General features: G+C 34.9%; 53 protein-coding genes (2 of these 53 running past the window's edge). 43 read left to right on the forward strand and 10 right to left on the reverse strand.

The features are described 5' to 3' along the window. The 9 genes from OL233_RS01680 to OL233_RS01720 form a co-directional block, all read left to right on the forward strand. A protein-coding gene (locus OL233_RS01680; protein WP_275470630.1) for a GH36-type glycosyl hydrolase domain-containing protein crosses the window boundary here: on the forward strand, positions 1-364 show its final stretch. 2,912 nt of this gene lie to the left of the window's left edge; only the last 364 of its 3,276 coding nucleotides appear in the window; its start codon lies off the left edge, out of view; it ends in the stop codon at positions 362-364. Positions 365-378: 14 nt separating this feature from the next. Beyond that, positions 379-1,353: a LacI family DNA-binding transcriptional regulator gene (locus OL233_RS01685; protein ID WP_275470631.1), complete on the forward strand. Its 975-nt coding sequence runs from the start codon at positions 379-381 to the stop codon at positions 1,351-1,353. Positions 1,354-1,605: 252 nt separating this feature from the next. Then, positions 1,606-2,280 (forward strand): type 1 glutamine amidotransferase domain-containing protein, encoded by a 675-nt coding sequence (locus tag OL233_RS01690; protein WP_275470632.1) that lies wholly within the window; start codon positions 1,606-1,608, stop codon positions 2,278-2,280. Between the two features lie 146 nt (positions 2,281-2,426). Beyond that, on the forward strand, positions 2,427-2,747 hold the full coding sequence (locus OL233_RS01695; protein WP_275470633.1) for a DMT family transporter: 321 nt from the start codon (positions 2,427-2,429) through the stop codon (positions 2,745-2,747). Between the two features lie 293 nt (positions 2,748-3,040). Next, positions 3,041-4,693: a peptide ABC transporter substrate-binding protein gene (locus OL233_RS01700; RefSeq protein ID WP_275470831.1), complete on the forward strand. Its 1,653-nt coding sequence runs from the start codon at positions 3,041-3,043 to the stop codon at positions 4,691-4,693. An 86-nt stretch (positions 4,694-4,779) separates the two neighbouring features. Next, positions 4,780-5,721: an oligopeptide ABC transporter permease gene (gene opp3b / locus OL233_RS01705; RefSeq protein WP_275470634.1), complete on the forward strand. Its 942-nt coding sequence runs from the start codon at positions 4,780-4,782 to the stop codon at positions 5,719-5,721. Beyond that, a complete protein-coding gene (locus tag OL233_RS01710; protein WP_367618484.1) occupies positions 5,721-6,749 on the forward strand; it encodes an ABC transporter permease in 1,029 nt (342 codons plus the stop codon). Before opp3b ends, OL233_RS01710 begins: the two co-directional genes overlap by 1 nt. An 11-nt stretch (positions 6,750-6,760) precedes the next feature. Further along, positions 6,761-7,804 carry an ABC transporter ATP-binding protein gene (locus OL233_RS01715; protein ID WP_275470635.1) on the forward strand — a complete coding sequence of 348 codons (1,044 nt, stop codon included), beginning with the start codon at positions 6,761-6,763 and terminating at the stop codon, positions 7,802-7,804. Positions 7,805-7,806: 2 nt separating this feature from the next. Then, on the forward strand, positions 7,807-8,745 hold the full coding sequence (locus OL233_RS01720) for an ABC transporter ATP-binding protein (protein WP_302470508.1): 939 nt from the start codon (positions 7,807-7,809) through the stop codon (positions 8,743-8,745). Between the two features lie 41 nt (positions 8,746-8,786). Here the strand turns inward: OL233_RS01720 and OL233_RS01725 are convergent, their stop codons facing one another. Then, entirely contained in the window at positions 8,787-9,110 is a 324-nt protein-coding gene (locus OL233_RS01725) for a hypothetical protein (RefSeq protein WP_275470636.1), read from the reverse strand. A 194-nt stretch (positions 9,111-9,304) separates the two neighbouring features. On the opposite strand from OL233_RS01725, the gene OL233_RS01730 reads away from it, so the two are divergent. The 3 genes from OL233_RS01730 (at position 9,305) to OL233_RS01740 (ending at position 12,311) form a co-directional block, all read left to right on the forward strand. Then, positions 9,305-10,105, forward strand: coding sequence for a zinc ribbon domain-containing protein (locus tag OL233_RS01730; protein WP_275470637.1), 801 nt, complete (start codon positions 9,305-9,307; stop codon positions 10,103-10,105). A gap of 98 nt (positions 10,106-10,203) precedes the next feature. Then, a complete protein-coding gene (locus OL233_RS01735; RefSeq protein WP_275470638.1) occupies positions 10,204-11,601 on the forward strand; it encodes a SulP family inorganic anion transporter in 1,398 nt (465 codons plus the stop codon). 89 nt (positions 11,602-11,690) lie between these two features. Beyond that, a complete protein-coding gene (locus tag OL233_RS01740; RefSeq protein ID WP_275470639.1) occupies positions 11,691-12,311 on the forward strand; it encodes a YfbR-like 5'-deoxynucleotidase in 621 nt (206 codons plus the stop codon). A 41-nt stretch (positions 12,312-12,352) separates the two neighbouring features. On the opposite strand, the gene OL233_RS01745 is transcribed toward OL233_RS01740, so the two are convergent. Genes OL233_RS01745 through OL233_RS01760 form a run of 4 tightly spaced genes read right to left on the reverse strand, consistent with a single transcriptional unit; the run spans position 12,353 to position 15,720 of the window. After that, on the reverse strand, positions 12,353-12,958 hold the full coding sequence (locus OL233_RS01745) for a response regulator transcription factor (RefSeq protein ID WP_275470640.1): 606 nt from the start codon (positions 12,956-12,958) through the stop codon (positions 12,353-12,355). After that, positions 12,958-14,070: a sensor histidine kinase gene (locus OL233_RS01750; protein ID WP_275470641.1), complete on the reverse strand. Its 1,113-nt coding sequence runs from the start codon at positions 14,068-14,070 to the stop codon at positions 12,958-12,960. Before OL233_RS01750 ends, OL233_RS01745 begins: the two co-directional genes overlap by 1 nt. Then, complete coding sequence (locus OL233_RS01755; protein ID WP_275470642.1) at positions 14,067-14,831, reverse strand: ABC transporter permease; 765 nt, start codon at positions 14,829-14,831, stop codon at positions 14,067-14,069. The genes OL233_RS01750 and OL233_RS01755 overlap by 4 nt, the downstream gene beginning before the upstream one ends. Before the next feature lies 1 nt (position 14,832). Continuing rightward, positions 14,833-15,720 (reverse strand): ABC transporter ATP-binding protein, encoded by an 888-nt coding sequence (locus OL233_RS01760; protein WP_275470643.1) that lies wholly within the window; start codon positions 15,718-15,720, stop codon positions 14,833-14,835. A gap of 167 nt (positions 15,721-15,887) precedes the next feature. Here OL233_RS01760 and OL233_RS01765 point away from each other — a divergent pair, with 167 nt between their 5' ends. After that, entirely contained in the window at positions 15,888-16,838 is a 951-nt protein-coding gene (locus tag OL233_RS01765) for a D-2-hydroxyacid dehydrogenase (RefSeq protein WP_275470644.1), read from the forward strand. A gap of 28 nt (positions 16,839-16,866) precedes the next feature. Here the strand turns inward: OL233_RS01765 and OL233_RS01770 are convergent, their stop codons facing one another. Then, positions 16,867-17,346 (reverse strand): DUF2798 domain-containing protein, encoded by a 480-nt coding sequence (locus tag OL233_RS01770; RefSeq protein WP_275470645.1) that lies wholly within the window; start codon positions 17,344-17,346, stop codon positions 16,867-16,869. Between the two features lie 232 nt (positions 17,347-17,578). Here OL233_RS01770 and OL233_RS01775 point away from each other — a divergent pair, with 232 nt between their 5' ends. Continuing rightward, complete coding sequence (locus OL233_RS01775; RefSeq protein ID WP_275470646.1) at positions 17,579-17,929, forward strand: hypothetical protein; 351 nt, start codon at positions 17,579-17,581, stop codon at positions 17,927-17,929. Positions 17,930-17,962: 33 nt separating this feature from the next. Here the strand turns inward: OL233_RS01775 and OL233_RS01780 are convergent, their stop codons facing one another. After that, the gene (locus OL233_RS01780) at positions 17,963-19,123 is read right to left on the reverse strand and encodes an iron-containing alcohol dehydrogenase (protein WP_275470647.1); all 1,161 of its coding nucleotides are present in this window, start codon (positions 19,121-19,123) and stop codon (positions 17,963-17,965) included. Between the two features lie 388 nt (positions 19,124-19,511). Here OL233_RS01780 and OL233_RS01785 point away from each other — a divergent pair, with 388 nt between their 5' ends. The 17 genes from OL233_RS01785 (at position 19,512) to OL233_RS01865 (ending at position 42,395) form a co-directional block, all read left to right on the forward strand. Continuing rightward, positions 19,512-20,504 carry a mannose/fructose/sorbose PTS transporter subunit IIB gene (locus tag OL233_RS01785; protein WP_275470648.1) on the forward strand — a complete coding sequence of 331 codons (993 nt, stop codon included), beginning with the start codon at positions 19,512-19,514 and terminating at the stop codon, positions 20,502-20,504. A gap of 26 nt (positions 20,505-20,530) precedes the next feature. Continuing rightward, entirely contained in the window at positions 20,531-21,334 is an 804-nt protein-coding gene (locus tag OL233_RS01790) for a PTS mannose/fructose/sorbose transporter subunit IIC (protein WP_275470649.1), read from the forward strand. 22 nt (positions 21,335-21,356) lie between these two features. After that, the gene (locus OL233_RS01795; protein ID WP_126830687.1) at positions 21,357-22,268 is read left to right on the forward strand and encodes a PTS system mannose/fructose/sorbose family transporter subunit IID; all 912 of its coding nucleotides are present in this window, start codon (positions 21,357-21,359) and stop codon (positions 22,266-22,268) included. Positions 22,269-22,371: 103 nt separating this feature from the next. Beyond that, the gene (locus tag OL233_RS01800) at positions 22,372-22,749 is read left to right on the forward strand and encodes a DUF956 family protein (RefSeq protein ID WP_275470650.1); all 378 of its coding nucleotides are present in this window, start codon (positions 22,372-22,374) and stop codon (positions 22,747-22,749) included. Positions 22,750-23,096: 347 nt separating this feature from the next. Further along, complete coding sequence (locus tag OL233_RS01805) at positions 23,097-24,404, forward strand: helix-turn-helix domain-containing protein (protein ID WP_275470651.1); 1,308 nt, start codon at positions 23,097-23,099, stop codon at positions 24,402-24,404. 448 nt (positions 24,405-24,852) lie between these two features. Then, positions 24,853-26,232: a hypothetical protein gene (locus OL233_RS01810; RefSeq protein ID WP_275470652.1), complete on the forward strand. Its 1,380-nt coding sequence runs from the start codon at positions 24,853-24,855 to the stop codon at positions 26,230-26,232. Positions 26,233-26,519: 287 nt separating this feature from the next. Continuing rightward, positions 26,520-30,218 (forward strand): hypothetical protein, encoded by a 3,699-nt coding sequence (locus OL233_RS01815; protein WP_275470653.1) that lies wholly within the window; start codon positions 26,520-26,522, stop codon positions 30,216-30,218. Position 30,219: 1 nt separating this feature from the next. After that, positions 30,220-30,639 (forward strand): hypothetical protein, encoded by a 420-nt coding sequence (locus OL233_RS01820; RefSeq protein WP_275470654.1) that lies wholly within the window; start codon positions 30,220-30,222, stop codon positions 30,637-30,639. Positions 30,640-30,641: 2 nt separating this feature from the next. Next, positions 30,642-31,406 (forward strand): WxL domain-containing protein, encoded by a 765-nt coding sequence (locus OL233_RS01825; protein ID WP_275470655.1) that lies wholly within the window; start codon positions 30,642-30,644, stop codon positions 31,404-31,406. Positions 31,407-31,436: 30 nt separating this feature from the next. Continuing rightward, complete coding sequence (locus OL233_RS01830; protein ID WP_275470656.1) at positions 31,437-32,249, forward strand: WxL domain-containing protein; 813 nt, start codon at positions 31,437-31,439, stop codon at positions 32,247-32,249. Between the two features lie 31 nt (positions 32,250-32,280). Then, positions 32,281-33,090, forward strand: a complete 810-nt coding sequence (locus OL233_RS01835) for a WxL domain-containing protein (protein WP_275470657.1) — start codon at positions 32,281-32,283, stop codon at positions 33,088-33,090. Positions 33,091-33,121: 31 nt separating this feature from the next. Further along, positions 33,122-33,928: a WxL domain-containing protein gene (locus OL233_RS01840; RefSeq protein ID WP_275470658.1), complete on the forward strand. Its 807-nt coding sequence runs from the start codon at positions 33,122-33,124 to the stop codon at positions 33,926-33,928. A gap of 60 nt (positions 33,929-33,988) precedes the next feature. Continuing rightward, positions 33,989-34,765 carry a WxL domain-containing protein gene (locus OL233_RS01845; protein ID WP_275470659.1) on the forward strand — a complete coding sequence of 259 codons (777 nt, stop codon included), beginning with the start codon at positions 33,989-33,991 and terminating at the stop codon, positions 34,763-34,765. A gap of 106 nt (positions 34,766-34,871) precedes the next feature. Next, positions 34,872-35,963: a WxLIP family cell surface protein gene (locus tag OL233_RS01850; RefSeq protein ID WP_275470660.1), complete on the forward strand. Its 1,092-nt coding sequence runs from the start codon at positions 34,872-34,874 to the stop codon at positions 35,961-35,963. Positions 35,964-36,037: 74 nt separating this feature from the next. Beyond that, positions 36,038-36,790: a class A sortase gene (locus OL233_RS01855; RefSeq protein WP_275470661.1), complete on the forward strand. Its 753-nt coding sequence runs from the start codon at positions 36,038-36,040 to the stop codon at positions 36,788-36,790. Positions 36,791-37,004: 214 nt separating this feature from the next. Further along, positions 37,005-38,300 carry a DUF5068 domain-containing protein gene (locus OL233_RS01860; RefSeq protein WP_275470662.1) on the forward strand — a complete coding sequence of 432 codons (1,296 nt, stop codon included), beginning with the start codon at positions 37,005-37,007 and terminating at the stop codon, positions 38,298-38,300. 564 nt (positions 38,301-38,864) lie between these two features. Beyond that, positions 38,865-42,395 carry a SpaA isopeptide-forming pilin-related protein gene (locus OL233_RS01865; protein WP_275470663.1) on the forward strand — a complete coding sequence of 1,177 codons (3,531 nt, stop codon included), beginning with the start codon at positions 38,865-38,867 and terminating at the stop codon, positions 42,393-42,395. Between the two features lie 21 nt (positions 42,396-42,416). Here the strand turns inward: OL233_RS01865 and OL233_RS01870 are convergent, their stop codons facing one another. Then, positions 42,417-43,913, reverse strand: a complete 1,497-nt coding sequence (locus tag OL233_RS01870; RefSeq protein WP_275470664.1) for a helix-turn-helix domain-containing protein — start codon at positions 43,911-43,913, stop codon at positions 42,417-42,419. A 412-nt stretch (positions 43,914-44,325) separates the two neighbouring features. Here OL233_RS01870 and OL233_RS01875 point away from each other — a divergent pair, with 412 nt between their 5' ends. From OL233_RS01875 to OL233_RS01895, 5 genes are all read left to right on the forward strand, one after another. Continuing rightward, positions 44,326-44,802, forward strand: coding sequence for an RNA polymerase sigma factor (locus tag OL233_RS01875; protein WP_275470665.1), 477 nt, complete (start codon positions 44,326-44,328; stop codon positions 44,800-44,802). After that, on the forward strand, positions 44,803-45,483 hold the full coding sequence (locus OL233_RS01880) for a YgaN family protein (protein ID WP_275470666.1): 681 nt from the start codon (positions 44,803-44,805) through the stop codon (positions 45,481-45,483). Between the two features lie 392 nt (positions 45,484-45,875). Further along, positions 45,876-47,540, forward strand: a complete 1,665-nt coding sequence (locus tag OL233_RS01885) for a DUF2075 domain-containing protein (RefSeq protein WP_275470667.1) — start codon at positions 45,876-45,878, stop codon at positions 47,538-47,540. Between the two features lie 603 nt (positions 47,541-48,143). Further along, on the forward strand, positions 48,144-49,346 hold the full coding sequence (locus OL233_RS01890) for an MFS transporter (RefSeq protein WP_275470668.1): 1,203 nt from the start codon (positions 48,144-48,146) through the stop codon (positions 49,344-49,346). An 11-nt stretch (positions 49,347-49,357) separates the two neighbouring features. Further along, positions 49,358-50,539, forward strand: coding sequence for a MalY/PatB family protein (locus tag OL233_RS01895; protein ID WP_275470669.1), 1,182 nt, complete (start codon positions 49,358-49,360; stop codon positions 50,537-50,539). 164 nt (positions 50,540-50,703) lie between these two features. On the opposite strand, the gene OL233_RS01900 is transcribed toward OL233_RS01895, so the two are convergent. Beyond that, positions 50,704-51,210 carry a hypothetical protein gene (locus tag OL233_RS01900; protein WP_275470670.1) on the reverse strand — a complete coding sequence of 169 codons (507 nt, stop codon included), beginning with the start codon at positions 51,208-51,210 and terminating at the stop codon, positions 50,704-50,706. Between the two features lie 158 nt (positions 51,211-51,368). On the opposite strand from OL233_RS01900, the gene OL233_RS01905 reads away from it, so the two are divergent. From OL233_RS01905 to OL233_RS01930, 6 genes are all read left to right on the forward strand, one after another. Continuing rightward, positions 51,369-51,782 carry a hypothetical protein gene (locus OL233_RS01905; RefSeq protein WP_275470671.1) on the forward strand — a complete coding sequence of 138 codons (414 nt, stop codon included), beginning with the start codon at positions 51,369-51,371 and terminating at the stop codon, positions 51,780-51,782. 104 nt (positions 51,783-51,886) lie between these two features. Next, a complete protein-coding gene (locus tag OL233_RS01910) occupies positions 51,887-52,939 on the forward strand; it encodes a linear amide C-N hydrolase (RefSeq protein ID WP_275470672.1) in 1,053 nt (350 codons plus the stop codon). Positions 52,940-53,036: 97 nt separating this feature from the next. Further along, positions 53,037-53,474 carry an OsmC family protein gene (locus OL233_RS01915; protein WP_275470673.1) on the forward strand — a complete coding sequence of 146 codons (438 nt, stop codon included), beginning with the start codon at positions 53,037-53,039 and terminating at the stop codon, positions 53,472-53,474. Positions 53,475-53,531: 57 nt separating this feature from the next. Beyond that, on the forward strand, positions 53,532-54,005 hold the full coding sequence (locus tag OL233_RS01920; RefSeq protein ID WP_275470674.1) for a hypothetical protein: 474 nt from the start codon (positions 53,532-53,534) through the stop codon (positions 54,003-54,005). A 16-nt stretch (positions 54,006-54,021) separates the two neighbouring features. Then, a complete protein-coding gene (locus OL233_RS01925) occupies positions 54,022-54,360 on the forward strand; it encodes a hypothetical protein (RefSeq protein WP_275470675.1) in 339 nt (112 codons plus the stop codon). A 317-nt stretch (positions 54,361-54,677) separates the two neighbouring features. Then, positions 54,678-56,609 carry a MucBP domain-containing protein gene (locus OL233_RS01930; protein ID WP_275470676.1) on the forward strand — a complete coding sequence of 644 codons (1,932 nt, stop codon included), beginning with the start codon at positions 54,678-54,680 and terminating at the stop codon, positions 56,607-56,609. Between the two features lie 33 nt (positions 56,610-56,642). On the opposite strand, the gene OL233_RS01935 is transcribed toward OL233_RS01930, so the two are convergent. Continuing rightward, positions 56,643-57,098 carry a hypothetical protein gene (locus OL233_RS01935; protein WP_275470677.1) on the reverse strand — a complete coding sequence of 152 codons (456 nt, stop codon included), beginning with the start codon at positions 57,096-57,098 and terminating at the stop codon, positions 56,643-56,645. Positions 57,099-57,284: 186 nt separating this feature from the next. Between OL233_RS01935 and OL233_RS01940 the strand changes: the two genes are divergently transcribed. After that, positions 57,285-57,671: the 5' portion of a response regulator transcription factor gene (locus OL233_RS01940; RefSeq protein ID WP_275470678.1), read on the forward strand. The gene runs 321 nt beyond the window's last position; 387 of the gene's 708 nt are visible here — the first part of the coding sequence; it begins with the start codon at positions 57,285-57,287; its stop codon lies off the right edge, out of view.

Genomic DNA, 57,671 nt, shown 5'->3' on the forward strand with positions numbered 1-57,671 from the left:
TGGTAAACTTAAAGACGGAAGCGTTGGAGTTAAGGGTGGCTGGCGAATTTATTCAAGTGGCCCTGGTATTTACTTAAATCAATTAATTACATCAGTTTTAGGGATTAGACAAAAAGCAGATTCAGTGGTATTTGATCCTATTTTACCTGAAAAATTTAAAGACCTATCATTGTCTTATCAATTGTTTGATAAGACGGTACAGTGTAAATTCTATCCAAACGAAAAATCTAAAATTTTAGTAGACGGCAAAGAAGTTTCATTTAATTTTGAAGATAATCCTTATAGAGAAGGTGGTATGGAAGTTAGAAAAGAAGACTTAATGCCACTATTAAATGACACGACGACGATTGAAATATTTCATTAGAAAGGGGCCCGACCATGGTAGGAATTAAAGATATTGCTAAAAGAGCAGGTGTGTCTATTTCAACTGTTTCTTACGCACTCAACGGCAGTCCGAAGGTAACAGAAGATACGCGTAAAAGAATCCAAGAAATTGCTGATGAGCTGAACTATGTTCCTAACATGGCAGCTCGTACGTTAAAGAGACGTCAAACGAATATCATAGGAGTTTATCTAGCTGATTATGGTGGAAGTTTCTATGGTGAATTGTTAGAAGGAATAAAAAAAGGATTATCGTTATTTGATTATGAAATGATTGTGTGTAGTGGAAAAAAATCACATCTTTTTATTCCAGAAAAGATGGTTGATGGTGCGATAATTTTAGATTGGACATTTAAAACTGAAGAACTTCAAAAGTTTGCTGAGCGAGGTCACTCGATAGTCGTACTTGACCGAATAACAGAGCATGAAAATATTAGGCAAGTGCTTCTTGATAATCGTGGAGGTGCGACACAAGCGATTGAACAATTTGTGAATGCAAATTCACAAAAGGTCATACTGTTATCAGGACCGGAAAAAGGATATGATAGTCAAGAAAGACTTGAGGTGAGTACCAAAGAATTGAGCCGTTTTGGTACCCCTTATGAAATAATTCAAGGTGATTTCACTGAGTACTCTGGTTATGAAGTTGCTAAAAAAATACTTAGTCAACCACAAAGTTTTCCAATTGATATTTTTGCTTTCAATGATGAAATGGCGATAGGTGTTTATAAGTATGTTTCTGAAACAAATTATCAAATAGGCCAAGATATTAGAATAATTGGTTTTGATAATTCTGAATTAGGAGCCCTTATAACGCCAAGACTAGCAACTATTGGTTATTCTAAACATCGTTGGGGAATGGTTGCTGCAGAAAAAATTATTCATTTAATGCGTGGAGAAGAGGCGAAAAGTGAGCATATCTACACAAGTTTTATCGAAGGTGGTTCATTTTCAATACTAAGAGATGAATAATCTTAAATCAGAGCGATTATTGAGCGATTAGGCTTAATAATCGCTTTTTTTATAGTGTGTCTGATCGTCGTCTATTCAGTTATAAATTATAGTGGTAAAAAGAAGTATAGTTTAAATTTTTTTCATAGTATAATAAATTGTCTACAAAATAGTCGAAATAGTTGACACTGTACCAATATTAATGGTTTGATTAATAAGAAGAGTCATGTGTTTAAAGTCTATGATATTTCAAGCAAAAAGGATGATGGCTAAATGAAAAGAATACTTGTAGTCTTAACCAATCAAGCAACATATGGTCATAAAAATGAAGCAACAGGTTTATGGTTAGGTGAAGCCACGGAATTTGTAGAAGAAGTGACAAAAAAAGGCTATAAAGTAGATTATGTGAGCCCTAGGGGCGGTTATGTGCCGCTTGATCCAAGGAGTATGAGCTATGCTAAAGATGGGGACTTTATCATCTATCAAAAAGAAGAGTTTCAAGAAAGAGCGCTAAGTCGTTCGTTAAAGCCAAGTCAAGTGAATGCTAAAGATTATTGTGCGATTTACTACACAGGTGGACACGGGGTGATGTGGGACTTTCCTCATAATGAAGCGTTGCAACTGCTAACTCGTGATATCTATGAACAAGGTGGCTATGTGACGTCAGTTTGTCATGGCATCGCAGGACTTCTTCATGTTAAAACGAGTGAAAGAAAGTACCTCATTGAAGGTAAAAGAATAACAGGTTTTACAACAACTGAAGAACTATTAAGTGGCAAGAAATCAGTAGTTCCTTTTTCAAATCATAAAGTAGCCAAGCAACACCACGCTGTATTTGTGAAAAAACGTTTCTTCAAAAGCCATGTTGTAAAAGATGATCGTTTAATAACAGGTCAAAACCCTCAATCAGCGAGAGCTGTTGCGTTAAAACTAGTTAAAAGTTTGTAGTGTCATAATAGTTGACTCTATGAGTAGAGGTTGTATAATAAAAGTAATTAAATAACTAAATTGCTACCGAGCAAGAGAGTACCGAATTTCCTTAGGTCTAAGTGGAAATTTGGTGCTCTCTTTTTTAGTTGAAAGGAGGGAAGAAAATGGCATGGTTACACCTCGTAATAGCCGGTGTTCTAGAAGTTCTTTGGGCAACGACGATGAAAATGAGTGAGGGATTTAGTAAGTTTAACTACTCGTTAGTGACAATAGCTGGTATGATTGCGAGCTTTTATTTTTTGTCAAAAGCAATTAAAGTTCTACCAATGAGTTTAGCTTATCCGGTCTGGACAGGCATCGGAGCCTTTGGTTCTATTTTGGTAGGTGTGTTAATATTCAGAGACACGTTATCTATCAAAACAATGTTCTTCGTTGCATTATTATTAATTGGTATTATTGGAATAAAGGTGACAAGTCAAAATTAATGACAGGAAAAGTCTCTATTAAGTTAGAGGCTTTTTTGTTTTTTTAAAATGAGATTAAAATGAGAGTTCGTTTGTTTATATTAATTATTAAGAAACGTTTTCTAATAAAGTAGGTTTATTAATAAAAATTAATATCTGAAAAGCTTATATATAGGGCTTTTTATGTTGGTTTTCGGCAAAATTAAAAAACAATTAGAAAATTATATTGATTTCTCATTTGTTTAACTGTATCATACTCGTTAACGGAACTTGAAAAAAAGGTTGTCGGGTTTAAAGGAGGAAATACTATGAAAATGAAAAAGTTAATATCTATTGGTTTAGTCTCAGTATCAGTGTTGGCGTTAGCCGCATGTGGTAAGGGAGAAGAGTCTTCAAAAGGGAAAGAAAAAGGTAAAGGGAAGACCGAACAAGTATTGAATTTATCGAGTTTAACGGAGATTCCATCTGCAGATATCTCATTAAATACCGATGCTGAAGGAAGTAAAATGATAAATTCGATTTATGAAGGAATCTATCGTGTAGATGGTGAAGGTGTACCACAACCTGCAGGTGCGAAAGAATTAGCAAAAGTAAGTGATGATGGTAAAATCTATACGATTAAATTACGTGAAGATGCCAAATGGTCAGATGGTGAGCCAGTGAAAGCCGCCGATTATGTCTACTCATGGCAACGAACAGTCGATCCTAAGACAGCCTCACAATATGCCTATATGTTTGAAGGAATTACTAATGCCAAAGAAATCAGCAAAGGAGAAAAACCAGTCGCTGAGTTAGGGATTAAAGCTAAGGGAGATTATGAATTAGAAATCACGTTAGAGCAACCGATTGCCTATTTTGATCGTTTACTTGCCTTCCCTAATTTCTTCCCACAACGTCAAGATATTGTTGAAAAATATGGAAAAGACTATGCAACAGCAAGTGAAAAATCAGTTTACAATGGACCATTTGTTTCAGTTGAATTTGATGGACCAGGTTCAGATACTGAATGGGCCTTTGAAAAAAATCCTGAATACTGGGACAAAGAGGCTGTTAAATTAAACCGTATCAACGTAACTGTTATTAAAGAAGCGAGTACAGCGGTTGGGTTATATAAAAATGGTCAGTTAGACCAAGTTACATTATCGAGTGAATTAGCACAACAATTAGGAAATGATCCTGATTACCAAATTGATGCTTATGCGAACACGTCTTACATCGAAATGAATCAAGCCAAAGAAGGTTCACCATTTAAAAATGAGAATTTCAGAAAAGCTTTATATTATGGCATTGACCGTCAGTCTTATGTAGATAATTTATTAGCAAAAGGAAACATCGTTTCAAGTGGAATTGTCCCTCAAGGAATGGTGAAAAATCCAAAAACAGGAAAAGATTTCACAGAAGATGCGGATACTATGATTAAATTTGATAAAGAAAAAGCACAAGAATATTTAGCAAAAGCTAAAAAAGAATTAGGTAAAGAGGAAATCAGTTTTGACTTATTAGCCGGAGACAGTGATGGTGCTAAGAAAAATTCTGAATTTATTCAATCTCAAATTCAAACGAACTTACCTGGTGTGAAAGTAACAGTTAGTCCAGTTACATTTGCCGTTCGACTAGAACGTACAAACAAAGGTGATTTTGATGCTGTTATGGGAGGTTGGGCAGCCGATTATGCGGATGCAAGTAACTTCTTAGAATTATTCAAGTCAGACAATGCTTATAACCGTGGGAAATATAACAATCCTAAATATGATAAAGCCATAGAAGAAGCAGTTAAGAATGGAACTGATCCAGAGAAACGTTGGGAAAATCAATTGGAAGCAGAGCGTATTCTAATGTCTGATTTAGGTGTCTTGCCACTTAACCAAACAGTAACATCAGTATTAAGAAGTCCTAAAATCAAAAACTTAGTCACTAATAGTGCAGGAGCTAAGATTGATTACAAATGGATTTCAATGGAAGACTAACAAACAGGAAACAAAAACCAAGTTCCTAAGTTAACTTGGTTTTTTGTTTCTCTTAGTTTTAAACAAAGAAAGGCGTGGGGTAGAGAGTGACTAATTTTATGAAGTATTTAGCCAAGCGCGTAGGCTTGATGATTGTGACATTGTGGTTAATTATAACAGCAACGTTCTTTTTAATGAATTTCTTACCAGGTTCGCCATATGCCAACCAAGAGAAATTAAGCCCCGAACAAATTGAATTATTAGATAAGCAGTCGGGATTAGATAAGCCTTTAGCAGAGCGTTATGTGATTTATCTAAAAAATGTGAGTAAAGGGGACTTTGGAGTCTCGTTCCAATTTCAAAACCAACCTGTGTCAAAATTAATCGGTAAGCGAATTGGACCATCTGTTCAATTAGGCGTACAAGCTATTATTGTTGGAACGGTACTAGGTATTGGACTAGGTGTGCTATCCGCCATGAAACAAAATACGTGGATAGATTCAGTCTCAACGGTAATCGCAATTCTGGGACGGTCGATTCCTAACTTTGTTTTTGCTGTTATTTTACAATATATTTTTGCGTTAAAATTAAATTGGTTTCCTATCGCAAAATGGGATCAAGGAATGTGGTCAACGGTCTTACCAACATTGGCCTTAGCCATGTCGCCATTAGCTGATTCAGCCAGATTTATACGAACAGAAATGGTTGAGGTATTAAGTAGTGATTACATTGAATTAGCTGAAGCCAAAGGGTTAAGTCGAGTGAAGGTCTCTTTCAAGCATGGGTTAAGAAACAGTTTGATTCCATTAGTAACGTTATTAGGCCCTATGACTGTAGGTTTATTGACGGGTTCGCTTGTTATTGAAAATATTTTTGCAGTGCCAGGTATTGGGGAGCAATTTGTAAAATCAATCATGATGAAAGATTTCCCAACGATTATGGCCATTACGATTATGTATTCAACGTTGTTAGTCGTTGTGATGTTAATTGTAGATATACTATACGGTTTAATTGATCCAAGAATTAGAGTGTCAGGAGGTAAAAAATAATGACTGTAAAAGTTGAGAATGAGTTAACTAACATCAAACCAGAATTTTTACCTTTAAACCGTGAAGGAATTATTTCTGATGAAATAGAAGAGAAACCGTCCCTTAGTTTTATGCAAGATTCTTGGAGACGACTGAAGAAAAATAAAGGAGCGGTTGTGTCACTGGTTATTTTGATTTTAATTTCCTTAGTATCAGTAGGCTCTATTTGGTTATCTCCTCATGATCCAGCAGAACAACATGTTGAATATATGAACTTACCACCGCGTATACCTGGTATACCACTAAATGGGTTAAACGGTAAAGTAGAAGAACACGGAACAGTTATTGATAAATATGCGGCTGTACCAGAAGGTGTTAATTATATACTGGGGACTGATGGTTTAGGACGTGATGTATTATCTCGTTTACTAATGGGAACGCGTATGTCATTATTAATTGCCTTAGTTGCAGCGTTATTAGATATTACGATAGGTGTGATATATGGACTTGTTTCAGGAATGAAAGGTGGTCGAGTGGATACCTTTATGCAACGTTTTATTGAGGTATTAGCAGGTATACCAAACTTGGTAGTGATGATTCTGATGCTAACCATTTTTGAGCCAGGCATGATGTCGATTATCCTTGCAATGGTTATTACAGGATGGATTACGATGGCTCGTATTGTTAGAGGCCAAACGTTAAAAGTTAAAAATGAAGAATATATCCTAGCTGCTAAAACATTGGGAGAACGCCCGCTGAAGATTGCGACTAGACATATCTTACCTAATATCAGTAGTGTTATTATTATCCAATTAATGTTTAGTATCCCATCAGCCATCTTTTTCGAAGCCTTTCTTGGTTTCTTAGGTATAGGCTTACGCCCACCTGTTGCGTCGCTTGGGACATTATTAAATGAAGGGTACAAGACCTTCCAATACGTGCCACACTTACTTTGGATACCAGCTGTGACGTTATCGGTCATTATGATTAGCTTTAATTTATTAGCAGATGGGTTAAGAGATGCGTTTGACCCTAAAATGAAAGATTAGTGGGTGATGAGATGGAAAATTTATTAGAAGTGACTGATTTAAATATAGAATTTGCAACATATGCAGGAGATGTCCACGCCATTCGAGGTGTTGATTTCGTTTTGAAAAAAGGTGAGACCCTTGCCATAGTGGGAGAATCAGGTTCTGGAAAATCAGTGACCTCTCGCAGTATTATGGGGTTACTTGCTAACAATGCGACCATCACATCAGGCGATATTGTATTTAAAGGTGAAAGTTTAGTGACAAAGAGTAAGAAAGAGATGCAAAAAATACGTGGCAAGGAGATTGGCATGATATTCCAAGATCCTATGACGTCTCTAAATCCAACTATGACGATAGGCAAACAAGTAGCAGAACCTTTACGTATTCATTATGGTGCGTCGAAAAAAGAAGCTATGGAACGCGCATTACAATTGTTAGAACTAGTAGGTATTCCAAATGCAAAAGAACGTCTGTCAAATTACCCTCACCAATTTTCAGGAGGTCAAAGACAACGGATCGTTATTGCGATTGCTTTAATTTGTAATCCATCTATCTTAATTGCAGATGAACCTACAACCGCACTTGATGTGACTGTTCAAGCTCAAATTATCGAGTTAATGAAAGAAATTCAAATGAAGATTGAGACATCGATTATCTTTATCACACATGATTTAGGTGTAGTAGCGAATGTGGCAGATCGTGTCGCGGTGATGTATGCGGGACGAATCGTGGAGACAGGGTTGGTATCAGAAGTTTTTTACAATCCGCAGCATCCTTATACGTGGGGATTGTTAAGCTCTATGCCAAGTCTTGAACAAAAAGAAACAGCCTTATATGCCATACCAGGCACACCGCCTGATTTACTACACCCACCAACTGGCGATGCTTTCTATCCTAGAAATGACTATGCATTGGAGATAGATCGTCAAAAAGTGCCACCAATGTTTGAAGTATCCCCAACTCATTTTGCAGCAACATGGTTACTGTCACCAGACGCACCTAAAGTTGAGCCCCCTCAACAAATTAGAGAGCGTTGGGATTATTACCGTAAAAATTATCAGAGGAGCGAATAAGTATGACAAAAAAAGCATTATTAGAAGTGAAGAATTTAAAACAATATTTTAATGTCGGCTCTGAAGATGAGGTGAGAGCGGTTGATGATATTTCTATTGAGATTATGGAAGGCGAAACATTTGGTTTAGTGGGTGAGTCAGGTTGTGGTAAATCGACGACAGGTCGGACTATCATAAGACTCTACGAACCAACGGCAGGTGACATTATTTTTGATGGACAAGACGTGAGTCGAATCAAAAAACAAAAGGACCTTCAAAAATTTAGACAAGAGATGCAAATGATTTTTCAAGATCCTTATGCGTCATTAAACCCTAGGATGAAAGTGAACGATATCATAGGACAAGGGATAGATATTCATAACTTAGCTAAGGACGATGAAGATAGAACCAATCAAATTAACCAATTACTTGAGACAGTAGGCTTAAATGCTAGTCATGGGTCACGCTATCCTCATGAATTTTCAGGTGGACAACGTCAACGGATTGGGATTGCTAGAGCGTTAGCAGTTCAACCCAAATTCATTATCTGTGATGAACCGATTTCCGCTCTTGATGTGTCTATTCAGGCTCAGGTTGTGAACCTATTAAAGGAATTGCAAATCAAGAAAAAATTAACGTACTTGTTTATCGCCCATGATTTATCAATGGTTAAATACATCAGCGACCGAATTGGCGTGATGCATTATGGTAAGTTAGTTGAAGTAGGATCTAGTGATGATGTGTATCAGTACGGGTTACATCCTTATACAGAAAGCTTATTATCAGCGATACCTCAACCAGACCCAGACTTTGAAAAGTCGAGACAACGCGTCCCTTATAAAGGTCAAGATGACCAAGTTCGTGAGCTAAGGGAAATCGCCCCGGGACATCTGGTAAGATGTACAGAAGAAGAAGTGGGAATGTATCGAGAGAAGTTGGAGAGTAAGAAACAAGCGAATTAAAAAAGAGTCTATTCTGTTAAGAATAGACTCTTTTTATTGTGTTAATAACTCCTATGTGGCACGCCTATATTCTTCCAAAAAGGACGTGGATGTGTTGCCTCTTTAATAGCTTGAAGGGCATCTTTTTCTCTCGGAAAAAGTGAAATTGAATCGACAAAAATATAAGAGAGGAGTGACTTGTGAAGGCTAAGTAGTTCATCTTCAGGTGTCACTTTTCCTTTATCCAGGTTATCATAACTAGTTTTTAAGTGGGTTAAAAGATACTGGCAAGAGGAGCCTGCATCAGGGCGTTTAATCAGCTCATTATAGAGGTTGCGAATGAGAATTTGAGCGTGTTTATTTTGTTCTTTTTTATCTGCTTTCATAAGTCAAGACTCCTTTGATAGAGGGATTTATAGCTTTGATTATATACCTATAAATCGTGGAAGATAAGGGGGTAACTAACTTTTTGTAAAAGGCTTATTTCTTAATGAAATAAAATAAACTGAGCAACTCTTGATAACGCTCATGAGCTAACCTATAATTGAAAAATAGGATATATTTTGGAGGAGGTCAAAAGATGGAGTATTGTTCAAATTGTGGTGAGAAACTAGCCTCAGAAGCAAAATTTTGTGGAAGTTGTGTCACAAAAGTAATGAAAGATGAAAAAAAAGTTGAGACAAAAGAAGAGGTTAATAAAGAAAAGACAATTGAAACGACAACTCAACAGCCAAAAGGGTCGAAAAAGAAAATTGGTATGATTGTTGGAGCTGTTTTAGTACTAGCGCTTATTGGGTTCGGTTTAAAAGCTAGCGGGATGTTTACACCGAAAATGGAGAAGTACGCAGGTGTCTACATGAAAAAACGTAGTGGCAGTATGCCTGGTGATCATACGGAGTCTTACAATGAAGTGCCTTTAGATTCAGTTGAGGATGAGAGTTATATTGAGTTGACTGAAGACGGTGTTTATAAAAAAGGGTTTATCCAACGTTTTAATGATACGCGTGAGTTATATGCGAAGCGTTTAGGTGTGACAGATTATGCGATTGATGGTAATGAAATTAAGCGTAATCGTAGTCTTAATCCAGATGAAATCAAAGAATATGTTCGTTTGTATTTAGATTCAGATGGGAAACGTATAGCTAATAAAAGTCGTTATGAAAAATATATGAACGCAGGTTCAGAGTATGTGGAAGAGAAAAATGACAATTATGGTCGTTACGAATTGTACGATATTACGAATTGGTATATTAAGGAGAATGAAAATGACCTTGCTGATCATATGGAATACGACTTCATTAATGAAGATGGTGAGTTAGTTTCAATTAATTATTATAGCGATGAAGACAAAACATCTATCTCGATTTATAATAAAGAATAACAGCAAAGCTTCGGTCTATTAGAGACCGAAGCTTTTTATGTCTCGTGTTATTTGGTATGATAGAAAAGTTGGATAAAAGAGAATGAGGAGTACGATGTATGTTATTGAGTATAAAAAAAGAAGAATGGTTAGGACAGGTGAAGAATGATTTCTTTGCAGGATTAGTTTCATCGATTGCGATTTTACCAGAAGTTATCGGTTTCGCGATTATTGCAGGTGTAAACCCTTTAACTGCTCTTTTTGGTTCGAGTATCATGATGTTAGTCATTAGTTTTATGGGTGGACGACCAGCAATGGTAACGGCAGCAGCTGGGTCGATGGCCATGGTGATGGTTGGTTTAATAAAAGCGCATGGAATTGAGTACATGCTTGCGGCTACGGTGTTAACTGGTATTTTTCAGTTGTTACTAGGTTATGCAGGGATTCATAAATTGATGCGTTATATTTCTAAAACTGTGATGTATGGGTTTGTTAATGCTTTAGCGATTATGATTTTTATGGCACAGGTTCAACAATTACCAGGACAGTCAGTTCTGACATTTGTGATGGTAGGCATTACAATCTTACTGATGTATGTTTTACCAAAAGTAACCACACTTGTGCCACCAGCATTGATTGCGATTGTCATGATGGGGATTGTTTCTTATGTGATGCCTGGACAATTTCAAGTGATCGGTGATTTAGGTGATTTAAGTCAGACAAGCTTTAGTTTAGCTTTACCAAATGTACCATTTACCCTAGAGACTTTAAGCATTATTATCGGTCCCGCTATAGCTTTGACAATGGTTGGTTTAATTGAAACACTACTAACCTTACCTATTGTCGATGAGATGACTGAAACAACAGGGGATTCTAAGCGAGAAGTAAAAGCGCAAGGTCTTGCAAATTTAGTGACGGCTTTCTTCGGTGGTCCTGCTGGATGTGCTATGATCGGACAAGCTGTCATCAATGTGAAGTCCGGTGGTCGAACACGATTGTCAACGTTAGTAGGTGGTTTATCACTATTGATTTTAATTTTAGTAGGAAAAGATGTGATGTTACAAATCCCGACAGCAGTTTTAATTGGGATTATGATAACAGTAGCTATCGCAACGTTTAATTGGGAAAGTTTGAGTTTAATCCGTACTTTTCAAGTGACCGAAAGTTTTATTATGATTATGACCGTAGCGGTCGTAGTGTATACGCATAATTTGGCGATCGGGATTGCTCTAGGTGTTTTGTTAAGTGCTCTCGTATTTATGGCGAAGTTATCGAGTATTAAAATAACAGAAAATGAGGAGACTATTAGTGTTTCAGGACCCTTATATTTTGCGTCGGTCCAATCATTTAATCGTTATTTTTCTGAAAAAGAGTCAACGTTAAAAGGAAAGCAAATTGATTTTTCTCATATGACAGTTTTAGATCATTCGGCAGAAGAAGCTTTAGTGGAGTGGTTGAGAGACTATCATACGCCAGATAATCAGCTACAGCTTATCGGTCTTCCGCAAGCAAAGTAAAAGTCGGCTCTATGAGTCGGCTTTTTGCATATTCTTTGACTCGATTACTCGATTTCGGTATGATAGTAAAAATACCTAGGAGGGATAGTATGGGATTAAATGAATTTATATTAGGATTAAACAGTTTGGAGACCATTACACGTGCACCAGGATTTTTCAAATTTACCGAGCATACGGTGGCGGCCCATTCTTACCGAGTGGCGTCTATCGCACAAGTCTTAGGGGATATTGAAGAAGTAAATGGTGTGACGATTGATTGGAAATCATTGTATGAAAAGGCGTTAAATCATGATTATACAGAGCGCTTTATTGGAGATATTAAGACCCCGGTCAAATATGCGAGCAAAGAACTTAGAGGGATGTTACAGACCGTAGAAGAGAAAATGACTGATCAATTTATTGAAGAAGAAATTCCAAGTGAGTTTCAAGCTATCTATAGAAGACGATTATTTGAAGGGAAAGATGAAACAGTAGAAGGTGAAATATTAGCGATTGCTGATAAAGTCGATTTGTTGTATGAGTCGTTTGAAGAGATTGTTAAAAACAACCCAGAACCGGTGTATAAAGAGATGTTTATCGAGTCAGTGGAAACAATTAAGAAATTTGAACACCGACCATCTGTCGGCTACTTCTTTAAGGAAATATTCCCAGAGTTATTGTTACCTGATTTTTATGGAAAAGAAGCCTTTATGGCAAAAATTAGTGAATGAATTTGAGTAAAAAAGCAATCAGAAAAAATCTGATTGCTTTTTTATATCCAATGGTGCTGACTAGCTACATTTATAGCTTCAATTCTAGAGCGAGAACCTGTTTTACTTAAGATAGCAGAGATGTAATTACGAATGGTTCCTTCTGACAAAAAAAGTGTTTTTGAAATGACTTGTGTAGAAAGCCCTTGCTGGATGAGAGTTAAAATCTCCATTTCACGATGACTAAGAGGATTTTTTTCAGCGCGTAGAACTGTCTTAACTAATTCTGGAGAATAAATAGTAGCTCCCTTTAAAACGGAATGGATAGTTTGTATTAAAAAGTCACTAGGACTATCTTTTAATAAATAAGCGCTGACTTCAGTTGCGACCGCATCTTGAAAGTAATGCTCTAACGCAAAGGTTGTTAAAATAATACATTTAGTTGTTGGGATTATTTTTTTTAGTTGTGCTGCGATTTCGAGTCCTGTAAGGCCAGGCATCTCGATATCTAGAATTGCGATATCTGGTTTTAGTTGTTTGATCTCAGCTAATGAAATCAATCCGTCGGTACTCGAACCTATTACGGAGAACTCATTTTCTAAATTTAAAATAGTGACAAGCGCAGTTTTAAGCATTTCTTGATCCTCAGCTATATAAAGTGTAGTCATTATAATTCCCCCTTTGGTAATGTAAAGGTAAGTATAGTTCCATTTGTGGAAGTTATGGTTAGGTTTCCACCTACTTCAGTCATTCGTCTCTCCATACTAGTTAAACCAAAAGCACCTGAACGAATAGTTTGAATACCAATCCCATTATCTTTTATGCTTAAAGAATAGTGAGTAGATGATTCAGAGAAAGTAAAACTAGCAACTTGAGCTTTGCTGTGTCTAATCATATTTGTTACAGCTTCTGTTATAACAGAGGAGAAGAGATGTTGAACATCTGGTGGCCAAGTATTCGAAAGAGTTTCGTTTATACTTTGAATGGAAATATTTGCCAATTTTAAGTTGTTTTCTTCCTCAATCATAGTTTCTGCGATATTTTTTTCATGCAGGTTATTAACAATTGACCGAACAGAATTTAAGCTAGCACGTGATAGTTGAGCGATTTCAGAAAGTTCTTTTTCAGCAAGTGACGCATCTTTTTGGATTAATTTTTGAGCAAGTTCCGTTTTTAAAGTGATAATTGAAAATGTTTGACCGACGGTATCATGTAAATCGCGGGCAATACGATCTCGTTCATTTTGCTTAACAATAGCTTCTAAGCGTTGATTATTACGGCTAAGCTGAGCACTTCTACGATAGGAATCTCCCATTGAACGAGCTGCGAGAGGTGAAACAACGGCGAATCCTAAAGGAATCATAAGCGTGCTCCATTCTGAAAAAGAATAAGGAGGATGTGGAATAGTACTACCTATAAAACTAACCAAACAAGCACTATAATAACCAATAAGATAATGTTTAAAAGTAGTTTTGGCTAAAGGGATTGATCCAATCTCCCAAGCGGTGAAGATGAATAGGTAGCCATTTTGTTCTGTTATACCAAAAAATATAGCAATGAGTAATTGAGTCAAGATATTCAAGGGCAGTAGTGTTGTAATGGTATAAGCATCGCGATAAGCTTTTATAAAGATAAGTAGAAGTATTATCAAGAAATAACGATAAGTCGTATTGATTGGAAATAAAGAAAAAATTGTAGGGATTAGAAATAGTAACCAAAAATAGGGAGTGAACCCAAATTTTTCAGGAAATAAAATATGACGTTTAAAAAATTGTTTCATAAGCGGTGTAGCTCCTTTTTATTCTGAAAGGTATTAATTATCCAAGTTAGTATTCCTAGTAAACTTGTCCAAAGTATTATATATAGTACATTCATTTTGTTTAGTGTCAGAGAATTGTGGCAAATGTTCTTGCTGAGTTCAGCTAAGTGATAAGGTAATAAGTAACTGCCAATTTTTTGAATCCATTTTGGTAAGATTTCTAACGGAAACCAAAGTCCACTAAAAATTGCCATAGGAAAGACGATGAGATTACTCAATAAGTTTATCACATTACTTGAGTCACTAAAAGAAATCATGATACCTATCAACATCAGAGGTGATGCGATGATGGGCAAAAGAATGATTAGGAATAACCAGGCAGAAGAAGAAAAGTTTATCTGATTAATAATAATCCCAGAGATACTTAGTCCTAATGTTGATAAGCTAGACATAGTAATGAAAACAAGAAGTGTAGAGACGTAATAACGAATTTTTGACACAGGACTAAGTTCAACAAAAAGTGTAAAATGTTGTTTATTATCATCGTGGAAGGTATTAGAGACACTAATCACTGCGCTCAATAGCATACTATAAATAATCATACTGATAAGATAATCTTCTTTCCAAACTATAAGAGCTTCTTTAGGCATTTCAACAGTCATTACCTTTGTAAATAAAAGATAAAAAGCTAAAGGAAGAAGTAAGTTAAAAAAGAAGAATTTTAAGTTACGCCAAACTAATCGTTTAAAATTAAGGTGCACTTGATAAATAAAAGAGTTCATATTAGTTTTCTCCTTTGCTTAACTGGTTAAAAAGGGTTTCAAGAGAGTGAGGTTTAATGGATAAGTTTTCTAAATCATTTAGATAAGGTATGAGTTCGTTAATAAAGGTATTTATATCATTTGTAAGAAACGTATGACGTGTACCTAGGTTAGAATGACTATGAACGGCGGTGAAGTCATTAAAGAGTGAGGCCTCAATCGAACTCGTAAAGTTAATCTCTGTTTGTCCAGTTTTCTCTCTTAGTTGTTCTATGGTTCCGTTAAAAGTGAGGGAATTATTTTTTAAAATTAAAAAGCGAGTAGCAATCATCTCTAGTTCATCTAAATAATGACTGGTTATAAAAAATGTTTTTCCTTTTTTTTGATAGTGTGAGACGGTTTGCCAAAATTGATACCTTGCATGACTGTCCATACCAGCAGTTGGTTCGTCTAAGAAAATCAATTCAGAATCTCCGGCCAGTGCAATCGAAAAAGATAACCTACGCTGTTGACCACCAGATAATTTTGTGAGGAAAGTATCTTCCTTTTCCTTTAAGCCAGCTAGGGATAATAATTCAGTATAGGGAAGGGGATTAGAATAGTAGCTCCTTGCTAACATAATGCTCTCTTTAACGGTAACTTTTGATAATGAAAATGAATGTTGTAGCATAACGCCAATAGTCTCACGGTCATTCTTTCTGAATTTTTGTTTTCCAAATAGTAGGACATGACCGCTATCTTGAGGTATTAAATGTGTAATAATTGAGATTAAGGTAGATTTACCAGCACCATTTTCACCTAAGAGTGCAACTATTTCACCTTTATATAGTTCAAATGAAATATCGTTTAAAATCACCTTGTTCTTATACGATTTGCTAATGGTTTTAACGTTTAAAATAGGTTGTATCATTAGTAATGCCTCCTTTTCTACTACTATAAAGAAAAGAACGTAGGTACATAAGTAGCGAGTGTCATGACATGATGTGACAGATGTCATATAAAAACAAAATACTAACGAAACATCAATGCAAGTGATATACTAGAGTGGAATGAAAACGTTTAAAGGAGAGCTGGGACATGACAGAAAAACTATTAGTTTTAAATGATTTATCAGCAGAAAAGAAAACTGAGTTAATTGACCGTTTTAAGACCGTTGAGTTTAGTTTTACCAATCCTAAAGATGTGACAGATGAAGAGTTAGCACGTGCAACAATTATTTGGGGGAATTTACATCCTAAACGATTACATAATCAACTTGATAAATTAAAGTGGATACAGTTGTGTAGTGCAGGGTACGATGCATACAGTAAACCTGATTTATTACCAGAACAAACAACATTAACAAATGCCAAAGGGGCATATGGCTTGACTGTGGCAGAGCATACACTTGCTACGACAATGATGGCGATGCGAAAGCTCCACTTATACCATAAAAATCAACTGACTCATAATTGGAAAAATGAAGGGAAAATTAAATCAATTTATGGCTCAAAAGTCGGCATCATTGGACTGGGTGATATTGGCCGTAACATTGCAGAAAAATTTTCAGGGCTAGGTAGTGAGATTGTCGGTTTTTATAAATCAGATAAAGTAAGTTTTCCATTCGTAAAAGAAGTGAGAACCGTCGATAATATCGCTGATAAAGTGAGTGACTTAGACGTCCTAATATTATGTGTTCCTGCAATGGCGAGCAATTATCATTTAGTAGATAGTAAGCTACTTGCCAATATGAAATCAGATGCAATCTTGGTGAATGTAGGTCGTGGTAGCCTTGTTGATTTAGAAGCATTATGTACTCATATGAAGCATGAAGATGAGTTTGCAGCAGTATTAGACGTAACTGAACCAGAACCGTTGCCAGAAAATCATGAAGCGTGGGATTTGAAAAATATAATTATTACGCCACATGTTGCTGGTGGTTTTGATTTAGATGAAACCTTTAATAAATACATGGAAATAGCGGAGAATAATCTTGAGAAGTTCTTGAAAGAGGACCCGTTATCTAATGTTGTGATAAAAGGATTTTAACAAAAAGAGAGCCATTTGGCTCTCTTTTTTAGTGGAGATGTAACCAACGCATCATATGACGTGCAGTAGGTTGTGCGATTAAAAGTTCGATAAACAATACAATCGTAAAGTTGCGCGGCCAAGCTATAACGAAACGGTTTAAAAGCCCAGTTTCAATGACAAATCCGTGACCAACGACATCACCAATTATCGTCATAATTACGGACATACCGATAACGGTAAAAAAGACATTAAACAAGACTTGGGCATTAAAACTGTCATTGGTATGGCTAAATTTAGTTAGAAGAGGCATGACTGCTTTTCTGACGACAAAATTTTCAAGCACCATCGCAATAACAAAAAATAGAGGAAAGGCCTTTACTACTGTTGTGAGGTAGTGGCTATCTACTGCTCTGAATTCCAAGTAAATATTAAAGCTAGACATCAAAAAGGCGGTTATACCGCAAATAATACTGCCATAAAGAAGACCTTCCTTTGGATTGTGGGGTAAACGTAAATCATGTGACATAAAAAAACTCCTATCTTCCTTAATATCAGTAAACAAAAAAGACGCAGAAACCATCTGGGCAGATGGTTCCTACGTCTTGCGAGTAATGTTCACTGTAAAAATAGTGTAGCAGATTTAAAAAATTCTCGTAAGTAAAAAATAAAAGTTTACTAGTAAGGGGAGGTTATTTAAAGCAGATTAATCGAATACACTAATTTATCATGATACACTAAAGATAATGAGGGGGGAGTTTATGAGACGAGTAACTACCGATTTAGAAGCTTATTTCCCAAGAGAATACATCAAATTTGATAAGTGTTGTGTTGATAATGCAGCGGATATTAAAGAGATGCAGAGGTCCGAATTAATTAACCGAAAGTTAGCTAAGTTTGATGAGATTTTTGAAGAAAAAGACTTATCCGATTTTTGGAAAGAGAATAAATTTAAAGAAATTGATACACTAGATTATAGAGAAACCGTTTTGCTAGATAGCTTCATTCCATTATACGAGCTAGTTTTACTTGCCTACTATAGGAAGAAACTAGATAAATTACGTGAAATAGACTGGAAGATAGAGGAATACACTCTAAAGAGTAAAAAGTAGTAGCTTGTTATCTCAAGCTACTACTTTTAAATTTTACTCGTAAGCTTTTTCAAATAATGACATAATATCAGCTTTTGTTCCTTGGCGGGGATTACTGAAGGCATTACCATCGACTAGGGCATTTGTTGCCATTAACTCGAAGTCTTCACGTTTAACACCCATTTCTTTAAGTGTTGATGGAATACCAACATCAGTTGCAAGTGTACGCATTGCATTAATCGCAAGCACTGCAGCATCACGTTTTGATAAACCTGAAATATCTTCACCCATAAATTCGGCAATATCAGCAAATTTATCAATGTTTGAAATCATGTTGTATTCTTCAACAGTAGGTAAAAGAATGGCATTGGCAACACCATGAGCCATATCGTATTGACCACCCAATTGGTGAGCCATAGCATGTACGTAACCAAGGTCAGCGTTGTTAAAGGCCATACCAGCAAGAAGTGAAGCATACGCCATATTTTCACGTGCTTTAACATTTTCGCCGTTAGCTACTGCTTGGCGTAAGTTAGTGCTAATTAATTTAATCGCTTGAATAGCAGCTGCATCTGTTACAGGGTTAGCATTTTTAGAGACATAAGATTCAACAGCATGAGTTAAAGCATCCATACCTGTTGCAGCAGTAAGTCCAGCTGGAATTGCTAGCATTAGTAACGGATCATTAATAGAAACAACAGGGACATTACGCCAGCTTACGATAACAAATTTTAAATGTGTTTCTGAATTTGTTAGGACACAGTGACGTGTAATTTCACTTGCAGTACCAGCTGTTGTATTGACAGCAACAATTGGAGGAAGTGGGTTATCAAGTGTTTCAATACCAGCTAATTCAGTAAGAGGTTTGTCATGAGTTGCCGCAATACCAATCCCTTTACCACAGTCATGAGCAGAACCACCGCCAACAGTGATAATAGCATCACAATTATTTTCGTTGTAAACAGCTAATCCATCTAAACAGTTAGAGATTTTGGGATTAGGTTCAACACCGTCGTAGAAAACATACTCAATATTTTTATCATTTAAATGTTTTTCAACTTGTTTCACTGGACCATTTTCCATATTACGTAAGAAACCATCTGTTACGATAAGAGCTTTTTTAACGCCTAGAAGTTCGACACGATCTCCAATGACCTCAACAGATTTAGGACCAAAGAAGTTTACATTAGGTAAAAAGTAATCAAAATAACGCATAATAAATTCCTCTTTTCTTTTAATGGTGTAGGGAATGTATCCCTTTTCAAAACTATACTTAAAGTATAAAACTTTTTGTGAATAAGTGAACGGACAAAATGGTAAATATGTCCTATAAAAAAAAGCGAACAACAGTTGTGGTTCGTTTTTATCAATTATGTATAGGAGTTGACTTTAGTGTATCTAAAACACAATACACTAATTAGAGTATTTCTTTAAAAATAGATAATACACTAGTGATACATATATTTATAGTGCTTAGTGTATTGTATGTGGCGGTAAATGCTGTTATTTGGCAGAAAATGATTGATACACTAAAACTGGCACAGTAATTGCTTATATAAAGGTGATCTTTAATAAAGATAAATGAAATAGGAGGGATTAGAATATGGTAGGAATTATCCTAGCCAGTCACGGTGAATTCGCTGAAGGTATCTTACAATCCGGCGCTATGATTTTCGGAGAGCAAGAAAACGTAAAAGCTATTACGTTAATGCCGAGTGAAGGACCTGAAGATGTTAAGGCTAAAATGCAAGAAGCTATCGCAACATTTGATGACCAAGAAGAAGTTTTATTCTTAGTCGATTTATGGGGTGGTACACCGTTTAACCAAGCAAATACATTGTTTGAGGACCACAAAGACAAATGGGCTATCGTAGCAGGTATGAATTTACCAATGGTTATCGAAGCGTATGCGTCACGTTTTTCAATGAACTCAGCTCAAGAGATTGCAGCACATGTTCTTGAAACAGCGAAAGAAGGAGTGAGAGTTCGTCCAGAAGCTCTTGAACCTGAAGAAGCAGCACCAGCAGTAGCAGAAAAAGAAGAAATTCAAGGCGCTATTGCACCAGGAACTGTTTTAGGAAATGGTGAAATTGATTTTGTTTTAGCTCGTATTGACTCACGTCTATTACATGGACAAGTGGCAACAGCGTGGACTAAAACAACGCAACCAAACCGTATCATCGTAGTATCTGATGCTGTAGCAAAAGATGACTTACGTAAGAAATTAATCGAACAAGCTGCTCCTCCAGGGGTTAAAGCTAACGTTATCCCAATCAGTAAAATGATTGAAATTTCAAAAGATCCTCGTTTTGGTAATACAAAAGCGTTACTATTATTTGAAACACCTCAAGACGTGTTACGCGTATTAGAAGGTGGCGTTGATATTAAAGAAGTTAATATCGGGTCAATGGCTCATTCAGTGGGTAAAGTAGTAGTAAGTAAAGTGTTATCTATGGGACAAGATGATGTGGATACATTTGCGAAAATCAAAGAAAAAGGCGTTAAATTTGATGTCCGTAAAGTACCAAATGATTCTAAAGCCAACATGGATGAGATTTTGAAAAAAGCACAAACAGAAATTAACAATGCAAAATAAAAATTAAATAATATAGGAGGCTTATCATGTCAGCACTATCAATGATTTTAGTTATACTTATTGCGTTCCTAGCTGGTATGGAAGGGATCTTAGATGAATTCCAATTCCATCAACCATTAGTGGCGTGTACATTAATCGGTTTAGTAACAGGTAACCTAGAAGCTGGTATCATCTTAGGTGGTACATTACAAATGATCGCTCTAGGTTGGGCAAATATCGGAGCAGCCGTAGCGCCAGATGCTGCTTTAGCATCAGTTGCATCAGCAATTATTTTAGTATTAGGTGGTCAAGGTGTTAAAGGTGTTGATACAGCGATTGCGGTTGCCGTACCTTTAGCAGTAGCAGGTTTATTCTTAACAATGATCGTTCGTACATTAGCTGTACCAATCGTTCACATGATGGATTCAGCAGCTGAAAAAGGTAACATCAGACGTTTAGAAATGTTACATATGGCTGCAGTAGCAATGCAAGGTTTACGTATTGCAATCCCAGCAGCAGCATTACTATTCATTCCAGCTTCAACTGTTCAAGGATTCTTAGAGTCAATGCCAGCATGGTTAAATGAAGGTATGGCTATCGGTGGTGGAATGGTCGTTGCCGTAGGTTACGCACTTGTAATCAACATGATGGCAACAAAAGAAGTATGGCCTTTCTTCATTTTAGGTTTCGTTGTAGCAGCAATGTCAGAATTAACATTAATCGCTTTAGGTGGTATCGGTGTGGCACTTGCTCTTATCTACTTAAACTTATCTAAAATGGGTGGTTCATCTAACGGAGGAAGCAACAGCAACTCAGGCGATCCACTAGGCGACATCTTAAATGACTATTAATCCTGAAGGAGGAGAACAGAAAATGGCAGAAAAAATTGAATTAACTAAAAAAGACCGTCTGGCTGTCGCTTGGCGCTCAACATTTATTCAAGGTTCATGGAACTACGAACGTATGCAAAATGGTGGTTGGGCATTCTCAATGATCCCAGCAATCAAGAAATTATATAAAACTGACGAAGAACGCTCACAAGCAATGAAACGTCATTTAGAATTCTTTAATACACATCCTTACATTGCATCACCAATCTTAGGGGTTACCTTAGCACTTGAAGAAGAACGTGCAAATGGCGCGCCAGTTGATGATGTTGCAATTCAAGGGGTTAAGGTTGGTATGATGGGACCTTTAGCTGGTATCGGTGATCCAGTATTCTGGTTTACATTACGCCCAATCTTAGGTGCTTTAGGAGCATCATTAGCTATGACTGGTAACATTATGGGACCAATCATTTTCTTCGTAGCTTGGAACTTAATTCGTATGGCTTTCATGTGGTACACACAGGAATTTGGTTATAAAGCAGGTTCTAAAATTACTGATGATTTATCAGGTGGTTTATTACAAGATGTAACTAAAGGAGCGTCAATCCTCGGGATGTTCGTTCTGGCAGCTTTGGTTCAACGTTGGGTATCTATTAAATTCTTACCGGTTGTATCTGAAGTTAAACTAGACGATGGCGCGTTTATCGAATGGAATAAATTACCAGCAGGTGGCGAAGGTATGCAACAAGCCTTCGAAAAAGTAAATTCTGGTATGGCTTTATCACAAACTAAAGTGACAACATTACAAGATAACTTAGATCAATTGATTCCTGGCTTAATGCCATTATTACTGACTTTCTTCTGTATGTGGTTACTTAAGAAAAAAGTTAGTCCTATCGTTATCATTCTTGGCTTATTCGTAGTTGGGATTGTTGGACACTTAATCGGTTTATTATAGAAACAACTTAAAGCTCGGAATTTCCGAGCTTTTTTTAATAGCCTAATGTCTTGGAACATCGTATAATAATAGTAAGAAGAAAGACAGGAATGGAGCTTACAACATGGTACAATCAATTAATACAAAAGTAGATTTGGTCATTGATGCTACATCATTCACTGGTTTAACCGACTACGGTAAAATTATGGTAGGGGATAAAGGCTTTGAATTTTATAATGACCGAGATAAACGTAAATTCATTCAAATCCCGTGGGAAGAGGTCGATTTAGTACTGGCTTCTGTGATGTTTAAGGGAAAGTGGATTCCGAGGTATGCTATTCAAACTAAGAAAAATGGAACCTATACTTTTTCGTCTAAGCAACCTAAGAAAGTATTAAGAGCTATAAGAGAGTATGTGGATTCAGACCGTATGGTTCATTCTCTAAGTTTTATGGATGTAGTAAAACGAGGGTTCAAATCCATAGGTAAAAAGAAAAAATAGGTGTAAAAAGACTGCAAAATTCTTGATGGAAAGAATTTTACAGTCTTTTTTTATAAAAATAATAGGGATAACAAAAGATAACTAAGGACTGATTTGTTATTTAAACCGATAGGAAAAAGAATAATGAAACAGTATTAGAGTATGAGTCTGTTATAGGTGTGAAAAATGGATCAAGATTGTATATATAAAACCTCGAAGTGCTTAAAATAAGATTATGACTTATTATTTATTTAATTTATTATTAACTGTACCTTAAGAAGGTATGGATGATTGTATAGTGATGTGACAAGGTTAGATACATCAAATAACCTATAAGTCGAATTATTCAAGGATAGGAGGAATAGACAATGAGTCAACTTTTTTTCAATAATGCTCAGATGGAGAAATATGAAGTTTTACATTATATTTTAAGTTTACACCAAAATGAACAAGTCAATCAGCAGTTCGCAAAAAAATTATCCGTTGATAGACATAGAATTAGAACAATTAATAAAGATTTGGTTGATTGCGGTGTAGAGTTAAAAATAAAATCTAATCTAGGTTATTGTTATTCAGAAAACATTGATCGAGAGGATATGCTTGAGTATTATAATAAAAAGATATTGGCCAAGTATTATTATTATTTACTTAATCAATCTAACTTATTTCACCTTATTTCTTACTTAGTAAATAATAAACGAGCAACAATTGAAACAGCAGCTTGTGATTTGAGTATCTCGAACAGTTATATTTATAAATTAGTATCCCATTTTAACGAAGTGAGTGGTCCGGAGTATGGTGTAACTATAGAAATTGTAAAAAAACATTTGGCATTTACAGGAGATGAGGACAAGCTCATTGTAGCTTTATTTGCTTTTTATGCTGTTGCACCAGAGTGCGACTATTATAACTACTCAACTATTGAGCCAAAAAGTGATCAATTTTTAGAATTATTAAGAGCACCTTTAATTAGTATTTTAGAGAAAACGGAAGACTGCACAGATGCTGATCTTTTATTTGAATTGTATAAAAGTTTATATAGAACGTCACCAACATCTCGTTCAATTGAATCGATTGGTTATGATTTAATTCAAGAAGGTGGTCCATTAGTTAAAATCGTTTCAAAATTGATTAAGTATTATAGTAATCAATATGGGCAAATTAATTTAAAAGATCTTAGCTTCTATGTCCCTGAATTGATAAAGCTGATGGTTTTATTAAAAGTCAAACCAACTCCCCTTTATTGTATAGAAATTGATGATGTAGCAATGAAGGATGATGATTATCAAGAGATAACAATAGTAGAGAGGATTTTATTAGAAGAAAAGTTTTATTTAGAGAGAAAAAAAATAAAGGGACTTATTTGTTTTATGAAACGATTTTTAAATCATAGTAGAAATTTAGTTAAAGTTAAAATTTATGTCAATTTAATAGACTCTTTTCTTTTGACTGATTTATATAAAAAATCAATTAGCCAATTATTTAATTTTGATACAGTCTGTTTGGTTGAGGATATTGATGTCGCTAACATTGTGTTAACTAATGATATGAGGCAAGTAAAAACTTACGATAAAACAAAGTTTGTCTATGTTATTCAAGAAGTAACAGAAGAATTTGAAAAAAAAGATTATCTTCATTTTATTATAAAAATAGTTAAGAAATTATCGTCAAAGTGATTATTACAGAAAAATAAAATAAAATGTTCGAAAAACACACACAAAAAAATAGGGTTTTGTACACTTTTAAAACATAAAACACAAAAAAAGTATATGTTTTTTTGTGAAAGTAGGTATAATAAGAGCCTCAATCAGGTTTAAATTAAGAGAGTATTTAATGATTAACCGTATAATAAGCAATTTGACTGACTTTTAATTAAAAAATAAGATAAATCTACCCTCATTTTAGAATACTATTCTTTACATAAATAAAGAAACAGTAGATGGAGTTCGTTGTTATAGTTTCTCTAACTATATACTATAAAGTAATAAACGGTGCATGTATCGGTGGATCATATCGTTTATTAGGGGAGTATAAAGAAATAGAAATTAATTTATTAAGGTATGTCAGTTTTGTTAGTAGTTAATTTTAAGTATTTTATTCCTGTTAATTTAGGGAGGCGAGTAGATGAGTGGTATTTTTTTAAATAACTCACAGAGAGAAAAGTACAGTATGTTAGAGTTTATTTTAACGGAAAGTGATTTCGAAAAAAAACAATTAATTAATAAAGAGACTTGTAGGCATCGGGTAGCTGCAATTAATGCAGATTTGTTATCATGCGGAATTGATATGACGATTTCTAATAATTTAAGCTATCATTATACATCAGATTATTTTTATAATAAGTTAACGTGGTATTACAATAGATTAGTTTTATATAGTTATCATAACTATTTACTTAATCAATCTTCAATTTTTCACCTGGTCGTGTATTTAATAGAGAATAATAATGAGGTGAACTTAGATAACGCGGTTTATGATCTAAATGTTTCTACTAGTTATATCTATAAATTGATTTCTCAGTTTAATGAGATTAGTGAAGAGAAACTTGATATTTCGATTGCAATAAGAAAAAAAACAATTTCCTTTGCTGGTCCCACTAATAAATTGATTAGTTTGGTATTTGAATTTGTAAAGGCCTATCCATTGAATTCTGAAATTAAAATGGCTTATTTTAATAACAGTTCTCCAAATGATATTGAATTAGAAGATGTAAGACCCTATCTTTTAAGAATATTTAATATGGAAGAAACATCTAGCAATACAGCACTTCTTTTTAATATGTATAGCTCAATGCATGAGGAAAAAGAATCAATTAGTGATAATTTAGAAGTAGGTTATGATCTGATGAAAATGGGAGGTCCTATAGTGGAACTTCTCTACATATTGATTGATTATTATAGCAATGATTATGAGCAAATTAAATCTAAAGAACTGCTTCTATATTTAGTGGACTGGGTAAAATTGGTTACATTAGTTAAAGTTACACCAGTCGATTTATTTTTCTCAAGTATTGATAAAAAAACGTTAGAACGTTACTCTGGTAATGTAACTCAAGAGTCAGAAAATTTATTAAAGCACCTCTCTTTGGATGATATTGAATTTACGAAAGAACAATTCGATGCATTACTTCTTTTTTCACGCCCTTTTTTAGAAAAAAGTAAGCCAACAAAAAAGATAAAAATTTATGTAAGAATTGTGGATTCATTAGTGTTAACCGAGTTATATAGGGATTCTATCAAGGAAATATTCAACCCGGAGACGATTGAATTAGTCTCAAATAGTGATGAAGCTTCTATTATAGTGACAGATAATACCAAAAGTATCACATTGCGTAAAAACGGAAAAATAGTTTATCTGATTAGAGATGTGATAACAGAATTCGAAACAAAAAAATACAGACAGTTTATTGTCAATTTTATTGATACAGTAGACCAAGAGGTTGCAGGGGTTAATCAGGATTGTGTAGAAAAATTATCTGTCCATGCAAAAGAATTTTCTGTGTAACGCTTTCAGGTACACAATAAAAAACATTATAGCTAATTTTGTTATAAGAAAAGCTGATGAAATACAGGGATTTACTCAAAGTAATTGAAAGTATCAAAGATTTTTTTAATAAAAGGTAAAGATAGAAAGCTTTGAACCGCTAACTTAGCAAGGGTTCAAAGCTTTCTATCTTTATTATCCAAAAACAGAAAATGCTGAACAAAGTGGAGATGACTGTACGGTAGGATTTTCATATACTTTTATTGTCGGAAAAATGAGTTTAATTGAAAAGGAAGGAGATTAGATCAATGAAAAAATACTCTAAACTAACATCATTACTGACTATTGCAGTTTTAAATAGTAATGTATTAATTGCGCCAGTATTTGCGGTTAGTGAGTCTTCAAAAACTAGCATAGATCAAGAAAAAATATCATATCAACAACCTAAAATAGAATTTAATGACGATGGAACCCCAATATTAGTTGATGGGATGGAATCTGATACATCTATTAAGGATGATACGTCTATTAAAGACGATACAACGCTTGATAGTGAACAAAGTGAAGAAGACATCAACAGAGAAAAAGAGAACAATCAAAAAGCTGTTAACGATCGTTTGAAAGAACTATCTAAGCAGAGAGAAGAGACTGGTTATGTATCACTTCCTAAAGTAAATGACCAAGACACCCCAGAACAAAGTGAAAATGAAACTCGAAAACCGATAGTAAGAGGGGAAGAAACGGTAACAACTTTCGCGGAGTTGAAAGAAGCAGTTGCAAAAGAGGGAACAACAGTTATAACAATTACTAAAAATATAACAATTCCAAATAATTCTCTTTTGACAATTGATACAGGTACTGACGTCACATTCAATTTTTCTGATGAAGGAAAAATTACGACAACGAGAGCATACAATGTTTTCAAGTTAGGTAATGTAAAGAAAGTTAGTTTTAATAACTTAAATTACACCCATTCTAATGCAGCTAAGTTCTTAGTAACCAGTGATGATGCAACAAATCAAGAAGTTAGTTTTGAAGGTACACTTCAATCTAATGCAGCACTGGTATCTTTTCCAGAAGAACAAGGGAAAGTAACGTTTACTGATGGATTGGTAATATCAAAATTATCAGGTAAAATCAAAGCTTATTTTATTGCAAATGAAATAGAAGTTGGAAATACAGATTTTTCAGGGGTAACATTAACAACTATAATGTTCCAAGGTTCTAAAGTTTCGTTCAAAAATAGTCCTATTTTTAATAACCAGGATGGTTTGATGTTTGATGTGAAAGAAGATGTTGTCTTTGATAATCAGGATGTCATGCTTAAAAATCCTAATGGACAAGTTGTCAAAACAGAAGGCAATATCATATTTAATGGAGGAAGTGTGTCAGCAGATGTTGAAGCGACCGCTAAAGCCATTGGATTTGAAGCTGGAAAAGACTTAACTCTTACGGGGACTGAATCGACACTATCATATGGTGAAGGTCATGTTTTCGTTAGTGATCAAACACTTGTGACAAATTCGAGTATAGCAGTTGCAAAAGCAGGTGTGTTATTCGAAGGTCGAACTGTTGTATTGGATAATACTCAGCTTAATGGCTCATTAAGTAAATTGTATCTACAAACGAGTAAAGAACAAGCTGAGTTTAAAGTGATTAACAAAAGTATTATTGATATCACTGGCTTAGCAACTAATTTACAAGTTATGGATATTAAAAAAGGCCCAATTGACTTTAACGTTGCCGGATTAGGCACTAAATTTAATGTCACAGGTGGTAATAAATTATACCTTGAACCAACCGCTAACACACCATTAGTAAGTGGACTTATTGCAGTAGAAGGTAAGGGGTCAACTTTTAATATCACTGAAGGTGCAATTATGAATGTTCATGCAACAATTAATGATGCCATCACCATGAAATCACTTGGCGGTAAATTTAATGTTGATGGAGCCGGTAGTGAATTAAATCTTTCAGCAGATACTGATTCAGAATCCGCTGCAACAGCAGAAACTAATCGTCTTCAACCAGCCGTATTACGTTTTAGTTGGATGGGTGAGACAGAGTTCAATATTTCAAATCAGGCAAAAATTAGTGTTAAAAAAATTGGTGGACAGGCGTCTGCTATTCGTATGTACGGTTCAAAAAATAAAATTAATATTTCTGGTGGGGCTGATTTTAATGCCGTATCAACAGGTAATGGACCAGCTGTTCATTATCCTAAAGGCGATACAAATGAATTTAACCTTAAAGATCCTGAATCATCTGTATATATTGAAGCAACCGATGCACAAGGTTTAGCATTTGGTTCATTAGCTTTAAATGGAGATAAGGGAACAGGTAAAGTTGTAGCTGAAAATGATACTTACTTTATTGTCCGTGGTAATACAAAATTGACAGGTGTAGGAGCTAATGGTCTTGGTGCTGCAAGTTCAGGTGCCATGCAAGCTTACGATTTCACCTTTGAAATGGGCAAGATGAGATACTATGACTTTAAAAATACAGGTGGTGGCCCAGCAATCTTTACTTCAGGAACTAAAAGTAGTCTGAAGAGTGAAGGGAACGATTTTTCGGTATGGAAACGTAATTTAAAAGGGGAAGAACTAGATGTTAACCCGAGTAGAATTTATCAAACGTTAACCTTTACTGCAGAAAATCAATATTTTAAAAATATAATAGTACCAGAAGGTTCATCTGAAAAGAATAAAAAATTCATTGAAGATGTAAAAGCCGATGCTGCAGAAATGAATCCAACAACTAAAACAATTGGATTGCAAGCTTATAGTCGAATTACAGCCAATAATCAACTTGCACAGTTGACTGATGTTCGTATTCCAACAGATGCAGATGCTTATATTTATGCTAAAGCAACTATACCTCAAGCTAAAGGGGAAGAACCTAGACCAGCTTACGAAGGTGAAGTAACAGCTATTGCTGCGCTTGTAGATGAAGATGGAACAGTCTACAACACAGAAGAGGCAACGACATTACCAGGAAATAGTGATATTTATGGTAAAATAGAATCAGGTGTTATTCGTTTTAAACTGCCTAAAGAATTAGCTGATAAGCAAAAATTCTTAAGAGTTGGACAAAGTATTAAAGCTGTTTCGGGGTATCAAGGTGACGGTATTGACACAGAAAAACGTCAAATTAAAGTCATTACTGATAAAAATCCTACTGTTTTAGATGCGACTCCAGCAGAAACTATTGATATACCAGAAAAAGATGAAATTGCCGCTGAAGGTGGTGTCATTAAAGGTAAAGTCAGTGAATCATCACTTGTAAAATATTATTACAAACCATCAGGTAGTGAAGAATTCCAATCATCAGAAGTTGTTTCAACTGAAGAAGATGGACAGTTTGAATTACCTTTGGATGTAACGCATAAATTACAAGAAAATGATGTCATTTATGTGACGACTATGGATAATAGTGGCGTTTTAGATATAGAGGATAGACCTAAAACTAATACAGAAAATGGGAATGAAAATCCTATTTCTGATGACGAGGTATCTTTCCATGATGCGACATTCACAAAAGCTGTTGAAATTAAGTTAGTTGGTGGGGAATTAACATTAGTATCTGTCCCGGAAACATTAGATTTTGGTACAAATAAAGTGTCTACAAAATCTCTTAACTTAAAACCAACACCGAGTGATAAATTAGTAGTGAGTGACAATCGTGGCTCTCGTAAAGACTCATGGCGTTTGAAATTAAATGTTGAAGAGGCTATTAAAATCAAATCTAAACGAAGTGAATCTGATTTAACACCAGGTTTAACGTATACAGATCGTCAGAATAAAAAACAAGATGTTACAACAACAGGTATTGTAGTTGAAGAAACAACATTAGAAAAAGATGGGGATTTAGACTTATCTAGTGAGTGGGCTTCGACTGATCAAGGTTTCAATTTAGCAGTACCGGTGGAGAAACAACGTTTAGGCGACTACAGTGGTGCATTAATGTGGACATTAGAAAAAAATGTAGAAAATCGCGAGGTGGATTAAAATGATTAAAAAAATACTTGCCACTTTTGTACTAGCACTTTCTTTTTCTTATGTCTTACCAGCAACGTATGCTGCAGATAAGGCAACCACAAGCAATGCTGTTACGTCATTTTATGGCGAATATGTCGAGAAACCCAAGGATACTAATCCACCTGCAAAACCAACACCACCGCCTACTCATAATAATGGAGGTAATGGTAATACTGGAAGACCTAGTACAAACAATGGTACTCCTAATAATGACTATACAAGTGGTTCAGGCGGTACAACGTATACTAATCGTAAAACGCCAGGGGATTCAAAAACTAAGGTTATCCCTCACACGGGTAACACATCACAAGAAATTGTGCAGTTATCAGGCATTAGCTTACTGTTAACACTGATGATGACACTAACATATATTAAACAAAAAGGGGAATAATAATGAAAAATACAATGAAAATGATGGTAACAATCGCAACTTTAACAAGTATTGCTGGTGGAATGACAGCACTTGCAGCTGGAGAAAAAGATTCAGCAACTACAAAAGGTAAAGTTAACTTTACGACAGGTGGACTTGAAGGTGGTATTTTACCTCCAACACATCCAGAAGAAAAACCAAGTTTCCCAATTAAACCAGGTGAACCAGGTGGTAATGGTGAAGGTGGACCATTATCATTAGATTTCGCACCAGGATTTAACTTCGATATCCATGAAGTGTCAACTAAAGATGAAGAGTATAGTGCAAAATTAATTACAGATACAAATACTGATGCAGAAGTAGCTAACTTTGCTCAAGTATCAGATAGACGTGGAACATCAACTGGTTGGGAATTATCATTAACACAAGAAGATCAATTTAAAACTGAAGATGGTTCAGAATTAAATGGTGCTGAATTACACTTGAAAAATTCAACATACTTCTCAATGATGCCAGAAATGACTGCAGCAGAAGTAACAAAAGAACAAGACCTAAAGATTACACCTGAAGCAACTTCAGTTTTAATGGAAGCTAATGATGGTAAAGGTATGGGTAGTCATACAATTCGCTTCGGTTCAATGGAAGATGGATCTGCTGCAGATGCAGTTACACTTAAAGTACCTGGAACAGCTATTCAATATGCAGATAAAGAATATACAACAATTTTAAATTGGAATATCAATGCTAAGCCAGATAATAATGAAGGCGAACCTGAACAAGAAGTTTAAAAAATAACAATTTGAAAAGAGGAAAAACATATGAAAACAACATTTAAATTAGCGACGACACTTGTATTATTCAGCACATTATTAGGTTCAACTTTAGCTTTTGCTGCAGGTGAATCAGATCAAGCAACAACTAAAGGTAAAGTATCATTTAAAGCCGGCGGTACAGATCCAGAAGGTAAACCAGAAGTTAATCCCCCGACACATCCAGATGAGCCAGGTCAAATTATTGATCCAGAAGGCGAACCCGGTGGTGAAACAGGAACTGGTGGACCATTATCATTAGATTTTGCACCAAACTTAGATTTTGATATTCACGATATTAGTACACAAGATAAAGAGTATTTTGCTAAATTACAACGCGCTAAATTAGTCCCAGAAGGTGAAGAAACAGCTCCTGAAAATGCAGAATCAAAGGATGTTCCTAACTTTGTTCAAATAACGGACAAACGTGGTACAGGTGAAGGATGGTCACTTTCAGTTACTCAAAAAGGTCAATTAAAAACTGAAGATGGAAAAGCCTTAAAAGGTGCTAAAATCACATTTGCCAATGCGACAATTATGTCAGAAAATGAAGATGAAGCACAAACTCCAGAAGTATCATACGACGGATCTGCTTTATTAGCTGATGATGAATTAGAAGCTGCAACACCATTAATGACGGCTGCTGAACAAAAAGGAATGGGTCAATATCAATTAAAATTTGGTACATTATTAGACCAAACAAAATCAGCAATTGAGTCAGTTAAATTATCTGTACCAGGTAAAACAGTTAAATATGCAGCAGATTATTCAACTGAATTAGAGTGGAATTTAGCAACTGGACCAAGCAACACAGAGCAATAATAAAAATAAAAGATCAAGTTAAGGGGAAATTATGAAAGCTATTAAGATAATACAATTGAATTTAGCTTGTCTAATACTCTTGAGTGCCGGGATAAATACAGTTTTTGCAGAGGTAACTGAAAATAGTTTAACAAGTACTGCAAAAGTTAAATTTAAACCTAGTACACAAGTCACACCACCTGTTGATCCAGAAGGCGAGAAACCAAATACACCAATCTTCCCTTGGGATCCAACGGAACCTGAGGGTAAGCCAAAACCTGGTACGGGAGGTCCTTTATCAATAGATTTTGTATCAAGTTTTGATTTTGGTGCAAATGAAATTTCTAATGATGACCAATCTTACTTTGCTCGTTCTCAACTCATTGTTGATGAAGAGGGTACCAAAGTAGAAGCTCGTCCTAATTATGTTCAAATATCGGACAATAGAGGTACGAATGAAGGGTGGACATTATCTGTTAAACAACAAGGTCAACTGAAATCGGAGACTAAAACTCAAAATAATGAGTTGATAGGAGCTTACATCAAATTAAGCGCTCCTACAGTTCGAAGTAATTCTAATGCTATTGCACCAACACCAGTAGAAGAGATCACTTTAGATCCTTCATCTTCAGAAAATATAGTATTATCTGCTTTATTAGATGAAGGTGCTGGCACATGGACCAATGCATGGGGAGAACCCGAAATAGTTACAGAAGAAAATGAGGAGGGAACTTCTCAAGACGTATCTATTACAAAAGATGTTGAGCTTTTTGTTCCAGGAGAAACGCCGAAAGATGCAGTGGTATATAAAAGTATTTTGACTTGGATTTTGTCAGATCTACCAAATAATCAAGAAATATAATAAAAATTAAAACAATATAGGAGTGTTAATTATGAAAAATTCATTTAAGACAATTGCAGCAATTATGTTATTCAGTACAGTATTAGGTGCAACAACATCTTTTGCAAAAGATGAGAAAGATCAAGCAAAATCAGAAGCAACAGTAAACTTTGTTGCTGGTGGAGAAGAAGGAGAAGTTGTTCCGCCAACACATCCAGAAAAACCAGGTAATCCAATTACACCAAGCTTCCCTGGTGGAGGTCATGGTGAAGGTGGACCATTATCAATTGATTTTGCTCCAAACTTTAACTTCGGAGAACAAAAAGTATCAGCTAAGGATGAACATTACTCAGCTAAATTACAAGAAGCTAAAGATGAAAATGATAAAGACATCGTAGTTCCAAACTATGTACAAGTTTCAGATGTACGTGGATCAATGGAAGGTTGGGAATTAACACTTACTCAAAAAGATAACTTTATTAGTGATAAAGATCATGAATTAACAGGTGCAAAAATTACACTTTCTAATGGTGCAGTTGAATCAGATATGCCAGAAAATACATTAGCAACAAACGAAGTAACAGGTGCAGTTGAATTAACACCAAACGTTCCTGCTAAATTGATGGTAGCTGGTGAAGAACACGGTATGGGAACTCAAACATTACGTTTTGGTACTTTAGGTGAGGATTCAACAGAAGAAACGCAAGAAGAACAAGCTAAATCAGTTGATTTATTTGTTCCGCATACAGCATTACAATATGCTGATGAAAGTTACAAAACAACTTTAGAATGGAATCTAGTTTCAGCGCCAGGTAACTCTGAAACTCCAGGTAATCCAGAAGAAACACCAGAAGCTTAGTACTGTTATATAACATCAAATAGATGAATTAAATGATAATGACAATCGGAGGAATTAACAATGAAAAATACAATTAAATTAATGACAACTATCGTTTTAGCGAGTTCAGTAATGGCTCCTGTAGTATTAGCAGCGGATACAGAAGGTGGCACTTTAACTTCAACTGGTAAAGTAACATTTAAACCTAATACTGGTGAAGGTTCAGTAACACCACCAGCTAAACCTGAAGAGCCAGGAAAACCGGTTTTCCCGTGGGATCCTAATAAACCAGGAACACCAAATCCAGGAGGACAAGGGCCATTATCAATTGATTTCGCGTCAAGTTTTGATTTTGGTGAACAAGAAATCGTTTCAAAAGATATGGACTACAAAGCCAAAGCTCAATTAGCTTCTGATACAGAATTAGCAGAAGGCGAAGTTCCAACTCAAGAAGTACCTAACTTTGTTCAAATTACAGATAACCGTGGTACAGAAGCTGGTTGGAAATTAACAGTTAAACAAGAGGAACAATTTAAAGCAGATAAAAAATCTGATAAAGATTTAACAGGAGCAGTGATTACTTTAGGTAATGCTAACTTCTACACACACTCAGAATCAGCAGCAGCTGAAGGTGATGCAAACTTAGATTTAACACCGGGTGAAACTGTTACGGTTATGGCTGCTAAAGCTAATACAGGTGCAGGAACACAGTTTGTACAATGGGGAACTGAAGAAGCTAAAGATGCTGCAGCAAGTGTTAATTTATTCGTTCCAGGTTCTACAACAAAATATACAGATGTTTACAATACAACATTAACATGGGAATTATCAGATTCAATTGAAAATACAGAAGTATAATCAGGAATCACGAGTAAGTTAATTACAGTAGATAGCCATTAAAAAATTCAATCACTTTGTTTCATGAGAAGTGATTGGATTTTTTATTCTAATTCAGGAGGAAACGATGAAAATTATTATAAAAATTTTAACGATGTGTTTATTAGGTCTTACTTTGTTTAATACAACTTTTACTGTGCCGGTTCAGGCCTCTGTCTTTAATTTTGCAGTTATCCCAGAGATACCGGATAATCAACTAGATGGTAGTAAATCTTATTTTGATTTATTATTAAAAAAAGGAGAAAAACAAACTCTTAAAGTGGATTTGACGAATAGTACAGATAAAGAAATTACAATATTAACAACGTTAAATAGTGCAACAACAAATATAAATGGTGTGGTTGAGTATGGTATAAATAAAATTAAACCAGATGATAGTTTAATTTATAATTTAAAAGATTATGCTAAAATACCAAAAGAAATTAAGGTTCCAAAAAAAGGTAAACAAACCTTAAGTGTCGAATTAACATCACCATCTGAAGATTTTGATGGCGTCATGGCAGGGGGGATTACTTTTAAAGAAAAAACAAAAGAGAAGAAGGAAGATTCTGATTCTAAGGGGCTTTCGATAAAAAATGAATTTTCTTATATGGTGGCACTTTTAATTAGACAATATAAAGAACCAGTTTTACCGAATGTTAAATTATTAGATGCTTTTCCATCTCAAGTCAATGCAAGAAATGTATTGAATGCTACGTTGCAAAATAACCAATCTACTTTTATTAATCAAGTAAAGGTTTCAACATCAATTGTTAAACGTGGAAAAAAAGATAGTATGTATGAAACGAAGAAAACGGGTTTGCAAATCGCTCCAAATTCTAGGTTTGATTTTCCGACACCCCTAGAAGGAAAAGAGTTAAAACCAGGTAAATATACGATGAATGTTGATGTGTTTGGTGGAAAACATCAAGATGGTAAGTATAAAGATGAAGAGAGTGAAACTTATCGTTATAGATGGCTTTTATCAAAAGATTTCGAAATAACAAAAGATGAAGCAGATGATTTGAATAGTAAAGATGTGGATATTAAACCGAGTCATACTATTTGGTATATCGGTGGTGGGATACTATTATTACTACTATTATTACTATTATTATTGCTGAAGAAAAAGCGTCAAAATAGAGAAGAGACAGATTCAGAAACATCTGAGGAAAAGTAATGACTAAAAAAAGCAATAAGATTAAGAAGAAAAAGAAAGTTAGAAATTGGCTTCTGACAATAGTTACATTAGTTATGTTCTATAGTGCAGTAATCTTAATTGGAAGCCCATTTTTAAAATCAACGTTGATTAATTATAGATCAATTAGCTATAGTTATATAGTAAATGATGAATTACCTAAAGTAATTCCTAAAGTGGAAGAAATAGCCCCCCCAACATTTGAAGAAGCGATTAAAATTGAAGAGCCTAATTCTGAAGGAATTATTGGAGCAGTGACCCTTGATAAGGTTGGTATAGATCTTCCTGTATTCGTAGGAGTAACTAATCAAAATTTATTATTTGGTACGGCTATTCTTTATCCAGAACGAGACCCTTTGATTGATAATATTGTAATTTTAGGCCACCATTTGGGCTATCAAGGTAAGTTATTAAGTCCCTTACTCTCTGTGGAGGAAGGGAATGATATTGAGTTATTATATCTTGGAGATCGTTATAAATACAAAGTAACGTCAGCTGCTATTGTGAAAGAAACAAACCTTAGTGTGTTAGATAATACGATTGATGATAAAGGTGTTCTGACTTTAATAACATGTGATAAGCCAACTGAGACGGATCAACGTTTTGTAGTGAAAGCGAAATTGATGTCTACTACTAATAAAGATGTATCTAATTTACAAGATACGACTATCAAGCAAGAAAGTTCAAGTCAAATAAGTCAAAATATAGTAAAGAAAAAAGAAATAGATTGGCATCTCTATTTGCCACTCATTATTATAATTGGTTTATTGATAGTTGTTACACCTATTCTAATACGTTTGAGTAAATAAAAAAGACTTTTTAGGTCTTTTTTATTTTATTTTTTTATACACAGAAGTCTTTTAGCTGTAATACAACTATCAACGTATAACACTAATTGATCAAAACATCACATTATGCCGACGTTTCTAAAAAGAGGCGTATTGTGAACGTGGTAACTCAGTGAAAAGACTGCTATAATGCTTTATTGTAGTTATAATTTCAATGGAAATGGAGATTTTGAAAATGAAAAAAATAACAGTAGGTATGCTTGGTTTAGCAACGGTATTATTAATTGTGACAGGGTGTTCAAAGTCGGTAGTAAAAGAATCAACGAAGGAAACGACAAAAGAAACGACAAAAGAAACTAAAGCAAAAGAACATTCGTCAGAGATTAAGGCGGAGACAACTGAAACAGAAGAAAAAGAAGTGAAAGATGATTCGGACAATGACTTTTCTGAATTAGTTTCAATGGTAAAAACAAACATGGATGCAGAAGAAACGACGGCTTTATTTGAGGGGAAAGAGTTAGAAGTTAAACAAGGGGATCTATCACTTGAAATTGATGGCTATGAATTAGTAGAAGTAACAGACTTTAACCAAGATTTTGCGATTCCTTTTGGAAGACAAACAGAACGCGGTGGAATCTTATTGGTTAGCTATACATTAGAAAATAAAGGATCTAAGGAAATATTCTACCCACTTACGCCAGATTTTACTTATACAACAGCAACAAAAACATACAAGGATGATAACTCATTAATCCCTGAAGATAATGCGGATTATGCTAATCTAACGTCTAAGTTAGTGTCAGTTAAAGGGAAAGTTGAACCTGGTAAGGAAGTTGAGGGTTATTCAGCTATACCGCTTGATCCAGAAGCATTAGATAAAGTTCTTGAATTAGGAGAAATCACGATGGACGTCCCTCCAGTTTTTGGTAAAGAAGGGTCGGTAAGTTCAGAGGATAAAGTAGCTGATAGTACGAAATTAAGACTCGAGTTAGGTGCTAAAGGGAAGCAAAAAATAGCGAATTCTGAGAAGTTTATCGAAGATAAAGCAACAAAAGATAATATGGGTGAAAAAACCTTAATTGATGGTAAATCAGGTTTATCAGAAGCAGATGAAAAAAATGATATTAAAGTCACACTTACTGATTATCAATTTACTGATTTTAAACCTAATGAAGCAGAAGCAGGTCGGTTCACAAGTTTTGATAAAGGTGTGGTATTGTTATCTCTAGCCTTTGATATCGAAAATAAAGGAGACGCTATTGTTGCAACAAGCATGTCAGGTTCATCATTAAGTGCTAATGATGGAAAAGCTCGTTTTATTAACGAAGGGCTGTTGACTAGCTTAAAAGAAGCTGAAGATGTAAAAAAAGGTGAGACTAAAAAATTCATTCAAGTATTTACTATGGATAAAGAAGAGTATGACAAACTACTTAAAGATAAAGATTACAAAATTGAAGTTCGCCTTTCTGATGATAAAGGTGAGACAATGGCAAAAGGCAAACGATTTGAAATTGTGATTCCAACTAAATAGTAAATGAAAAGGACAGACTCGAGTATAAAGAGTCTGTCCTTTTTATTTTCCTACCGGTTTTTAATAAGTTGTTGAAAGAAATGTAATATAAGATGAGTTTTATTTTTTCTTTTGACAACTAACTAACAGCGAGGCTAGTTGTTTTTAGTAAAGCAGGTGAGGAAACATGCTTAAAACTATAAAAATACAGTTAAATTTTAATAAAAAACAAAAAGAATCTTAAATTAAAGTGATTATAAACAAAGAGTTGTGATAAAAAAAACATAGCTATAAATAATAGTCAAAACAGTCAAAAACCTTCAAAAATAAAGGTTTTTTTATGGAACAGTGGTAAGTAAAACGATTTATTTATTACGAACATGCGTAAACATTCACGGCTTACTCCAAAAAAATGGCAGAAGCTGATGAAAAAATAGGAGTGAAAACTATTGTTTATTACAGTAATATTTTCATATGAGCTTGAAAAATTATCAGAAAACAACAAGTTATGTTAGCTTTCATAACTAAATTTTGGGGAAGTTGTTACATTTCTGAGCTATAACTATTGAACATAGGAGGAGAATAATGAAATATTTTGCTAGAATTATTATGGTTTTAAGTATTTTGCTAGGTAACATTAGTTCGTTAGGTGCGGTTTTTGCAGAGGGAGTTAGTGCGTACCAAGAACTTAATACAAAAATTGTCGTAGATTATAATTATTATGATATTCACACGATGCCTGCACAGCCAACTAATACCATAGATGTAACAGATCATTTAGGGTTATCAGTTAATTTTAAAGAACTAGATGGGGTAACTATTAAAGGTGGCGATACTCTAAGTTTAACGCTACCTTCGGTTATTAGTGATGAGGGGATGGCAAAATTAACGGCAATGGAAACTAATTTGCCTGTTAAAGATGAAAATGGTTTAATTATCGGTCACATCAATGCTTCAGACACATCAATTGTTCTAACATTTAGTGACAACGTAAATGACTTGAAAGACATTCGTGGGTCATTTAAATTAAAACTTTCAGCAGTGAATACTATGGGGGAGATGACTGAAAGTAACGCAACGCAAGTAACTGGGGATTTAGGAACAGGATTACCAGCTAAGACAATAACGATTACTCGTCCTGAGTCAGGTGAAGGAACAGATGTCTTTTATTATAAGACAGGTACAGCTGACATGGATCATCATAAGCCAACATGGTACTTAGTAGTTAATCCAAATAAAGAAGCGTATAAAAAATCAATCAAAATTACAGATACAGTTGGAGAAGGTCATAGCTTAATTCCAGATTCATTTGAAATTACAGCTAATGGTGCGGATAACAGTTATAAGCATTATACAGCAAGTGAACTTGAAGCAAATGGAATAGGTAAAGTTACTGTAAATGGAAATAGTTTTGAGGTTGTGATTAATGATCCTTATATAGATAATACAGGGATAAATGTGACGTATAAAACATATGTCGCAAAATCTGAACCTAAAAACTTGAGCAATGAATCGACTGCTTATTTTGAATCAGATGGTAAAATAGAAGGGTCTGGTCCTGATGGTGAAGTAAGTAATATGCAGTTAGATAATTTAGTTGGAGAAGCTGAAGGAGAAGGTGTAAAAGACTATATTATTGAACTACTAAAAGTATCATCAGAAGATGAAACAAACGTTTTACCAGGAGCGATGTTTACTATTTATGATTCAGATAATAATTTAGTAGACACTGTTGTTACCGATGAATTTGGTAAAACAACAACACCAAGATTACCTGAAGGAATATATACAATTATTGAGCGCAAAGCTCCAGATGGTTATGTTTTAGATGAAACACCACATAAATTATATGTATTTGAAAAAGAAGATGGTAGTCATTTAACATCACTAACTATTCCTAATGATCCTGAGCCTGAAAAAGTCCCAGAAGGTCGTTTAGTTGTAACTAAAGTGGACAACAAAGATAATTCACTTTTCTTACCGGGGGCTGTTTTTAATATTTTAAATGAGCAAAATGTAGTTATTAAAGAAGGTCTAAAAACAGATGAAAAAGGACAATTTGAAGTAGATTCTCTACCATTAGGTAAGTATAAATTAGAAGAAATTGAAGCGCCAACAGGGTATGAAAAATCTAAAGAAACAGTTGAATTTGAAATTAAAGAAGACCAAAAAACAGAAAATACAACACATGTAACGGTTGAAAATAAAAAAATAACAGGCGGTTTGCTTGTAACAAAAGTTGATGAGGATGACCCTTCAAAAGTTTTAGAAGGCGCTGTTTTCCAATTAAAAGGAACAGACAATGACGTAAATCTAAAAGATTTAACGACAGATAAAGACGGTAAATTAAAAGTGAATGAGTTACCTATGGGTAATTATGAACTAATAGAAACAGCAGCACCAAAAGGATATGAGTTGCTGAAGTCACCAGAAATTTTTGAAATAAAAGAAAGTGAAGTTTCAGGAAATATCATTGAGTTAGTTGTTAAAAATAAAGCTACTGAAATTCCAAAACCATTGGGACAATTGGTTATTACAAAAGTAGACAAAGAAGATACGTCTAAAGTATTAGCTGGTGCTGAATTTAAACTACTGACAGCTGAAGGTGAGCTTGTAAAAGATAAGTTAGTTTCAGATGAAAACGGTAAGATTGAAGTAGATGAATTAGAATTGGGTGACTATCAATTGGTCGAAGTTAAGGCACCTGAAGGTTATGATGTATTAACAGAGTCAATTTCATTAACGGTTAAAGCGAATGAAGAGACTGGTAATAGTGTTAACGTAAACGTTGAGAATACGAAGGCGGATGAACCAACAGAGCCAACGGAACCAACGGAGCCGACAGAGCCAACAGAACCAACAGAGCCAACGGAACCAACAGAGCCAACGGAACCAACAGAACCAACAGAACCAACAGAACCAACAGAACCAACGGAATCGACAGAACCAACAGAACCAACAGAACCAACAGAACCAACAGAACCAACGGAACCAACGGAACCAACAGAACCAACAGAATCAACAGAACCAACAGAACCGACAGAACCGACAGAACCAACGGAACCAACGGAACCAACGGAGCCGACAGAACCAACGGAACCAACAGAGCCAACGGAACCAACAGAACCGACAGAGCCAACGGAACCGACAGAGCCAACGGAACCGACAGAACCAACAGAACCAACAGAACCAACAGAACCAACAGAACCAACGGAACCAACGGAACCAACGGAACCAACAGAACCGACAGAACCAACAGAACCAACAGAACCAACGGAGCCGACAGAACCAACGGAGCCGACAGAACCAACGGAACCAACGGAACCAACGGAGCCGACAGAACCAACGGAGCCGACAGAACCAACGGAACCAACAGAACCAACGGAACCAACAGAGCCAACGGAACCAACAGAACCGACAGAGCCAACGGAACCGACAGAGCCAACGGAACCGACAGAGCCAACGGAACCGACAGAACCAACGGAACCAACAGAACCAACAGAGCCAACAGAGCCAACAGAACCAACAGAACCAACGGAACCGACAGAACCAACAGAACCGACAGAGCCAACAGAACCAACAGAACCAACAGAACCAACAGAACCAACAGAACCAACGGAACCAACGGAACCAACGGAACCAACGGAGCCGACAGAGCCAACGGAACCGACAGAACCGACAGACCCGACAGAACCAACGGAGCCGACAGAACCAACAGAACCAACGGAGCCGACAGAACCAACAGAACCAACGGAGCCGACAGAACCAACAGAACCAACGGAGCCGACAGAACCAACGGAACCGACAGAGCCAACGGAACCGACAGAACCAACGGAACCGACAGAACCAACAGAACCGACAGAGCCGGAAGAAAAACCAGCTAAGCCAGGAGAAGAAAAACCAGGCAAGCCAGGAGAAGGCAAACCAGTTAGACCAGAGAATGAAAAATCAAAAGGATCAGCTGGAGGAGCACAACATTCTCAAAGTACCCAAAACTCTAAACCAAAAGGTGTGTCACTATTACCTCAAACAGGTGAAAAAGCACAAAGTTTCTTAACACTAATTGGTGGAAGTTTAATAGTAGGTGTAGGTGTATTCTTAAGAAGACGCCGTTAATACAAAAAGAAAGACACACTCTTAAAAGAGTGTGTCTTTTATTTTTTGATTGGTAATGCGCTTATTCTTTTTAGTATAAATAGCTGGGATGTAAGCTACTAGGGAATCAAAGAGAAATTCAGATTGTAAGTCCGGATAATAAAAGAAGTAGTCGGCTTGATCATCTTTATAGAGTTGATCTGAAATAATCAAATCAACTCTAGTGTCGTCATGACTAAAGTTCAAAACAGAAGTATTAAATAATTTTTCTAATTCTTTCTGGACATAGTGCTCAAAAATAACACTGTTTTCAAAATCAAGTCGAATAGAAAGAGTTGTAGTTTGATTGTACCAATAAAAAAATTCAATATACTGCTCAAAAAGTCTGTTATATTTTAATACTAAAGGAAGAACAGAATTATTATTTAGATGCTTAAATGCTTCAAGGGAACGACTATCCTTTAAATCTACGACAGGAATACACTCACCTTTCTCCATTAAATCAGCTAACAAGTCACTATTACTAAACGGTTCTTTGATATCACAGCCAAACACATTTAAATAGATAGTGTAGATTAGAACCGTACCTGAAAATAAAATTTGTTGAGATTTATTTAGTGTCGGGATTAGTGATAGTAGGGCTTGGGACACGTCATTAGATTCATGGATTAAGGGAAGGTCTTCTTTTAGCATAGTTGAAAGAATTTCAACATGCTCCTCTTCCTGACGTAAACGTGTAAAGGTGAGATTTGTTAAGAATGAAAAAAAAGGTCTGAGATTTTTGGGCATGGGCTCGTTGAAGACAGGAAAATATCGATTGAATAGTTCTAGTAATTGACCAATGTCAGACTTCGTATCAATAGTTCTTTCAAGCTCATCTAAATATAAATGATAGTATTTTAATAGATTGAGTGAGCGACGAGTATTAACGGGATTAAAATCAGGCTTTACCTCTTCGTTAAGGGCATTTTTGATATAAGTTAATTCTTTTGAATTCTGGATAGGTTGCTCACTGAATAATTTACAGTTTGTATCATAAAGTAAAAAAGAGAGAACGAATCTATTTTGGAGCGGACCATCAAATTGAACATGGTTATCAATGATTTTTATTTGAATATGGTAATCAATTAAATAATGATTCAGTGTTGAAAGTTGCTGAAAAAGATAACTTTTAGAAATTGCAACTTGTTCACATAAATTATCAATTTCTATTTTTTTACATACAGCAAGGCATTGCATTATTTGATAAGGGTATGACTTTTCAATGTAATACTGCAAGGTGGTTCTCAATAATGTGTTACTGTTATTTTTTTTTGGTGTGTTAACGATTTTTAAGTTATTACCTTTAATTTCTATTTGAGGCAATTCAGGGTCAAGTTTTAGAATACTATCAAGTTCTTTTATGTCACGATTAAGAGTTGATTGCGGAATAGAAAGCGTCTCTGAAAGGTCTTGTTTTGACGTATAGTGAGTAGCTCTTAGTCTTGATAGTACCGTCAGAGTTCGTATTTCATTCTTTTTTAAGAAAAGTCTGAACAAAATGATAATACCTCCAATTTTTAATATGATTGAATTTTACCATTGAAAATTAGGGAAGGCTACTTTTAGGCTTGGAAGTAAAAATAATAATTATTTTTTATAAATAAGTTTCATTTTATCTTGATAATTGACAGTTATATTAAAAATGTATTTTTATTTAAATGAGATGTCTTATTTTAATATAATAATATAACCTGATAGTTTCCAAGAAAAATTCAATAGTTGTGAATTATTTATCGGACTTTTTAGGTAAAATGGATAAAAAATGATAGTAAAAAAGTGTTATTTAATAGAAATACATAAGAAAAAGGCCTAAATTATTTAAAGTTCAGATCTTTTTTATAAAAAACTAGACTAAGTGTTGTTCACTTTTTTTAAACTTATTTGTTATATTAGTGAAGGGAGGGAAATAATGAATTTAACTCATTACGAAAGAGAAGTATTAGCGATTTTGAATGACTTGATAGGTTATTTAATCAAAAATGGTTGTGCAGAGCAAGATGCAAAAGATATTGCGCAAGATACAATCGTTAAGATTTTAGAGATTGAAGATGTATTACCTTACAGCAAAATCAGACCATGGATTTTTCGTGTAGGTATTAATCTTTATTATAATTTGTATAATCGTAAAAAACGGTATCAAGAAATCCTCCATCAACAGTATCAGTCCTCAGAGTGGCTAGAATTGGAAGTGGATTATTCCGAACTTCATGAAGCACTTGCGCAACTAGAGGTAAAAGACGTTACTCTTTTAGTGTTAAAGTATGAAGAGGGATTAAGTTTTGAAGAAATTGGCTTTATTTTAAATAGACCGAAAGAAAGTTTGAAGACGGAGTTGTATCGACTGCGAAAAAAACTAAGAAAGATTATGGAAGAGAGGGAAGTTTGAATGGAAATACAAGATAATGAATTTAAAAAATTAGTGGGTAAGTCTAAGAAAAAGCGTTATTTAATGCATGCTCTAATTTCAGTTGCGACCGTTCTAATCATTAGTGGCGTAACGGTAGGGGGATATCTTTTTTATTATAATTATTACCCATTTCAGGATAGCAAAGCAGCTGGCGTGCCGAATGGTAAGTTAGTAGTAAAAGATAATGATGTAGGTGTACTGAAGTTATTAATTGAGTCATCGGGAAGTTATGCATTTAATTCTGATGCGAAAGAGGTTTCTGTTTATGTAGATGCTTATGAAAAAGGTAAAAAGGTAAAACATGAGTTGGTTACAAACATAGGCACAGAACCTAGAGGAATGTCAGGAAGTATAGATTGGATAATGGAACCAACTACTGATGATAAGAAGTTAGGAAAGTTAAAATCAGAAATTATGACGACTGAAGGGGCATCTTCCAGAGGGGAATTTGATTTAGGAAAACTAAAATTTGACGCGAGTAATGGTGTGGGATCAAGCGGTGAAACAGAGGACAGTATGACGCTTGCTCTGAATAAAGAATATGTTTTAAGAATGTGGACCACAGGAGGAAATGTGTATTCAACATTAAAGGATACTCTATCCGAGCATAAAAAAAGTAATGCCGAACAGTTGGTAGTGTTATATGCGGTGTTTGAGTAGGTGTCTATATGGTAATAAAAAAGATAGTTACGGCTTCTTAAAAGCGTACTATCTTTTTTACTATCATAACACTATTCCGTTCAAATGATAACGTTTTAATAAACGTGGACGTGATAGTTATTTTATTTTAAAATAACTATTCTTGAAGGAATACAGTGTTTAATAGGTTACAAAGAAAAGCAAGAAGCTGTACTTGAGAATGTCTATAGCGTTCGGAAGTTGGAAAGAGATTTTCAAGATGAGGACAGATAATAATCTAAAAAGAAACTGCTCTTACGCAAAAAAAGGGGCGGTTTCTTTTTGGATTTTTTTATAAAATAACAGTACGGCTGTTATTTTTGTTACAATGAGTATATGAGTATTTTTTTAAAGTCAATCGTTGGAGGCGTAGTATGGTAAAATATAGAACATTAAATTTGGACTTAAAGAATGGTTTGATAACAAATGAATTAACAAAAGATAATAAAAATGTGTTAGAAGTTAAACCTGTAACTTATATTTATTACAATTTAAAAAAGAAGAAAGTTTACATTGGTGAAACAAATAATTTTATGTCGAGACATGCTCAACATCTAGGGGAAAAAGAACCCAAATTAGATTACAGAGAATATAGTAATTGTTTGGTAGTATATTCAGTATTGTTTAATAAGTCAGTTATTTTGGATTTAGAGTCGTTATTAATTAATTATATGATGGCTGAATCCAAAACTACTAAGTTTACTTTTTTGAACGGTAATACAGGTCAATCTGAATTACAATATGTAAATAAAGAAGAAATATTAACAGAAGTCTTTTATCCTTTATGGACAAATGAACTTTTTGGATTGGGACTTATTAAAAATAAGGATTTAAATGCATTAAGAGAAAGCTTATTATTCAAGTATTCGCCATTTAAAAATTTGTCGGCTAAACAAAGAGAAATTAAAGAGATAGTAGAACAAAATTATCATGAAAATTATATTGTAGATGCGCCAGCAGGCTCAGGAAAGTCAGTGTTATTTACTAATCTAGCTTTTTCATTAGCAGAAAAAAATCCTAATTTAAAAATTGGAGTTGTTACTACAGGAAATCTAATTGCTCAATTCAACTTGATATTTAAAAGTGTAGGTTTATCTGATAGATTAAAAGTGTTAACAGGTTCTCAGTTGATAACTCATGCTCAAAAGAATGATGTAACCTATGATTTAATCATTGTAGACGAGGCACACAAATTAAAGAAATATTATACTAAAGGGCATCCTAATGCTCGTCGTCATCTAAAAGAAGGTGAAGAGGAGATTATGCATCTAAAAGCTATTAGTAAAGGAATGGTTTTATTATATGATCCGTTTCAAGGCATTAAACCTCAAAATATATCACCTTCAGAAATGATCGAGTTAACAGATGGTTTCGCAAAATTAGAAATGACTCAACAATTTAGAATTGGTGCAAATTCTGATTTTTCAGGAGAAGACTTTTTAAATGGCATTTTATATGGCATACAATTGAGTAAGAAAAATAATTTTAATAGAGACGTATTTAAAAGTGATTATTTCAGTATTTCCAACTCATTTGAAAAGTTAGTCGAGTATGTGGAAAATAAAACTCACTCGTATGATAATACAACCAATAGAGTTATTGCAGGTTATTGTAGAGAGTGGAAATCAAACCCTGGAAAAAAATGTAATAAAGGAAAAAATTATGATGAATTAGAATATGATTGGAATATTGATGGGATTCAGAAAAGATGGAATTCAACATACGAAGATTGGATTAAACGTGAAAATTCAGAAGTTGAGATAGGTTCAATTCATGCTATTCAAGGGTATGATTTAAATTATGCAGGTGTGATTATAGGTAATGATATCTCTGTTAGAGATGGAAGATTAGTTGCTGTCCCAGAAAATTATAAAGATGTTGGTGGAACACCATTGAAAGAAGAGTTTGATATTAATGAATTAACAAATTATATCCTAAACATCTATTACGTACTTTTAAGCAGAGGGATGGATGGGTGTTCGATTTGGTTTGAAGATAAAGAAGTAGAAGCTTTATTCAAGGAGAGAATAGGATTATAACAAAAAGAGACGCTTCGATTGGAGTGTCTCTTTTTGTTATTCTATAACCTATCAAGGAAAAAAATCCTTGACTATTTGTATGCGTTGTCATTATAATGGCGTCATAGAAATAAATCGCATAAAAAAATGGCGCCTCGCGACTGGTAATCGCGAGGACTTGCTCAGGTCCACAGAATGAAACATCTGACCCAATCAAGCTTGCCATAGTTAATGCTAACATCAACTGAATAAAATGTAAACGGTTTTTGTCTTAAAAAATAGAGGTCAAAAAGCTTTATTTAGCGACCTTTTCACACATTTTATTCAGTTGGGCGGAGCTTTATTTAACTATGTCAAAGAGGTTGGACAGATACTTGTCCAGCCTCTTTTTTGTGTCTAGTTAGTATTAATGACGGTTTATTTCTTACTTTTTGTTTCTCTCTCAAGTCTCCGTCGAATAATCACTTGTCCGTTGCTCAAGCAGAAAAGGAAAAGAGGGTTAGTATGGATTTTTTTAACCGTGTGATAGAGAAGTATTTGGTGCCTTTATTGGAATAAGGAAGTTGCTACTTAATATTTTTTAGTCACGTGATGACCTTACCCATAGAAAAATGGAGGTACTTTATGATCAAGCCAAAAAGTATGTTTGCTTTATTTTGTTTAATGTTTGTGGCCGGATGTACAGTGGCAATTGCCCCTAGTTTAGCTAAAATCGGTTTGAGTTTTCCTGATGTATCACGTTCTACATTACAAATGCTTCTTTCGTTTGGTGCTTTTTCAAGCTTTGGTGTATCGCTGTTTGTTGGAAAAATTCAACAATATATTTCACAAAAAACAGTAATTACAGCCGGAGCATTTTTAATTTCGACAGGAATGATAGGCTTTTTCTACACGACAAGTTTCACCCTACTATTAGTGCTCTCTTTACTTATGGGAGCAGGGAGCGGGGCGATGACGGCGACTATACCTGCCTTGCTTTCAACATACTTTGTAGGCGAAAAACGTTCAATAATGTTGGGACGAAATGTTAGTTTACAAGCTATCGGCAGTATGCTCTTAACTAGTTTAGGAGGAACGTTAGCAATTTATGGATGGCGCTATAATTATTTAATGTTTGCGATAGCTTTAGTATCTGGAGCAGTAGGCTTGTTTTTATTACCAAATGATAAAAAAATTGAGAATAAAGATGACGACGAAGAAGCAACTGGAAGTGAGTTAGCATCTGAAGAAGATGATAAGTTGTCCATGACCAGTCCTACAATTCTAACAGTATTAATGTTAGCTGCAATGATTATGTTTCTATTATCTTGTTCACAGAACAACTTAGCAATCCATGCAAGCGACCTTAATATTGGTAATTCTTCATTAGTTGGGTTAGCCTTGAGTTGTGAAAGTTTAGGCGCAATTATCGCTGGTTTCTTTATCACTAAATTATCAGTCGTGTTAAAAGGAAACACACTTATTTTTGGTTATGTATTGATGACACTAGGAAATGCTTCGATTTCATTTATTCATTTGACAGTAGGTTTCTTTATTGGGACTATTTTGATAGGAATGAGTATGGGGTCTCTAATGACAAGAACATTATATCTATTAACATCAGGCGTTAAAAAAAGTGCAATTCCAATGACAGCGGGATTATTTTCAGCAGTCACTAGCTTAGGCTTTGCATTAGCACCACTTATCTATAACTCGATTGCGGGTTTAATATCAGATTCTTTGGCAACGACGTCTTTTTATCTTGCAACATTATTTGGAGTTATTTTAATTCTAATATTAGCTGTTACAAGATTTGAAACACGTTTGCTTAAACTAATAAAATTCTAGGAGGAAGACTAATGAACAAGTTTGATGAAATTATTGAAAGACGTGGGACAGGTTCTGTAAAGTATGATGGTTTAGAAATGCTATATGGTGATGCTGATTTATTGCCAATGTGGGTAGCAGACATGGATTTCAAAGTTCCAGAAGAAGTCACTAAAGCACTCGTAGAGCGTGCTCAACATGGTGTATTTGGTTATACTTTACCAGATCCTAATCATACAATCGCTCCAGTAGAATGGCATGAAAAACGTAATAGTATTTCCTACGACCGAGAGTCTATATTTTTCACATCATCAGTGTTGTGTTCGCTTAATTTAATGATTGTTGGATTAACTGAAGAGGATGACACAGTTATGATGTCAATGCCAACTTATGGACCTTTTGTAAAAGTTCCGACGGGTGCAAAAAGAAATTGGGTAGGAAGTTCTTTAGTTAAATCTGAATCAACTTACAATTATGACTTTGAAGAATTTGAGAAACAACTTATTGAAAATGATGTAAAATTGTATATCTTATGCAATCCTCATAATCCTACAGGTAGAGTATGGTTAGAGGAAGAGATAGAACGAGTTTTAGAAATTTGTCATAAACATAATGTTATTGTTATATCAGATGAAGTGCATAGTGATTTAATTATGCCAGGTCATAGTTTCACACCTGCTATGAAAGTAGCAAGAAAATTAGGCTACAGTGAGGAAATCGTTATTTTAACAGCACCAACAAAAACATTTAACATGGCTGGTTTACAAGTCTCTTATTATATTGTAGAAAATGAAGAGTATAAGGTTAAAATTAATGAAGCAAAAGACTACACTCATGTTTCAGATTTATTAAATAGTTTTTCATATGTAGCGATGAAGGCAGCTTACGAACATGGTAGTGATTATGTGGACGAATTAACATCGTATATTTATAGTAATTATTTATATATGAAAGAAGTCTTAGCTGATAAATGTGAATTTGTAAAAGTTACGGATTTACAAGCTACATATTTAACATGGCTAGACGTTAGTTCATTGGGAATTTCGGAAGAGAATTTGAGAGTCCAATTGGTAAAATCAGGATTAGCTGTTGAAACAAGTCAAGATTTCTTTGAAATAAATGACGTGTGTATTAGAATCAATTTAGCATGTCCTAGATCAGTTATTAAGGAAGGAATCACACGATTAGTAAGTGCTTTAAATGAATTAAGATAATACTTGCCTAATATACTAATGGAAAAATATTATGATATGAATTTAATAGATAAAAAAGTAAATCAAAAAACTGCGTATTAGTGTGTGACTAATACGCAGTTTTTTTCATGACGTTATAAATAACAAGAATTATAAAGGGAGATAGTATAAAAAAGATTTAGGTATTATCTGCCGTATTTATTACGGTAGTACTCGCCTTTTTCTTTTCCTAGTTGAGCACGTTCAGCATCTGTTAGGTCAGGATTGCTGAATTCCTTTGCCCAGTGTTCGCCTTCTTTTTGATACTGGTTTTTATCTTCTTCTGCTTGTGTAGCAGTTACTTCTGTTTCCGTTGGTTCAGTGTCACGGTCACGATTGCGACGGTTTTGTCTGTTATCACGATTCTCATGATCGCGTCGTTCGTGGCGTCGCTCAGTTTCTGCTGCAGATGTTTCTGTGACGGTTGTTTCAGTTTGAGTAATGGTTTCTGTTTCTTTTACTTCCGTTTCCTTTGCTTTTGTGGCTTTTGGTAACGAATTTTCCGTTTTAGCTAGTGTTTCAGTTTCTTTAGTTTGAGTCGTTTGTGTTTTTTTTGGCTCTTTGGCTGGTGCTTGTGGGTAGACTTTAATGCAACCAGATAATGTAACGGTACAGATTACTGCAAGTAATGGCGCGATAATTCTTTTTTTCATAGTTTATCCTTCTTTCGTAAAACGCTTATTAATTATATAATAATGAGTGAATATGAGCAAATTTTCATAAAAGCGGACTAGACCAAGTTTTACTAGCTAACGAACGTATTTTAAAAGCGTATTCCCTTTAAATACTAGGGAACCGTGATATAATAGACATGAAAGCAAAAAAGAAGAGGCTAGGTGAATTACTCGTGCAGATAAGTAATAAGTCGAAATCAATTCTTGGATTCGCACTCATTTTTTTAGTTGCAGTTAACGTGTGGCTAGGTTATCCAGGTATTATCAGAATGATTGTCAATATTGGTTATTTTATTGGCATTATGTTGTTGGCGGACGTGTCACGACATCGTAGGGAGGATAGAATTGAAGAAATGTGGCAATTGGCTAATAAGCTTGATTTAACAACAGCTGAATTGAGTCAAATTTCGACGATTAAAAAGATGGATTTAGAATCGACAAAAAAAGAAACCATCAGTTATTATCCACCTGATAAAAAAGTAAAAGCAACGATTGCATTACTTAAAGAACACAAAGAAAAGTCGTTATTAATGACTCAAAATAAAAGTTAAGTTTGAAAAGGAGTGTCCTAAAAAGGATGCTCTTTTTTTTCGTGCTAAATAACACGCTCTGTATTATACTTATGGTACGTTTAAAATCTAAAGGAGTGATAGTGATGTGTACAAGTATTAGAGTGATGGCATTAGACAAGTCAGTAGTATGGGGTCGTACCCAAGAATTTATGGTACCTTTTGGACCGAAATCTTTTGTAGAAGGACAACAAGCATTTGATGCTTATGTTGGGATTGATGTTCCGGTAGGGCATGTTCTAACAGATTCAGAAAGTCCTATTACATTTACGCACCAAGTGATTGGGATGGCCATTGATGGTAAACCTTTCGGCAATGATGGTTTTGTTTTTGTAGACGGTGTTAATGATGCTGGTATTTCATGTGGAATGTTATACTTCTCAAATTATGCCTCATATGGTAAAGCAGAAGACATTAAAGCAGCAGGTAAACTGCCATTAAGAAGTTCAGAATACATGACATGGGCACTAGGTAACTGCGGCAGTTTAGAAGAAGTTATCGAAAAATCACACACTTTAGTAGGGATTTCAGATACACCTAACGATATGGGACAATCAGATCCTTTCCACTTTATGTTTACAGATAAAGAAGGAAACAGTATTGTGATGGAGCCTGTGAATGGTGACGGTACATTTAAGGTTCATGAAAATAAACTAGGTGTGATGACGAATAGTCCGACATTTGATTGGCATTTGACTAACCTTCAAAATTATACAGGCTTAACGAATAAAATGCGTGAAAATAAAGTCATGGCAAATGGTGTTGAAGTTTTATCAGCAGGTAAAGGGTCTGGATTAATCGGGATGCCGGCGGATTACACGTCACAATCTCGTTTTGTTAGAGCAGCGACTTTATTAACACATGCGCGTCCAAGTCAAAATCGTGACGAAGCTCGTGATACGTTGTTCCATATTTTAAATAGCTTTGATATTGCGAATGGGGTTCAAGACATTAACGATGAGACAATGAACTACAACACGCAATATACGGTAGGCTATGATTTAATCGGCAAAGAAATGTTTGTCTCAATGCATGAAAACAGACGTTTACAACGTGTGGCGATGACTGAAGGCAATAAAGAAGTAATCCGCTATGCGATTAACTACAAACAAGATATTGCAGATATGCCAGTTAAATAATAAGTTAAGGCTCGCTTAGGCGGGTCTTTTTTATATTGAAAAGGCTTGTGAAATAGAGTACATTTAGTATGAAACGATTATTAAAGGAGGAATGAAGATGAGTAAGCAAGTACTAGAAGCACGTGTTGAGTCATTGGGTGGCTTGCAGTTAAAGTGTTCGGCACGTGATTTTTCATTTAAAATCGATGAACCAGAAAATGTTGGTGGAACAAATGAAGCTATGAACCCACTAGAAGCATTGTTATGCTCGCTAGGAGCATGTAAGATGATGGTAGGCCGCTTCTTTTATCAATCGAAACATATTAATTTAAAAAGCATGTCAGTCAATATTAAAGGTGAGATTGATTCTGACCGTCTAAAAGGGAAACCTGATATTAAAGTTGGTTTCTCTCATATTATTACCGACTATCAGATTGAGGCCGATAATACTGAAGAAGAGATTAATGCCTTTATTACCTTTATTGAAGGCAGTTGTCCGGTTAAAGATACTTTGGTGAATTGTCCCAGTTTCGAAACGAACGTGAGTATCAATTAGACGGAGTAGTGTTATGGTATACTAGTAGAAAAGTAAAAAGAAATGAGTGACGCATAAGTGAAGACACCAGAAATTTTTGAACGATTAATGACATTAAAAGAAACCATTAAAAAGGATTATCCGACAAACTTTATCGAGGGTAATGTTTGGTTACCCTATATCTTTGAAGACGATGATGAGATTGAAGATTATCTTGATGCAAACTATGCGTTAAAAGAAGACCAAAAACATATGGCACAAGAAAAAGCAGAAGGAACCTTTTTAAAGCATTTTCTAGTTTTACCTAAGAAGGCTGACGAGTTGGATAAGATGAGTCAAGGCTACTTTTTAGATAAAAAGAAAGTCAAAAAAGAAGGCTTTGAGAATTATGTTATTTTCTCCCAAACAGGCGAAGACGCAGATGCCTTTGCTGTTGATAAATCAGATGAAAACCTACCTGTTTACTTTATCAGTTATGATTTACCTGTCTTAATAAATCCTGTGTGCGCTACTTTAGAAGAATTAGTACACGGTGTCCCAACGTTTGAATAAAGGATAGGAGGGTATCATGGCTAGAGAGAAGAGAAAACAACTTATTATCGGGAGTGTTTTTGTTGTGGCATTAGGAATCAGTTTTTTTCTGTTACAATCTAAAACACTATTTAATGTTATATTTCTATTTGCGATTATCTGCGTGATGGCATTGATTACGCAACGCAGTCAACGAAAAGTAAGCTATATGTTAGCACTTGCGGAGTATAAAGGGATTTCTTTTGAAGAGATTTCTCAGCTATCAAACCTGTCTGTGAGGGAATTAGAACTGTGTTCATCAAGTGAACGCCGAGTTTATCCTTCATTAAAAGAAGTCGATAAGGTAATTAGATTATTAGAAGCACGTTCAAATTAAGAAAACCTCGTGATGAGGTTTTTTTATTATATAAAAATGGTTAATTTGACAATGACAGATGTGCATTTACGTTATGTTTTATCGCATAATTAACGTTGATGTCAACTAACCGTAGGAAGATAAACACGTTATTTTATTAAAATGAAAGTTATCATTTTTTTTTGTATAAAAATGAAAGTTGTGTATCTTTAGTTTGTTAAATAGACTTTAAAAAGTATTCAAATTATTTTAAAGTCTGTTAAATATGTGATATACTTTTATCATTAAAGCAATAAGAGACAATAAATGTAGCTAATAAAAATTAGAGGTGTAGATAGATGAAAAAATACAGTAGCTTATTGGTGTCAGGTTTATTGATGATGCAATTAGCACAACCTATCGTTGGTATTGCAGCGGAATCAAATGAAAGTTCAGAAAGAGATACAGAAAAGATTGGAAAACTTTTTGATAGTTTACATGAATTATCAGAAAAAGAAGTAGATAGACCATTGACTGTTAAAACACAAGATTCTGAAACAACGGCTACAACTGAATCAGAAAATTTTTCAGAAGAAACTGAAACACATAGTCGTAAGCAGGTTTCGGAGCATTCAGATTTTGGTAAAGGGTTAAGTTCGTTCTTAGAGGATTTAGGCAAGGTAGGAAAAGATGTTCAATCAGACGTTGAAAAAGTTGGCGAGAGTTTAAAAGAGTTGGAAACAGCACCATTAACTTCTGAAAATGATACGGAATTATCATCTTCAGATGAGCAGCCTACGGCATCGACCGATCGTTTCAAAAAAAGCAGACCGATAGTGGTTCGTTATCAAGACGAAGCAGGTAAGCGTATTAAAGTAAGATCAACCTTACGTGGAGAATTGGGTCAAAAAGAAACGATTATTCCGGATGAAATTAACGGGTATGAATTCGTTTCATCAGATAAAGACTTGGAGTTAACATACGGAACAGAGCGTCAATATGTGACTTTGACTTATAAAAAAGTAGAAGGTGCTGAACCGGAAGAACCTGTAAAATCAGGCAGACCCATTCGCGTTCGTTATGTTGATTCAAAAGGAAAACGCATCAAGATGTCCGATACGGTTGAAGGACAGTTAGATCAACCTATTACTATCAACACACCTGAGATTGAAGGATATGTGTTTGATAAAGCAGATAAAGCATTAGAGATGACTATTACTGATGCGAGACAAGAGATTACCTTAACTTATAAAAAGGTAGTAGATATGAAACCAATTGATCCAGAAGCAGCAGGTAAAGCCATCACGGTTCATTATGTGGATACATTAGGCAATCCTATTAAAGAAGATAAAGTGATGATGGGATCAAACGGAAAAAAAGTTACCGTTCGTACACCAGCAATTTTGGGTTATCGTTTTGTTGAATCAGACAAAGAGTTATCTATGACTCATACAGGTGAAGTGCAGGAGATTACGTTAACATACCGTTCAATCTTACCGTGGGAAGATCAAGGCGAGCCAATTACGGTTCACTATGTTGATCAAAATGGTAAAGAAATTAGAACGGAGCGTACCTTAACAGGTAGAAAAGATAAAAAAGTAAAGGTTCGTGTTCCATTTATCTTAGGCTACACTTATGTCGAAGCAGATAAAGACCTTAATATGGTAATAACAGATGAAGCGCAGTCTATTACGTTGACGTATAAAGAAAAACATATTGGCTTAGGACTAGGTGAAAAAGGTGCCCCAATTACCGTTCATTATGTGGATGAAAATGGAAAATCGATTCGTGATGATCGTCAAATTAAAGGGCGTGTCGGTCGAAAAGTTAAAATCCATAAACCTGTTATTATTGGTTATAAATTTGTTGAAGCCGATAATAATGGCACGTTAACAATTGGCAAAGAAGAGCAGTCAACGACGCTTATCTATAAAAAGAAAGATATCAAAGCAGGCAAGTTACCAAAATTAGACTTACCAGAATTTGAGTTCCCGAAAGCGTCACTACCAAAAGTTGACTTTCCAAAACCAGATAAATCAAAATTGAATTTATCGCTGCCAAAAGGTAACTCATTAGATACAAGTAAATTAGGCAGTCTTCCTGATTTTTCTAATAAAAAAGGAACATCAAGTCTATCTAAAGGATCAAGCTCATTTTCAAATCCCTCATCTGGAAGTAAAGGCATCTTGCCTCAAACCGGTGAAGAAGCCAAACCTTGGATCGCAGGAGCTGGTATTGTTCTTGTAGTTGCAGTTTTAGGTGTAGTGGGTTACCGTAAAAAGAAAAAATAGTATACAAAAAAGCTTCCTCGAATGAGGAAGCTTTTATTTTTGTTTTGCTTTTGTTGCTAAGGTATAAGAAATGATCGCTACAGCAACGCCACAAAGTAAAATGACGGGAATTGGTATACCCCATTGACGTATAGAATTGATATAACCTTCTTCATACTTGAAGTTTCTAAAATATCCCAATGTAATAGGTGTTAAGATTGATAAAATAGATAGAATACCAATGCTTATGGCTTCTTTAATTGGTGCCAAATTAAATTTAAATGTTATAGTAATAAAAAGTAACATCCAAATAATAAAGTAGCCAAAGTAGGGAACAAGTCCGATGAAGTTCCATAGTAAAGCAGATACAAAACCTATCGGTAGGTCACTTAGTTTTTCATTAGGCAATGCAGTGAAGATGTCAACGACTGTCCATATTGAAATAGCGGTAATCATTCCGATTACATATGCTGAAATAGTACTGACTAATTTTTGTTTCATAAAAATCACCCTTTGTATTGTATTAGAAACAGTTTTACTTATAAATTAATAGTAACACGGACACGTTAAGTTCACAATCGGTCTAGGGACTGAATAGGAAAAATTAACAATAATTATGGTGGTTTTAAGTTGCTTTATCTCTTTTTGTTAGTAATAATGAGAAGTGAGAGTTTGAGTGGATAGGGAGAGAAGAGAATGACGTTATTAATTATTGAAGATGAACCTTCATTAGTCACACTACTTAGCTACAATTTAAAAACAGCAGGATTTGAAGTTGAAACGGCTACTGATGGCGCAGAAGGGTATCACAAAGCTTTAGAAAATACCTACGATTGTTTGTTAGTTGATTTGATGTTACCGTCAATGAACGGGATGACAATCGTAAAGAAATTACGTGAAGCGGGTAAGAAAACGCCATTGATTATTTTGACAGCGAAAGATAATGAGCTTGATAAAGTTTTAGCTCTAGAATTAGGAGCGGATGATTATATCACGAAGCCATTTAGTACACGTGAATTAGAGGCCCGTATTAAAGCGGTTATCAGAAGAAGTGAAAGCAGTAAAGAAGAAGTAAAAGAGGAT

Source organism: Vagococcus proximus (assembly GCF_029143285.1).
Taxonomy (GTDB): domain Bacteria; phylum Bacillota; class Bacilli; order Lactobacillales; family Vagococcaceae; genus Vagococcus_D; species Vagococcus_D proximus.

Coding starts and splice junctions, on each gene's coding strand:
- OL233_RS01685 (WP_275470631.1), top strand. CDS start 379: ATGGTAGGAATTAAAGATATTGCTAAAAGAGCAGGTGTGTCTATTTCA.
- OL233_RS01690 (WP_275470632.1), top strand. CDS start 1,606: ATGAAAAGAATACTTGTAGTCTTAACCAATCAAGCAACATATGGTCAT.
- OL233_RS01695 (WP_275470633.1), top strand. CDS start 2,427: ATGGCATGGTTACACCTCGTAATAGCCGGTGTTCTAGAAGTTCTTTGG.
- OL233_RS01700 (WP_275470831.1), top strand. CDS start 3,041: ATGAAAAAGTTAATATCTATTGGTTTAGTCTCAGTATCAGTGTTGGCG.
- OL233_RS01710 (WP_367618484.1), top strand. CDS start 5,721: ATGACTGTAAAAGTTGAGAATGAGTTAACTAACATCAAACCAGAATTT.
- OL233_RS01715 (WP_275470635.1), top strand. CDS start 6,761: ATGGAAAATTTATTAGAAGTGACTGATTTAAATATAGAATTTGCAACA.
- OL233_RS01720 (WP_302470508.1), top strand. CDS start 7,807: ATGACAAAAAAAGCATTATTAGAAGTGAAGAATTTAAAACAATATTTT.
- OL233_RS01725 (WP_275470636.1), bottom strand. CDS start 9,110: ATGAAAGCAGATAAAAAAGAACAAAATAAACACGCTCAAATTCTCATT.
- OL233_RS01730 (WP_275470637.1), top strand. CDS start 9,305: ATGGAGTATTGTTCAAATTGTGGTGAGAAACTAGCCTCAGAAGCAAAA.
- OL233_RS01735 (WP_275470638.1), top strand. CDS start 10,204: ATGTTATTGAGTATAAAAAAAGAAGAATGGTTAGGACAGGTGAAGAAT.
- OL233_RS01740 (WP_275470639.1), top strand. CDS start 11,691: ATGGGATTAAATGAATTTATATTAGGATTAAACAGTTTGGAGACCATT.
- OL233_RS01745 (WP_275470640.1), bottom strand. CDS start 12,958: ATGACTACACTTTATATAGCTGAGGATCAAGAAATGCTTAAAACTGCG.
- OL233_RS01750 (WP_275470641.1), bottom strand. CDS start 14,070: ATGAAACAATTTTTTAAACGTCATATTTTATTTCCTGAAAAATTTGGG.
- OL233_RS01755 (WP_275470642.1), bottom strand. CDS start 14,831: ATGAACTCTTTTATTTATCAAGTGCACCTTAATTTTAAACGATTAGTT.
- OL233_RS01760 (WP_275470643.1), bottom strand. CDS start 15,720: ATGATACAACCTATTTTAAACGTTAAAACCATTAGCAAATCGTATAAG.
- OL233_RS01765 (WP_275470644.1), top strand. CDS start 15,888: ATGACAGAAAAACTATTAGTTTTAAATGATTTATCAGCAGAAAAGAAA.
- OL233_RS01770 (WP_275470645.1), bottom strand. CDS start 17,346: ATGTCACATGATTTACGTTTACCCCACAATCCAAAGGAAGGTCTTCTT.
- OL233_RS01775 (WP_275470646.1), top strand. CDS start 17,579: ATGAGACGAGTAACTACCGATTTAGAAGCTTATTTCCCAAGAGAATAC.
- OL233_RS01780 (WP_275470647.1), bottom strand. CDS start 19,123: ATGCGTTATTTTGATTACTTTTTACCTAATGTAAACTTCTTTGGTCCT.
- OL233_RS01785 (WP_275470648.1), top strand. CDS start 19,512: ATGGTAGGAATTATCCTAGCCAGTCACGGTGAATTCGCTGAAGGTATC.
- OL233_RS01790 (WP_275470649.1), top strand. CDS start 20,531: ATGTCAGCACTATCAATGATTTTAGTTATACTTATTGCGTTCCTAGCT.
- OL233_RS01795 (WP_126830687.1), top strand. CDS start 21,357: ATGGCAGAAAAAATTGAATTAACTAAAAAAGACCGTCTGGCTGTCGCT.
- OL233_RS01800 (WP_275470650.1), top strand. CDS start 22,372: ATGGTACAATCAATTAATACAAAAGTAGATTTGGTCATTGATGCTACA.
- OL233_RS01805 (WP_275470651.1), top strand. CDS start 23,097: ATGAGTCAACTTTTTTTCAATAATGCTCAGATGGAGAAATATGAAGTT.
- OL233_RS01810 (WP_275470652.1), top strand. CDS start 24,853: ATGAGTGGTATTTTTTTAAATAACTCACAGAGAGAAAAGTACAGTATG.
- OL233_RS01815 (WP_275470653.1), top strand. CDS start 26,520: ATGAAAAAATACTCTAAACTAACATCATTACTGACTATTGCAGTTTTA.
- OL233_RS01820 (WP_275470654.1), top strand. CDS start 30,220: ATGATTAAAAAAATACTTGCCACTTTTGTACTAGCACTTTCTTTTTCT.
- OL233_RS01825 (WP_275470655.1), top strand. CDS start 30,642: ATGAAAAATACAATGAAAATGATGGTAACAATCGCAACTTTAACAAGT.
- OL233_RS01830 (WP_275470656.1), top strand. CDS start 31,437: ATGAAAACAACATTTAAATTAGCGACGACACTTGTATTATTCAGCACA.
- OL233_RS01835 (WP_275470657.1), top strand. CDS start 32,281: ATGAAAGCTATTAAGATAATACAATTGAATTTAGCTTGTCTAATACTC.
- OL233_RS01840 (WP_275470658.1), top strand. CDS start 33,122: ATGAAAAATTCATTTAAGACAATTGCAGCAATTATGTTATTCAGTACA.
- OL233_RS01845 (WP_275470659.1), top strand. CDS start 33,989: ATGAAAAATACAATTAAATTAATGACAACTATCGTTTTAGCGAGTTCA.
- OL233_RS01850 (WP_275470660.1), top strand. CDS start 34,872: ATGAAAATTATTATAAAAATTTTAACGATGTGTTTATTAGGTCTTACT.
- OL233_RS01855 (WP_275470661.1), top strand. CDS start 36,038: ATGTTCTATAGTGCAGTAATCTTAATTGGAAGCCCATTTTTAAAATCA.
- OL233_RS01860 (WP_275470662.1), top strand. CDS start 37,005: ATGAAAAAAATAACAGTAGGTATGCTTGGTTTAGCAACGGTATTATTA.
- OL233_RS01865 (WP_275470663.1), top strand. CDS start 38,865: ATGAAATATTTTGCTAGAATTATTATGGTTTTAAGTATTTTGCTAGGT.
- OL233_RS01875 (WP_275470665.1), top strand. CDS start 44,326: ATGAATTTAACTCATTACGAAAGAGAAGTATTAGCGATTTTGAATGAC.
- OL233_RS01880 (WP_275470666.1), top strand. CDS start 44,803: ATGGAAATACAAGATAATGAATTTAAAAAATTAGTGGGTAAGTCTAAG.
- OL233_RS01885 (WP_275470667.1), top strand. CDS start 45,876: ATGGTAAAATATAGAACATTAAATTTGGACTTAAAGAATGGTTTGATA.
- OL233_RS01890 (WP_275470668.1), top strand. CDS start 48,144: ATGATCAAGCCAAAAAGTATGTTTGCTTTATTTTGTTTAATGTTTGTG.
- OL233_RS01895 (WP_275470669.1), top strand. CDS start 49,358: ATGAACAAGTTTGATGAAATTATTGAAAGACGTGGGACAGGTTCTGTA.
- OL233_RS01900 (WP_275470670.1), bottom strand. CDS start 51,210: ATGAAAAAAAGAATTATCGCGCCATTACTTGCAGTAATCTGTACCGTT.
- OL233_RS01905 (WP_275470671.1), top strand. CDS start 51,369: ATGAAAGCAAAAAAGAAGAGGCTAGGTGAATTACTCGTGCAGATAAGT.
- OL233_RS01910 (WP_275470672.1), top strand. CDS start 51,887: ATGTGTACAAGTATTAGAGTGATGGCATTAGACAAGTCAGTAGTATGG.
- OL233_RS01915 (WP_275470673.1), top strand. CDS start 53,037: ATGAGTAAGCAAGTACTAGAAGCACGTGTTGAGTCATTGGGTGGCTTG.
- OL233_RS01925 (WP_275470675.1), top strand. CDS start 54,022: ATGGCTAGAGAGAAGAGAAAACAACTTATTATCGGGAGTGTTTTTGTT.
- OL233_RS01930 (WP_275470676.1), top strand. CDS start 54,678: ATGAAAAAATACAGTAGCTTATTGGTGTCAGGTTTATTGATGATGCAA.